Genomic DNA, 54,239 nt, shown 5'->3' with positions numbered 1-54,239 from the left:
GGCGCTCGAAGCGCTCGCGGTACAGCGCACTGCCTTCTGCCGCGCGCATCAACGCCGCCAGCCTCCGCTGCCGCCGCGCGGCCAAGCCTTGCCCACCCGACCATGGCGCAAGCCCGGCGTCGAGCGCGCGCGCGCCCGCATGCCACAGCTCGGCCGAAGTCAGCATTGCCGGATCACCGCCTTCAAAGAACCAAGACTAGCGCCTGTTCGACGCGGCGTGCTAACGCTCATCGAGATCGACCATGCCCTCGCGCACGGCCCAGCGCACCAGCGCCGCCGCATCGGCCAGGCCGAGCTTGCGCATCAGCCGGCTGCGATAGGTGTCGACCGTCTTCGGTGAGAGGTGAAGCTGCTCACCGATCTCGGCGCTCGAGGCGCCGCGCGCGACCATCACCACCACCTGCCGTTCGCGCGCCGACAGCGCGCGCGCCGAATACGCCGCCTCCGTCAGGCCGCGCACCGCGAGCTCGGCCTCGTCGGGCCCGAGATGGCGCTCGCCGCGCGCCGCGGCCTCGACCGCCCGCAAAAGTTCGGCCGACGAGGAGCCCTTGAGCACGTAGCCGTGCGCACCCAGGCGCAGCGCATCGGCAATGTGCTGCGGCCGCTGCGACATCGTCAGCACGACGATGCGCGACTTCACCGCGCGCCGCCGCGCGTCGTCGAACAGTTCGAAGCCGGAACGCTGGCCCAGCTGCAGGTCGAGCAGCACGACATCGGGCTCCAGCCGCGCGATCTCGACGCTCGCCGTGCCCGGGTCGTCGGACTCGCCCACGACCTCGTGGCCGGCCGTCTGCAGCAGCGTGCGCAGGCCTTCGCGCACCAGCGCGTGATCGTCGATCAGGTAGATCCGGCATCGCATGGTTCGGGTTCCTTCCACTCCAGCCGCACGGTTGTTCCGCCGGACACGGTCGATTCGATCGCCAGGATGGCGCCGATCGTGCGCGCGCGCTCGCGCATGCCGACCAGGCCCAGGTGCCCCGGCTGCTCGGCCGGCAGCTGCGCCATGCCGATGCCGTCGTCGGCCACGCGCAGCGCCAGCCGCCCGCGCGCGCCTTCGATCGACACGCTGACCGAGCGCGCCTGCGCATGGCGCAGCGCGTTGTGCAGGGCCTCGCGCGCGACCATGAACGCGGCGTACTCGACATCCGCGGGCCAACGGGCGCCGGCGAGCGAGTGCAGCACCAGCGCAACCTGGGGGTAGAGCCGGGTGCACTCGCGCAGCTCGCGCTCGATCGCCGCGATCAGCCCCTGTTCGTCGAGCAGCGCCGGGCGCAGGCCGCTCAGCGTGCCGCGCAGCTGCCGGTGGGCGACACCGATCAGCTCGCCGATGCGCCGCGCCTCGTCGGCGGCGATCGCGCCTGAGCCGCGCATCGTCGCGGCATCGTGGACCAGGCGCAGGGCGGCCAGCGTCTGGCCGAGCTCGTCGTGCAGAGCCAGCGCCAGGCGCTGCGTCGTGCCCTTCTCCTGCTCGAGCAGGCGCTGTGAGAACCACGCCAGCTCCCGGTGCGAACGCGCCAGGGCCTGCTCGGAATGGCGGCGCTGGTCGGCCTCGATGCGCAGCTCGGCGGCGCTGGCGCTCAGGCTCGCGTGAGTGTCGAGCAACTCGATCAGCACCGCGAACTCGGCGGCCATGGCGAGCGCGAACATCTCGTCGTCGTCGTCAAAGCCGCCGTCGGAGGCGGCGCGCCACAGCAGTAGCGCCCCATTCCCGGCGTGGCTGGGCCCCAGTCTCACCGCGAGCGCCGACCACGGCCCCGGGCCGACGGCGCCCGGCAGCGCGTCCGGCCCGAGCGAATGCCGCACGCTGCCGTGCGCATGCCAGACCAGCGCCAGCGCGCTGCCGTCGACCGGGTGGCCGAGCAGCGTCTGGGCGGACGGCGGCGCCAGCCCGCGCGCCTCGACCTCGCGGATCACCAGCGCGTCGTCGACCAGGGCCAGCACGGCGCCGCGCGCGTCGAGCAGGCGCATCGCGGCGTCGCAGAACAGCTTCAGGAAGCTGCGCCGCTCGCGCACGGCCGCGAGGTCCAGCGTGGCTTCCATCAGGGCCGCCATGCGCGAGGCGCTGCGGCGCAGCCGCGCATGCTCGACCGAGGCGCCCGAGGTCGTGCCGCGCGCCGGCGCCTCGGCCTCGCCGGCCAGGCTGCGGCTCAGCATGCTCCAGGCCGAGACCGTGCCGTAGCGGTCTTCGTCGTCGCCGCTGTCGCTCTCGGTTGCCGCGGACGACCCGGCGCGCGACAGCGCATCCTCCACCGCCGTCAGCAGCGCCGCGGGCGAGGCCGGTTTGGCGAGTACCGTGTGGACGCCGCAGGCATCGGCCAGTCGGCGCGCATCGCTGCTGCGGTAGGTGGCGGTGTAGAAGATGACGCGCGTGGCCGACAGCCGGGCGCTGGCCCGCACGCGTTGCGCGAACTCGACGCCATCCATCACCGGCATCAGCACATCGGTGATCACGAGGTGCGGGCGCGCCTGTTCGACCACGTCGAGCGCTTCGCTGCCGTCGGCCGCCTGCAGCACCTCGTGGCCGGCGTGCGCGAGCACCTGGGCCACGTAGTGACGGTTGGCGGCACGGTCGTCGACGACCAGGACACAAGCCACCGTGCCAAACCTCCCTTCTGACCTCGCGAGTCTGCGCGGCGGTCGCCGGCGCCCTCCTCCTCCATTTGTAGGATGCCGCGGACGGACGGCCGGCTTAGTGTCCGCTGTCAGGAATGCCATGACCAGCGGGCCAGCCAGCAAACCACCCACCGGCGCGCCGAACGCGCCATCGCCGTCCGACCCGTCCGGCAGCGGACGCATCGAGTTGCGCCTGCGCTCGATCGACGACCTCGATCAGCCCGCCACCACGGCGGCTGGAAAGGGCGCCACGACCGCCAAGCCGGCCGAGACGGCCACGCCGCAGTCGCTGACCTCGTTCGACTGGCTGGACACCATCGTCGACGAGGTCGTGCTCGGCAGCGACGCCGGCGCGCAGCCGCCGGCACCGGGTGCCGGCCTGAACCAGCCCACCCAATGGCGCGCCACTGGCATCGAGACCGTGCCGGCGGCCGAGGCCTTGCCGGTCGACGTGCTCGACCAGGTGCTGCTCGGCTACTCACCGATCATGGACCGCCACCACGGCGTCGTCGCGACGCGCCTGACCGTGGTGCCGGTGAGTCCCCACCGAACGCTGGACGCCGGCGCGCTGCTCGAGGCCGTGGGCCGCGTGTGGCCGATCGACAGCGGCGCCGTGTCGCTGAACGTGGCGTCGGAAAGCCTGCTCAAGGAGCTGCTGCGGGCGCGCCCGGACCCGAACATCATGATCGAGGTGCCGGCCTTCCTGGCGGCCGAGACGGCCGGCGTGGCGGCGATCATCGAGCTGGCCGCGCGCGGCAACATCTTGTTGATGAAGGGCCGCCCGCGCGTCGAGCTGCCGCGCGCCGTGCTGCACTGCTTCAAGTGGTCGGTCGTCGACATCGGCGAAGAGCGCCGCGTCGGCGCGCCAACGCCATCGCAAGGCGTGCAGCGCATCCTGCCTTGCATCCAGACCGGCGTGCGGACGACCGAGGAGATGCGGCAAAGCTTCGAGCGCGGTGCGATCGCGGTGATGGGCTGGCCGCTGGAGGACCCGGTGACGCCGCGGCGTTCGCAGGCGAGCCCGGACCTGCAGGTGGTGCTGGAGATGATCGCGCGCATCGACCGCAACGAGCCGGCCGACGCGATCGACCAGGTGCTGGTGCGCGACCCGGTGCTGGCCTTCGAGCTCATGCGGCATGTTCGCAGCGCCTCGCCGGGGCCGCTGCGGCTGGAGACCGGCTCGTTCCGCCAGGCGATCTCGATCCTCGGCCACCAGCATCTGCGGCGCTGGCTGGCCGGCGTGCTGGCGCGCACCGCCGAGACCGTGCACCTCAAGCCGGTCAACTTCGCGGCGCTGCGCCGCGGCCTGCTGATGCGCGAGCTGACCTCGGTCACCGACGATCCCGCGCTGCGCAGCGAGATGTTCATGTGCGGCGTGTTCTCGCTGCTCGACCACATCCTCGCGCGCCCGATCGGCGAACTGCTGGCCACGCTGGCGGTTCCCGAGCGCGTGCGCACGGCCCTGGTCGACGGCCGGGGAGACTGCTTCGTGGCGCTCGAGCTCGCGCGCGCGATCGAGTCGGAAGACCCGCACGCGATCCGCCGTGCCGCGGCCGCGGCCTTCGTGACGCCGCGGGAGATCAACCGGGCCCTGATGCGCAGCCTGCGCGTCGCCTTGCAGCTCGAGCGCAGCACCCGCGTGGCCTGACGCGGCCTGCTGCGGCCCGCGGCGGCCGCGAATCCGGCAATCAGTGCAGCGCCGCCTCGCCGAGCGGGCCGATCGCGCGCTGCACCTCGCCGATGAAGCGGCCCTGGTCGAACTGAGACTTGCCGACGATGTCCTGGATCTGCCCGTTCAGGCGCAGCCGGTCGCCGGCGCTCAGGTCCTGCGCCGTGACGACGACGATCGGGATGTGCGCGGTCGATGGGTCGGCCTTCAGCGCCTCGACCACGTCGAAGCCGCTGACCCCGGGCATCTCCAGGTCGAGCGCGATCAGGTCGGGCCGAAAGCGCCGGGCCAGCTCGATGCCTTCGCGCCCGCCGAGCGCGCGCAAGACGGTGTAGCGGCGCTGGCGCAGCTGCGACGACAGCAGCTCGACGGACTCGGCGTCGTCGTCGACCACGAGCACCGTGCATTCTCGCTGCGCGTTGGGCACCAGGCCCAGGCGCTCCAGGCCCTTGGCCAGTGCCTGGTGCTCGATGGGCTTTTGCAGCACCAGCGAGGCACCGAGCGAAAAGCCCTTGCCCGGCTCCGCCGCGACCGACACGACGACCACCGGCACGGCGGCCCACGCCGGCATGCCCTTGAGCTTGGCGAGGAACTCCCAGCCGTCCATGCCGGGCAGGATGATGTCGAGCGTGATGAGGTGAGGCGTGAACTCGTCGGCCAGCGCCAGCGCGTCTTCGGCCGACGCGACGCGCCGCACGGCCAGGCCGAGCGCCTCGAGCTGGGCGGCCATCAGCAAAGCGGCCTCGTGGTGGTCTTCGATCACCAGCACGACGGGCCGCGACTTCGCGGCCGGCGCACTCTGCTGTGCCCGCTCCTCGGGGCGGCAAGGCAGCCAGACGGTGAAGCAGCTGCCGCGCCCGGCCTCGCTGGTCACCGCCGCTGCGCCGCCGTGCAGTTCCACCAGTCGGTGCACGATCACCAGGCCCAGTCCGGTGCCCTCGACGTTGCGGGTCACCGCATTGGCGATCTGCGTGAACGGCTTGAACAGCTTGTGGATGTCCTGCGGCGCGATCCCGATGCCGCTGTCGGACACCGAGATCTCGACGAAGCGCTCGGTCGCCGATTCCGGCAGCGGCAGCCGCATGCCCTCGTGAAAGCCCGGCAGGCCCGAAGCGGCGCGCTCACGCGCCACGACACGCAGGTCGATGCGCACCTGCGCGCCCTCGGCGCTGAACTTGACCGCGTTGGACAGCAGGTTCAGCAGCACCTGCTTGATGCGCCGCCGGTCGGCGTCGATCAGGCCGACGTCTTCGTGCTCGACGAGCTCCAGGCCGATGCCGCGCTTGCGTGCCTGTTCGGTGACCATCGTCGTCACCTCGTGCAGCAGCGCATCGGGCCGCAGCGGCTCGGGCTCGATCTCGATGCGGCCGGCCTCGATCTTGGAGAGATCGAGGATGTCGTTGATCAACGCGAGCAGGTGATGGCCGCCGTCCAGGATGTAGCCGGCGAAGCTGCGCTGCCGCTCGGACACCGCGCCGGCCATGCCGTTCTTGAGCATCTCGGAGAAGCCGATGATCGCGTTGAGCGGCGTGCGCAGCTCATGCGACATGTTGGCCAGGAACTCCGACTTGAAGCGCCCCTGCTCCTCCAGGCGTCGGTTCGACTCGCTCAGTTCCGCATTGACCGACTGCAGCTGATGCATCACGCGCCCAAGCTCCGCCGAGCGCAGCGTCTCGCGCGCATGGGCATGCACCAGGCGCGCGTGCAACACGCCGTTCTCGAGCAGCAGGCGCGCGAGCACGAAGGTCGCCGCCGCGAGCCCGTAGGCACGGCCCGCATAGAAGCCGAGGTCGAAGCGCCCGGCGTTGAGCACGGCCGAAAGGCCCACGTCGAACAGCCACGCACACAGCACGACCGCCAGCCACAGGTCGAGCACCGACGCCAGCCGCCGCTGCCATGCCAGCAACGCGAGGGCCACCAGGCTCGAACACCAGGTGGCGCCGACGACGAAGACCATCGCCGGCGTGTAGCGGTTTCCGCTCATGATGGGCGGCAGCAAGGCCTGGCCGGCGGTCGCGACCGCGGCGGCCCCCAGCGCGGCCGCCACCGCCGCCGCGCTGGCCGCGGCAACGATCGCCGTGCGCCGCCGATCGCGCGGCAGCGCATCGCGGCGGCCGCCGCGCAGCAGCGCGTAGGCGATGACGAAGAGCGGGAAGCCGCCGTGCCAGAACATGTAGATCCAGGCCGTGCTCTGCGGGCCCGCGCCGATCAGGCCGGCGGGCGCGAACAGGCCCGGAAAGCTCAACGCGTGCGTGGTCGTGGCGGCGGCGGTGAACAGGTAGCCGCAGGCCAGCGCGAGCAATGCCGCCGAGCCGCCGATGAGGCACTGGCCGAGCAGCATCACCGCCGTGATCAGGTCGGTGATGACGAGTGCCGACTCGTAGATCGGAATGAAGGCCCAGACCGGCGCCAGCTGCCGCTGCGCGAAGGGCGCACAGGCGAGGAAGATGACGGTCGACGCCAACGCCACGGCCAGCGCAAGGCGACGCTCGCCGGGGCCGGCAGGCCAGTCGGCCAGCGATGTCACGGGCGAAACGCCCGGCTCCTCTGGCGACGATGCTTCGTCGATCGCGCGTCCCATATCGTCGATCTGACCACCGGCTCGGGCCGCGAGACACTGTCACCTCTTACAGCTGATCGATGACATGAGGTCGAGCGGTCCGGACCAGCGGTTCTCGAACACCCTTTCCCGGACGGACGTTGGCACCTTACGGGCTGTCAAGGCCCGTCACATCCTTCCGCCTGAGGAGGATGCGCAGGTGCTGTGCTTGCGTGCAGCCCGTCGCCATGCCGCTCAGGGCTGCCGGCGGACCTTCGGGTCGTGCTCGGGCTGCAATGTCCAGTCGATCGCATCGCGCGGCGTCGGATGCGCGCGATCGGCGTGCGTCGCGCCGCTCACCGCGATCGGGTCGCTGGCGGGGAAGGTCTCCTCGATCGCCTCGTCCAGCAGTTCCTGATACGAGGGCATCTCGTCGGGCGGCGGCCGGGCGCCATCGTCCGCGCGCCGCGGCTGCGAATCGGCTGCTTGCATCACGATCCTCCTGCGGCGGCGCAAGCCCGTGCTCGCCAGACCACCGACGGCGGCCTGCGGCAATCGCAGTGCCTGCCCATGACCGGCCGTTTCTGACGCAACAAAAATGGGCGGCGCGCGCTACCGCGTGCCGCCCATGGTCAAGCGGCGATGCTCAGTGCACCGTGCGGTCGCGCCGCCACCAGGCGCTGTACTCCTTGTCGGTGGCCAGCGTCCACAGTGCCAGCACCAGGATCGCCACGCCGGTGCCGACGGCGACATTGCGAGCGTCCAGATGGGCCGCAAAGCCCAGCACCCAGGGGGCGACGATCATCCACAGGCCCAGCGCGCCTTCGGACCACTCTTCCCAGGCGCGCGGCACGAAGATCGCGCCGGCCGCCACGGCGACGAGCGCCAGTCCGATCACCACCGCGTTGGCCATCGCGGCGGTCTCGTCCGCGTAGCTGATGGCCCACGGCGACAGCACCAGCCAGGCCCCCAGCACGGCGTTGACCGCATCTTGCCAATGCCTCAGCTGCTTCATGGTCACACCTCCTGTCGTTCAAGCAACGACGTCGACTGCACCGCTTTGACTACGCCAGCGGCGGCGTGTTCCTGGCACCGTTCATGAGCCTTCATCCACCAGGAATTCAAACTCCTGCACCACGCGCACGTCCTGCTCACTCGACAGGCAGCGGTACTGCAGCATCGCCGCGCGCACCGCGGCGTGATAGACGCGCGGCCCCGACGCGACGGTGACGTCGCGGATCGCGCCGCGGCTGACCAGCGCCTCGGCGCGCACGACGCCGGAGATGTGTTCCTGCAGCGCGCGGCGCGGGATCTCCGGGCGCACCTGGGTCGGACATGCGATCGCCACATCGACCGCGCGCTCGCCGGCGCCCGCGGCCATCAGCGGTGCCGGCGCAGGCGGCACGACGATCGGAGGCTCGACGGCCGGCATGATCGGGCTCGTCTCGGCAATCGGCGAAACCGCCGTCGGCGGCACGGCAACCTCCGGCGTCGGCACGTAAGGCGGCGGGGGCGCGGCAAGGGGACGCGGCGACGCCGGCACGACGCGCTGGGGTGGCGGTGGCGGTGGTGGGAGCGGTGGCGGGAGCGGTGGCTCGACTTCGGCCACCACGCGGGCCGACAGCGGCTTCTTCACCAGCGGCACGGCCTCGCGCGCCAGGCCGCTCCACAGCGCCTGCGCCGCCAGCACGTGCAGCGCGGCCACCGCGCACAGCGCCGCGACGCGACGGTGCGCATGATGGCCCAGAGGCTCGAACCGGCGATCCATGCTGGCTGCGATCCGCGCCGCGGCGAGTCGCCTCCTCGTGCGAGGCGTCGCGCGGCACGCGCTCCTGCATGCTGGGTGCGGCGTCGGGCCGGCAAGTTCCCCGGGTCACGATCGGCGGCAGCCGGGCTGCGCCGTACGCGCACCACTTCTTGACAGCGCGCAAGCCGCCGGCCGACCGAACCGGCTAGCGTTCGAGCCGTGGAGATTTGCCATGGACCATGCCATTGCCTTGGATCACGTCACCCTGCGCCGCCTGCTCGAATTGCGGCTCGGTGACCTGCGCGCCGACCTGCAGCGCGCGTCGCCGCCGGCCGAGGACCACGACGCCAGCGAAGTGAGCGACCAGAAGGACAGCGCGACGCAGGCGCAGTTCGCCGCGGTGCGAAACGCCGAGGAGCGCCGCGACATCGACGAGATCGTGAGCGTCGAGGCCGCGCTGCACCGCCTGGAAAGCGGCACCTACGGCATCTGCATGCAATGCGGCGAGCCGATCGCCGCGCAGCGGCTGCTGGCGCAACCCGCCGCCTTGCGCTGCGCGGCCTGCCAATCGGAGATCGAGCGGCAGCGCGCCGCGCGCCGCTGACGGCCCTCAACGTCACATCGCGTCACACCGTTGTGACGCAGCGTTACGCAGCGATGCGCGGCATTGGCATGCGCGTGGCAGGCCCTGACTAACGTTCACCCAACGCCCCGTCACGGACCATCCACCGGAGATCACGATGCCGCTGCAAGCCGCCGTCCAACCCGCCCCGCGCGTTCTCGTGCATCACCTGGCCGACCAGCGGCCGGCCCCCAGCGCGAGCGCCTCGCATCACACGATCCCGCGCGTCGACGGACTGGGGCTGATCGAGCGCCATGTCGAGGTGCAGCGCCGCATGCTGCGCGCCGGCGAGGCCGTCTACAAGGCCGGCGACCGCTTCACCCACCTGCACATCGTCCACTCGGGCTGCTTCAAGGTGGTGAACGTGTCGCCCGACGGCCGCGAGAAGGTGGTCGCGGTGCGCTTCAAGGGCGACTGGCTGGGCTTCGACGGTATCGCCGACGGCCGCCACGACTGCGACGCGATCGCAATGGACACCGGCGCGGTGCTCACGCTGCGCTACGACGCGCTGGTCGACGCCGCGCGCGCCGAGCCGGCGCTGATGATGGCGCTTCACGCGGCGATGAGCCGCGAGATCGCGCGCGACCGCACCAGCATGATGTCGCTGTGCACCCTGCCCTCGGACGCGCGCGTCGCCGAGTTCCTGCGCGACTGGGCGCAATCGCTCGCCGAGCGCGGCCTGCGCACCGACCAGATCACGCTGCGCATGACGCGCGCCGAGATCGGCAACTTCCTCGGCATGACGCTGGAAAGCGTCAGCCGCGCGCTCTCGCGTCTGGCGCGCGAGCAGGTGATCCGCTTTGCCGAGAAGGCGCGGCGCGAGTTGCAGATCCCCGACATCGGCGCGCTCGAGCGCTTCATCGAGCGCTGCTGCGCACCGGCGCGGGCGACCCTCCAGTAGAGGAGTCATTGCCGCGCGGCAGCGCCGCGGCGTGCGCAGGCGGTCTAGGATCGGGGGTCCCCCACCCTGGCATCGATGCGCCCCCGCCCAACGTGACCGCTGCCGTTCACATCGCCATCCTCGACGACGAAGCCGATATCACCCGCCTGGTGGCCCGCTATTTCCAGGGCCACGGCTTTCGCGTCAGCGAACTCCACCACGCCGCCGCGCTGGCGGACCTGATGGCCGCCGATCCTGCGGCGCTGGTTCTGCTCGACCTGGGCCTTCCGGGCGACGACGGCCTCACGGTCGCGCGCCGCCTGCGCGAGCAGTGGCGCTGCGGCCTCGTCATCGTCACCGGCCGCGGCGACGCGGTCGATCGCGTGGTCGGCCTGGAGCTCGGTGCCGACGACTACGTCACCAAGCCCTTCGACCTGCGCGAGCTGGTCGCCCGCGTCAAGGCGGTGCTGCGACGGCTCGACCCGCAACCGGGCGCTGCATCGCAAGCCGCCCCGGGCGCCACGCACAGCCGCCGCTTCGCCGGCTGGACGCTGGACACCGCGGCACGGCGTCTATGCGACGCCCAGGGCCGCGAGGTCGCGCTGACCACCGGCGAATACGACCTGCTGGCGACCTTCGTCGCGCATCCGGGGCGGGTGCTCTCGCGCGACGCCCTGCTCGAGTACACCCGCGGCCGCGAGGCCGGCCCCTTCGACCGCACGATCGACATGCAGGTCGCGCGGCTGCGCCGCAAGATCGAGGCCGATCCGGAGTCGCCGCAGATCATCAAGTCGGTGCGCGGCGCCGGCTACCTGTTCGTGCCGAGCGTCGAGTAGCCCATGGAGCTCGAGCCGCCCGTGCAGCCGCCCCAGGACGACGGCCTGTTCCGCTCGCTGTTCGCCGCCTATCCCGACGCGCTGCTGGTGGTCGGCGGCGACGGGCGCATCGTGCAGGCCAACCCGATGGCCGCCGAGCTGCTCGGCTGGGGCCTGGACGAGCTGGTGGGCCTGTCGGTCGACCAGCTGGTGCCCGACGCGATCCGCAGCCACCATGCCGCCTACCGCGAGGCCTACGGTCGCGCGCCGCGCTCGCGTCCGATGGGCACGCAGATGGACCTCGTCGCGCGCCGCAAGGACGGCAGCGAAGTGATGGTCGAGATCGCGCTGAGCCCGCTTCAGCAGCACGGCCTGCCCTACGTGGTGGCCGCGATCCGCGGCATCGGCGCGTACCCGCGCGTGCGCCAGGCGCTGCAGCGTGCGCGCTACGCGGAGCAGCTGGCGCAGTTCGGACGGCTTGCGGTCGACGCGGCGGAGCCCGCCGCCCTGCTCGACCGTGCCGCCCAGACGGCCCAGGACGCGCTGCAGATCGAGCGCTGCGCGGTCTTCCTGCTGGAGCGCGAAGGCCGCGTGCTGCGCCTGGCCAGTCAGGCCGGCGCGTCGCCGCTGCGCGTTGGCGACGAGATCGCCGGCTGGCGCGAGTCGGAGCTCGGCCGCGCAATCCAGGAGGGCCAGACACTGGCGTTCGCGCCGCCCGATGACGGGCTGGCCAGCGCGCTCGCCGTGCCGCTGTCGGACCGCGGCCGTGCGGTCGGCGCCGTGTTCGCCGCGTCGTCTCAGTCGCAGCGCTTCGGTGCCGACGAGCAGCGCTTCCTCGAATCGCTGGCCAACGTGCTGGCCACGACGCACAAGCGCGCCGAGACCGAGGAGCAGCTCGCGCATGCGCAGCGGCTCGAAAGCGTCGGCCAGCTCACGGGCGGCATCGCGCACGACTTCAACAACCTGCTGACGGTGATCGCCGGCAACCTGCAGGTGCTCGAGGAGCTGCCGGCAGTGGCCGGCGACCCGCTGAGCGGCGAGACGGTCGACGCGGCCGCGCGCGCGGCGCGCCGCGGCGCCGAGCTCACGCGCAAGCTGCTCGCGTTCTCGCGCCGCCAGGTGCTGCAGCCGTCGCACGTCGATGCCGGCGCCCTGGTGCGCTCGCTGGCCGACATGCTGCGCCGCACGCTGGACCAGCGCATCGAGATCGGCGTGGAGATCGAGGACGGCTGCTCAGAGTGCTGGGCCGACGCCGGCCAGCTCGAATCGGCCCTGCTCAATGTCGCGATCAACGCGCGCGACGCGATGCCCGGCGGCGGTCGCCTGTCGTTCACCGTGCGCCGCGCGACGGTGCTGCCCGCCACGCCCGGCCACGAAGGGCTCGACCCCGACCGCGCCTATCTTGAGCTGGCCGTATCCGACACCGGCGCCGGCATGAGCGACGACGTGCGCGAGCGCGCCTTCGAGCCCTTCTTCACCACCAAGGAGACCGGCTACGGCACCGGGCTGGGCCTCAGCACGGTTTACGGCTTCGCCCGCCAGTCGCGCGGCACCGTGACGCTCGACAGCGCCTTGCAGGCCGGCACCACGGTGACGCTGTACCTGCCGCTGGCGGCCGAAGGCAGCGCCGCGGCCGCGCGCGCGCCGGCCGCGGCTTCGCTGCCGCCTGGTCTGCGCATCGTGCTGGTCGAAGACGACGCCGAGGTGCGGCGCATCGTGCGCCGCCACCTCGTCGCGCTGGGCTGCGAGGTGGCGAGCTACTCGACCGGCGAGGAAGCGCTGCGCGCGCTGGCCGACGGCAAAGCCTGCGATCTTCTGCTGACCGATGTCGCGCTGGGCACCGGCTTGCGCGGCACCGAGGTGGCGCGCCGCGCGCTCGCGCTGCACCCCGGGCTGCCGGTGCTGTTGATGTCGGGATTCGCGGGCGACCTGCCCGAGGTGCCGGCGGGTCTCGACCTGTTGCGCAAGCCGTTTCGCCGCGAGCAGCTGGTCGAGGCGATTGCCGGCGTCCTGCTGCGCGCTTGACGGCCATCAAGTGGGCGCGGCGCAGCCCGCGTAGGCTGGCGACACCGCGTCGTTAGCGCGGTTCGCGCCCGCCATGCCCGCTTCCGAAAAGTTTCCCCATCGTTCCCTCTGGTCCGCGCAGCGCCTGTCGGCGCGCGAGATGGCCCGTTTGTTCGACATCGCCGCGGGACTGCGCGGCGACGCAGCCGCCGCCAGCGCCGGCGCGGCGCTTTCGGGTCGCCACCTGGCCCTGGTCGGATCGCTCGACGGCCACGGTGCGCAAGGCTTCATCGACTGCGCGACGGCGCTCGGCGCCCAGGTTTCGCAAGTCGATGCCAATGCCCTGCTCAGCGCGCCCGTGCAACGCCTGCCCGAGCTGGCGCGCATGCTGGGCCGGCTCTATGACGGCGTCGACTGCTGCGGCCTGCCCGAAGCGCTGGTCGACCAGATCGAGCTCTACGCCGGCGTGCCGGTGACCAACGGCCTGGCCGATCCGGCGCACCCCTTGCGCCTGCTCGGCGACCTGCTGACGATGCAGGCCTGGTCGGATCGTGCGCTGCGCACGCTGCGGCTCGAACTCTCGGATGCCACCGCGCCACTGACACGCGCGATGGCCGAACTGGCGACGCTGCTCTCGCTGCAAGTGCAGGCACCGACGCTGGCGACCGTCGATGGCGACGGCGCGCCTGGCGACCAAGCGTCCTGCGATTTCGTCTTCGTGCCCGGCCGCACGGCGGCCGAGCGGCTGCGCCTGCCCGGCGGCGGACCGGTGTCCGCGAGCGCCTTGTCGATGCTGGCCCAGGCACACGAGCGCCTGGGCTTGCAGGCCTTGCTGATTGCGGCGCTGGGCTGAGAAGGCGCCGCGACGCCGCGGCGCCTGGCTCAGTGGGCCAGCAGTGTCGGCACCGTCATCGCCTTGAGCACCGTGCGGGTGACGCCGCCGAGCACCCATTCGGCCGCGCGCGAGTGGCCGTAGCAGCCCATGACCAGCAGGTCGGCACCGACGTCGCTGGCCAGCGACAGCAGCGCTTCGCCGGACAACGGGCCGGTGCGACCGTGCTGGACCACCGGCGCGGCGATGCCGTGGCGCGCCAGGTGCGCCTCGAGCGCGCCCTGGGCCTGCGCGGTCACCGGCGACTCGTCGCCTTCGGCCGCGCGCAGTACGTGGATCTGGCGCGCCGCGCGCAGCAACGGCAGCGCGCCGTCGACGGCCCGCGCAGATTCCTTGCCCGGCTTCCAGGCGATCAGCACCTCGCGCCCGACCTGCTCAAAGCTGCCCGCATAGGGCAGCACCAGCGCCGGCTTGCCGCTGCCGAGTACCACCGCCTCGACGAAATCGGGCGGCGTGCCGTAGCTCGACGCGTCATCGGCATCGCGCTGGCCGAGCACGAGCAGGTCGTGGCACAGCGCGGCTTCGACGAAGGCCGCGACCGGCGGCGCGCTGCCGGCATCGCTCCAATGCATCTGCGGACCGGGGCCCCGGCTGGCGGCTTCGAAGCTCATGCGCCCACGATGGTGCCGATCGGTGTCGATCGCCTGCATCGCCGCCGCGGCCTCGGGCCCGGCGGCGTAGGCGAACGGCAGGTCCGCGAAGCTCGGCGAGACCGCCATCAGCGCGTCGACATGGGCGCCGTGCTCGGCGGCCAGCGAGCGCGCGAGGCTCAGTCGCGCCGCGCAGCGCGTGCTGCCGTCGACGTGGACCAGAAGGGAACGAAGCTCTGAAGACATGGTGGGCGCTCCTGCAGATCGCGAAGGCGAATGGCCGCCAGCTTAGGCAGGCGCAGGACGGCGCGGTTGCGTTGCGTCAAATGCTGCCGCGGGTTCGATTCGGTATCGCGGTGTAAGACCTCTGCAGCGCCGCGGCAAACGGCCGATAGTCATGTCGACGACCGTCTCGCTCAACCATGTACGACCGCCATCTTCTTTGTGCGCCGACCGGCGACGTCACGCCGGCCCTGATCGAAAAGCTGAAGTCGCGCCGCAGCCACGGCCGTTGCGCAAGCGCATCGGAGGTGCGCATCAAGCTGCCGAACGGCGTTCTTCGCTTTCGCACCGCACCGGGCGCCGCGCCACTGGCCGCCGGCCACCCCGTCTACGTCTGGTGGAGCGACGAGGCATTCGTCTGCGCACCGGTGCACGAAGTCGACGCCCACGAGATGCCGCACGGCGACGTCGGCGCCCAGGTGCAGCGGGCGCGCGAAGCGCTCGCGCAGGCGCGCCGCGACCGCCCCGCGCGGCTCGCCGCCGAGCTCGCGCACACCGTCGACCTGCGCCTCGACTGATCCGCACCCGGCACAGCCGGCGCCGACGTTCACCGGGACTGAAGCACCAGCCGGTGCGAAGCCGGCGCGCCGTCGCCCCACAGCGGCAGGTACTCGGCGCGCTGCCAGGGCTGCAGGAAGTCGCGGTAGCCCGGCTCGAACACCAGGCCGCTTTGCCCGCTGGAGTGCATGACCCGCGAGCGCTGCGGGTCGGCCAGGTCGTACAGCGCGCGCAGGCTCGGGCCGTGCTCGTTGAGGTAGAGCTCGCCCGTGGCGGCGTCCGGGCGCAGGCCGACGCGCGAGACATTGACCGTGAAGGTGTCGCCGCCGACCGGCGCACGCAGCTCGAACCAGCGCGCCAGCGCCGGCACCTTGCTGAACGGCCGGTGCTCGGCGCGCGCATGGTGGGCATCGCCCCAGCGCCAGCGCGAGACATCGTGGCCGTGCGCCGCCGCGAGCTCGTCGAGCGCACGCGTCAGCGCCGCGTCGCGCTGCATCGCGCAGGTCTCGACCGCCGGCGTGCCGCGGTCGTCGCACCAGCTCGTGTCGTCGCGCTCGAGCACGTTTTCCAGCGCCTCGCGGAAGCTGCGGCTGCCGAGCTGGCGTTCGTAGAGCGCGGCCCCGACGTCGTCGGCGAACAGCGCCTGCGTCAGCTGCCTCACCCAGGCCCACACGATCAGCGGCTCGGGGCGATCGGCCGCCATCGTGCCGTCGAAGTCGGCCAGCAGGCGCTGCGCCTCGGCCGCCAGCGGGTGATCGGAGCGCGCGGCGCGCAGTTGCGGCAACAGCCGGCGCGTGGCCAGCGATAGCTCGTCGCGCTGGATCGACGCCAGCGATTCGAGCGTGTGGCGCGGCGTGGCCGCCAGCAGCTGCTCGATGCGCTGGTGGCGGTAGGGCGCGGCCCATTCGCTGGTCAGGTAGTGCGGGTACAGCGGGCCGTGGATGCGCTGGTTTGCGGTGGCGATCCAGCCGCGCGGCGGATCGATCTCGCGCGGCGTCTGGTCGGCGTCGATGAAACCGTCCCAGTCGTAGCGCGCATCCCAGCCGGGCGCCGGCACGAGGCCGCGCAGGTCGTTCTCGGCCTTGCGCAGCGGCACGCGCCCGGCCGCGACGAAGGCGATGTGCTCGCGGTCGGCGACCACCATGTTCTGCATCGGCGCGGTGTAGCGCGCCGCCGCGGAGATGAACTCCTCGACCGACCCGGCGCGGTTGAACGCCAGCCCGGCCGACACCGCGCCCGGGTCCGGGTCGAGCGCGGTCCAGCGCAGCGCGATCGCGTAGCGCGGCGCGCCGTGTTCGCTTTCGCCCAGCAGGCCCGCGGTCGCGGCGCTGCCGGCGTCGGAGATCACCGGGCCGTGGCGGCTGCGGCGTGCGGTGAAGCGCACATCGGACGCGCCCTTGACCTTGATGACTTCGTCGAAGCTCTCGAAGCGCGCCCAGCGCTCACCGTCGCGCGCGCCGCCCTCGCCGGTCTGGTAGCGGCCGGGATCGCGAGGATCGAGCCGCTCGAGGTAGAGGTCCTGGACGTCGGGGTTGGTGTTCGTGAAGCCCCAGGCGAGGTTGCGGTTCTGGCCCAGCACGACGACCGGCAGCCCCGGCATCGTCGCGCCCGCGACCTCGAGTCCCGGCGCGTGCAGCCGCGCGAAGTACCACAGCGCCGGCGCGCTGAGCTTGAGATGAGGATCGTTGGCCAGCAGCGGCGCACCGCTGGCGCTGTGGCTGCCGGCGACGACCCAGTTGTTGGAGCCTGCGCCCTCGACCGCGCCTTCGCCGACGACGCGCGCGAACAAGCTGCTCGGCGACGCCGAGGCCGTGCCGGTCTCGCCGGCGGCCAGGCCCAGCCGCCGGAACAGCGTCGCGTAGTCGCGCACCGGCGGCGGCGCCTCGCCGCCAGGCGGCGGCAGCAGCTGCGCGACGCGCTCGACCGGCATCGAGAGCGAAAGCCGCAGCCGCAGCAGCTCGGTGCCCCAGTTGCCGCCCAGGTCCCAGGCCATCATGATCGACCACGCCAGGCTGTCGACCGGCGTCCAGTCCTCGGGCTCGATGCCCAGCAGCAGGAACTCGGGCGGGCGCGCGCGCAGGTGCTGGCGCCGCCAGGCGTTGACGCCGGCGGCGTAGGCCTCGAGCGCGCGACGCGTCGCGGCGTCGGCCTTGGCCCACTGCTCGGCGGCGGCGCGCCGCACGCCCAGAGCGCGCAGGAAGCGGTCGGTCTCGACGGCGGCGGGGCCGAAGGCCTCGGCGAGCCGGCCGGCGGCGATGCGCTTGTGCGTCTCGAGCTGCCACAGGCGGTCTTGCGCGTGCGCGAAGCCGAGGCCGAACCACGCGTCCTCGGGCGAGGCGGCGCGGATCGTCGGCACGCCTTGCGCGTCACGCTCGATCACCAGGTCGGCCAACGGCCCGCGCACGGGCAGCACGCCATCGACCAGCGGCCTGGCCCGCATGACGTAGAGCGCGAGCGTTGCCGCCGCGAGCCCGGCGAGGAGCAGCAACGCCGCCCCGATGCGCAGAAACCACTTCATCACGAACGAGTTTTATCGCCGCGACCGCACACGGTATCGGGGCTTACCAGACGGGGGTTGTCCCGGGGGCTGATCGCCGCCGGGCCGGCCCAGGGCTTCAGCGCGCGCCGAGGAAGTCCTGCTTGCCGAGATCGACGCCGTTGTGGCGCAGCAGCGCGTAGGCGGTGGTGCAGTGGAAGAAGAAGTTCGGCAGCGCAAAGTGCTTGAGGTAGCTCTCGCCGTCGAACTGCAGCGGCTCGCCGCTGCGGCGCGGCACCGAGATCTGCATCGCTTCCGTGCCGGCAAAGCGCTCGGCCGGCACCGACTCGATGAACGCGATCGTTTGCGCGATGCGCTGGCGCAGCTCGTCGAAGCTGGCTTCGGTGTCGGCATGCTTGGGTGCCTCGACGCCGGTCAGGCGCGCCACGCACAGCTTGGCCGAATCGCAGGCGATCTGCACCTGCTTGACGAAGGGCAGCATGTCCGGCGCGAGGCGGGCCTGCAGGTAGACCCCGGTGTCGAAGCGCTTGGCCTCGGCGTGGGCCTGGGCCTTGTCGAGCCAGGCCGCGAGGTTGGCGAGCGTGCGCTTGAAGATCGGGACGCTGGCGGAGTGCATGGTGATGGACATGGCGTCGTCCGGGGCAAGAGTGTGCGAAAGGCCGGGATGCTATCGGACATGGGCCGGGCACGCAGGCGACATGGCATGCACAATCGCCGCACACGCCGAGCGCCCATGAACATCATCATCCTCGACGACTACCAGGACGCGGTACGCAAGCTCAAGTGCGCGTCCAAGCTCGACGGCTGCAATGCCAAGGTCTTCACCAACACCGTCAAGGGCATCGGCCAGCTTTCGGTGCGCCTGCGCGACGCCGACATCCTCGTGCTGGTGCGCGAGCGCACGGCCTTCCCGAAGCAGCTGCTCGAGAAGCTGCCCAGGCTCAAGCTGATCGCGCAGACCGGGCGCGTCGGCTCGCACATCGACATCGAGGCCTGCACCCGCCTGGGCATCGCGGTGGCCGAGGGCGTGGGCTCGCCGGTCGCGCCGGCCGAACTGACCTGGGCGCTGATCATGGCGGCGACGCGCCGGCTGCCGCAGTACATCGGAAACCTCAAGCACGGCGCCTGGCAGCAGTCGGGCCTGAAATCGGCCTCGATGCCGCCGAACTTCGCGCTCGGCACCGTGCTGCGCGGGCGCACGCTGGGCCTGTGGGGCTACGGGCGCATCGGCCAGCTGGTGGCCGGCTACGGCCGCGCGTTCGGCATGAAGGTGCAGATCTGGGGCAGCGAGGCCTCGCGCGAACGCGCGCGCGCCGACGGCCACGAGGCCGCCGCCTCCCGCGAGGCCTTCTTCGCCGACAGCGACGTGCTCAGCCTGCACCTGCGCCTGAGCGACGCGACGCGCAGCGCCGTCAAGCTCGACGATCTCCTGCGCATGAAGCCCTCTGCGCTGTTCGTCAACACCTCGCGCGCCGAGCTGGTCGAAGAAGGCGCGCTGGTCTCGGCGCTCAACAAGGGCCATCCGGGCATGGCCGCGGTCGACGTGTTCGAGAGCGAACCCATCCTGCAGGGCCACCCGCTGCTGCGGCTCGAGAACGCGGTGTGCACGCCGCACATCGGCTACGTCGAGCTCGACAGCTACGAGATGTATTTCAGCGCCGCGTTCGACAACGTGCTGGCCTTCATGAAGGGCGAGCCGACGAACATCGTCAACCCGGACGCGCTGAAGGTGCTGCGCGGGTGAGCACGCTGACGGCCAGCGCCGGGGAACGGCTCGCCGCGCTGCGCTGGTCGCTGCTGTTCGGCAACTTCGTGATCGGCTGCGGCGTGATGGTCGTGGCCGGCTCGCTCAACGACCTCACCCGCTCGCTCGACGTGAGTGTGGCCGTCGGCGGCCAGCTGATCACGGTGGCGGCGGTCGTGATGTGCGTCGGCGCGCCCTTGCTCGCCGCCGCGGTCGGCGGCATCGACCGGCGCCGTCTGCTGGCCTGGTCGCTGGTCTGGTACGGCATCGGCCACGCGGTGTGCGCGCTGGCGCCGAACTACGCGCTGCTGACGCCGCTGCGCGCCCTGACGATGCTGGCCGCCGCGGTGTTCACGCCGCAGGCCGCCGCCGCGGTCGGCTCGCTCGCGCCGCCCGAGCAGCGCGGCCGCGCGATCACCTTCATCTTCCTTGGCTGGTCGGTGGCCTCGGTGTTCGGCATGCCGCTGCACAGCTTCATCGGCGAGACCTTCGGTTGGCGCTACGCCTTCGCGCTGGTGGGCGCGCTCGGGCTCGTCGGCGCCGCCTGGGTGTGGAACGTGGTGCCCGACGGCGTGCGGCCGCCGGCGATGAGCCTGCGCGCCTGGCGCGAGGTCTTCACGCATCCGGTGCTGATGGCGATCGTCGTCGTGACGGCGCTGTCGGGCGCGGGGCAGTTCACCGTCTTCACCTATTTCGCGCCCTACTACAAGAGCGTGCTTTCGGCCGGTGCGACCGAGATCAGCCTGCTGTTCGCCTGGTTCGGCGCCTTCGGCGTCGTGGGCAACGTGCTGCTGAGCCGCCACATCGATCGCGTCGGCGCCTCGCGCGTGGTGGCCCTGCTGCTGGCGATGATCGCCGCCTCGCTGCTGCTGTGGCCACTGGGGCGCGGCTTTGCATCGACGGCCCTGATCCTCGTGCCCTGGGCGCTGGCGCTGTTCGCCGCCAATTCGGCCCAGCAGGCACGCCTGGGCGAAGCGGCACCCGCGCTGGCGCCGGCACTGATGGCACTCAACACCTCGGCGATCTACCTCGGCCAGGCAGTCGGCGCGGCCGGCGGCGGCGCCATCGTCGCGGCCCACGTCGCGGCCGGCGACACCGGACGCGCCGTGTATGGCGCGATCCACTGGGTAGGGCTGGGCTGGGTGCTGGCGGCGCTGGCGCTCAGCGTGTGGGCGGATCGCAGGATGCGCGGCGGCCAGGCGTTCTGAGGCCGCGCGGCCGGGCCCGAGCTCGGAGCTACTTCGTCCCGAAGATCTTGTCGCCCGCGTCGCCGAGGCCCGGGATGATGTAGCCCTGCTCATTGAGATGGCTGTCGATCGCCGCGGTCCAGCAGCGCACCTCCGGATGCGCCGCGGAAAGCGCCTTGCAACCCTCGGGCGCGGCCACCAGCACGAGCGCGCGGATGTCCTGGCAGCCCTTGCGCTTGAGCAGGTCGACGGTCGCGATCATCGAGCCGGCGGTCGCCAGCATCGGGTCGATGATCAGCGCGGTGCGCTCGCCCAGGTGGCCGACGAAGTTCTCGAAGTAGTGCTCGGGCTGCAGCGTGTCGTGGTTGCGCGAGAGACCGACGACGCTGATCTTCGCGTTGGGCACCATGTCGAGCACGCCGTCGAGCATGCCCAGGCCGGCGCGCAGGATGGGCACGACGGTGACCTTGCGGCCCTTGATCTGGTCGACCAGCGTCGGGCCGCTCCAGCACTGGATCTCGGTTTTCTCGAGCGGAAAGTCGGCCGTGGCCTCGTAGGCGAGCAGGCGCGCCACCTCGGCGGTCAGCTCGCGGAACTTCTTGGTCGAGATGTCGGCCTCGCGCATGAGGCCGAGCTTGTGCTTGACGAGGGGATGCTGGACTTCGATGACGGGCATGGCGGCGGCCCCGGAATGCGGACTTCGATGGGGCGATTAGAGCGCATCGAGCAGCGCCGGCAGCACGGCCGCGGCCGTGCCTTGCAGGCGCAGGTGCGCCACCTCGTCGAGTTCGCTGTCGTGCGGGTTGACGACGATCACGCGCGCGCCGGCGCGGCGCGCCGCATGCGCGAGGCCGGCAGCGGGCCACACGGCACCCGACGTGCCGATCACGAGCATCGCGTCGCAGCGCTGTGCGGCCCGCTCGGCCGCTGCGAGCGCGGCCGCCGGCAGCATCTCGCCGAACCACACGACGCCCGGACGCACGAGGTTGCCGCAGACCGCGCAGCGCGGCGGCGTGCCCGGCTGGGCCTGCGCGAGATCGCAGGCGTGAGATCGGCGCTCGAGCCAGCGGTCCTCGAGGATGTCGCCGTGCAGGCGGATCACGCCTGTGCTGCCGGCGCGCTGGTGTAGGTCGTCGACGTTTTGCGTGACCAGCGTGACGCGGCCGGGATGCCTCGCCTGAAAGGCCGCCAGCGCGCGGTGCCCCGCGTTCGGTTCGGCGCGCCGCACGCCTTCGCGCCGCTCGGCGTACCAGTTCCACACGAGCGCCGGATCGGCGCGAAAGCCCTCTTCACTGGCGAGCTGGGCCGGATTGAACCTGGACCACAGCCCGGTCAAGGCATCGCGGAAGGTCGGGATGCCGCTCTCGGCGGACATGCCCGCGCCCGTGAGCACCGCGATCGATTCCGCTTGCGACAGCCAGGCGCGCGCCGTCGTGGCCAAGGCCTCGAGCGCCGCGTCCATGCGCGTCAGCCGCGCCGCTGGCGCAGCGCCTCGTACAGGCACACGCCGCTGGCCACCGAGACGTTGAGGCTCTCGACGGCCCCGCTCATGGGGATCGAGACCAGCTCGTCGCAGGTCTTGCGCGTGAGCTGGCGCATGCCCGGCCCTTCGGCGCCCAGCACCAGGGCGGCGGGCCGCACGAGATCGCATTCGTAGAGCGTGCGCGGCGCGTCGTCCGAGGTGCCGACGATCCAGATGTCGCGCTCCTTGAGCTCGTTCAAGGTGCGCGCGAGGTTGGTGACCATGAAGTACGGCACCGTCTCGGCAGCGCCGCTGGCGACCTTGGCGACCGTTGCGTTGATGCCCACCGCGTGGTCCTTGGGCGCGATCACCGCGTGCGCGCCGGCGCCGTCGGCCACGCGCAGGCAGGCACCGAGGTTGTGCGGGTCGGTCACGCCGTCGAGCACCAGCAGCAGCGGCGGGCCTTCCACCGCGTCGAGCAGGTCGTCGAGCGACTTGGGCTGCGCCACCGGCTGCACGCGCGCGATCACGCCCTGGTGGCGATGCGTGCCGACCAGCGCGTTGAGCCGCGCGTCGTCGAGCTCGATGACGCGCAGGCCGGCTTCGTCGGCGCGCGCGAGCAGCTGGCGCATGCGCGCGTCGCGCCGGCTGCCGTCGACCATCAGTTCGTCGATCGATCGCGGCGCGGTCTTGAGCCGCACGGTGACGGCGTGAAAGCCGTACAGCAGCCTGGCTTGGGAGGGGTTGGACGGCATAGGGGCGCCATTATCGGCGCGCCCCTGCGCAGGCTCAGAGGATGGGATGCTCGAGCGCGACGCGCCCGGCCTCGATGCGGATCTGCCGGTCGCAGCGCGCCGCGATGGCGCGGTCGTGCGTGACCAGCACCAGGGTCGTGCCGCGCTCGCGGTTGAGCTCGAACATCAGCTCCATGACCTTCTCGCCGGTCGCGAAGTCGAGGCTGCCGGTCGGCTCGTCGGCCAGCAGCAGCGCCGGCTCGACGACGAAGGCGCGCGCCAGCGCGACGCGCTGCTGCTCGCCGCCCGACAGCAGCTTGGGATAGTGGCCCAGCCGCGCGCCCAGGCCCACGCGCTCGAGCATCGCGGTGGCACGCGCACGCGCGTCGCCGGCACCGCGCAACTCCAGCGGCAGCATCACGTTCTCCAGCGCGGTGAGGTTGGGCAGCAGCTGGAAGCTCTGGAACACGAAACCGACCTTCTGGGCGCGCAGCGCGGCGCGCGCGTCCTCGTCGAGCACGAACAGGTCGGTGCCGGCGACGCGAACCGTGCCGCGGGTGGGAACATCCAGCCCGGCGACGATCGAAAGCAAGGTGCTCTTGCCGGAGCCGGAAGCGCCGACGATGGCGGCGGACTCCTGCGGCTCGAGCGCGAAGTCGATATCGTCGAGGATGGTCAGCGTGCCGGTCGAGTCCTGCACCTGCTTGGTGACATGCTCGACGGCAATGATGGGTTCACTCATGGACGACCGATCTCAAAGCAACAAGGGCGCCGGGTGGCGCCGGCGCGACTGTATCGCGGGCATTGCGGCGCTCGTTGCGGCGGGCCTTTGCGCCTCGCCGGCGGGCGCGGCCGAGGCCAAGACCGTGCTGATCGTCGGCGACAGCCTGTCCGCGGAGTACGGGTTGTCGCGCGGCAGCGGCTGGGCCGCCTTGCTGTCGCAGCGGCTGGCGCAGCAAAGGCCGCCGGCGACGGTGGTCAATGCCAGCGTCAGCGGCGACACCACCGCGGGCGGGCGCTCGCGGCTGGCGCCGCTGCTTTCGCAGCACAAGCCCGACGTCGTGGTGATCGAACTGGGCGCCAACGACGCGCTGCGCGGCCTGCCGCTGGCGACGACCGAGGACAACCTGCGCGCGATGGCGCGCGCGGCCAAGTCGGCCGGCGCCAAGGTGCTGCTGCTGGGCATGCAATTGCCCCCGAACTACGGCCGCAAGTACGGCGAGGAGTTCGCCGGCCTGTACGCCAAGGTCGCCAAGGACGAAAAGACCGCCTTGCTGCCCTTCTTCCTCAAGGGCGTGGCAGACGTGCCCAACGCGGCCGAGCTGTTCCAGGCGGACCGCATCCACCCGAACGAGAAGGCGCATCCGACGATGCTCGCCAACGTGTGGCCGATGCTTCAGCCGCTGCTGAAGTGAACCACCCCCGAAGCGCCTGCGGCGCCTCCCCCGCGAGGGGCCGACGCCAGCGTGCCGGCAAGGCCGGATCCGCGGCGTCCGCTGGACATGGGCCCGCTCAAAGCCTTGACGTCGTTCAGACGTCGAGCGCGAAGACCTGCGCCAGCTCGCGTTCGGCGAAGCTGTGACCGGCCAAGGCGGCGTCCCACTCGGGCTCGGCGGCGCCGCTGTTCGGCGTGAGGCCGGAGATCATCACGGCCACCTCCTCCGACGAGGCATCGAAGTCGGCCACCTGGCGCCGCTCGGCGTCGAACAGCCGCGCCAGCATCTCGCCGGCGGCGTCGATCAGGACCAGGTATTTCGCGGGTTTGCGGTGCATGCCAGGCCCTCCCTGTCGAGCCTGGCATCAGCGTAGCACCGGCGCGCGACTTAGACGAGATCGCGCAGCGGGTGGGCGAAGGCCGGCCAGGGACTTCGGAAGAACGGCGCCACCATCTCGGGCGCGAGGTCCTCGATGCGCGCCGGACTCCAGCGCGGCGCGTGGTCCTTGTCGATCGCCAGCGCGCGGATGCCCTCGACCGTTTCGCTGGCCGCACCGCGGCGCAGCTGGAAACAGTGGCGCACCAGATCGCGCTCGAGCCGCAGGTCGTCGGCCAGCGTCATCGTGCGCGCGCGCCGCACCAGCTCGAGCGTCACCGCCAGCATCAGCGGCGAGCGCTGGCGCAGCGCGTCGAGCGTGGCGCGCGCCCAGTCGCCGCCGTCGGCGGCCAGCGAGTCGACGATGGCCTGCAGCGAGGGCGCCGCGAAGTGGCGATCGATCGCCGCGCGCTCGTCGCTGCCGAGCCTGGCCGCGGCAGGTGCGAGCGAGCGGGCCCGCACCACGGCCAGCGCCTGCTCGGGCGACTCGATCGGCTGGTCGGCCAGCGCCTCGACGAGCGCCGGCAGCTCGGCTGAGGCGACGGTCACGTCAGCGAGGTCGAGCGCGATCGCGTCGGCCGCACCCAGCACCTGGCCGGTCAGTGCGAGGTACTCGCCGGTGCGGCCCGGGCAGCGCGCAAGGAACCAGCCGCCGCCGACGTCGGGGAACAGGCCGATGTGGGTCTCCGGCATCGCCAGCTTGCTGTGCTCGGTCACCACGCGCAGCGCCGCGCCCTGGCTGATGCCCATGCCCCCGCCCATGCAGATGCCGTCCATCAGCGCGATGTAGGGCTTGGCATAGCCGTGGATCAGGTGGTTGAGCGCGTACTCCTCGGTGAAGAAGTCTTCGAGGCGCGCGTCGCCTTCGAGCGCCGCCTGGTGGAAGAAGCGGATGTCGCCGCCGGCGCAGAAGGCCGGCGCCTTGCCTTCGCGACCCGCGCCGCGCACCAGCACGGCCTTCACCGCGTCCTCGTCGCGCCAGTGCAGCAGCAGCGCGGTCAGGTCGCGGATCATCGGCAGCGACAGCGCGTTGAGCGCCGGTGCCCGGTTGAGCGTGACGAGGCCGAGCGCGCCGCGCACCTCGGCCAGCACCTGGCCTTGGCTCACCAGCGCCGGCAGCGGGCGAAGAGTCGTCATGCCAGTCTCCTTGTCGTTCTCGTCGTCAGGGCCAGGGCTTCGTTGGCAACCAGCGCGCCGAGCACCAGCGCGCCGCCGGTGAGCGCGGTATCGGCCGGCCGCTCGCCGGCGCCGATCCAGGCCCACAGCGTGCCGAACACCACCTCCAGCAGGCCCAGCAGGGCAATCTCGGGGCCGGGCAGCTCGCGCGTGAGTCGCACGACGATCAGGCAGGGAATCGCGAGCTGCACGACACCCAGCATGCCGAGCAGGCCCAGGTCGTGCGCCGTGGCCTGCAGCGGCCAGGCCAGCGGCAGCGTCACCGCGGCCGAGATCACGGCGCCGATCAGCACGGCCGGCAACATGTCTTCCTGCGGCGCGTCGGCATCCGGATCGCCTGCGCCATGCGAGATGTGCTGCAGCACCGTCCAGTTGATCGCCGCCGCGAGCGGCACCGCCAGCGCGATCAACGTGCCGCCGAGCGAGGCGCCCTGCCCTCCCGCGTCGCCGGCGAACATCCAGGCGATCCCGGCGCCGCCGACCGCGATCGCGATCCAGGTGCGCGGCGGCAGGTGGTGATGCAGGAAGATCCGCGCGAACAAGGCGGTGATCAGCGGACCGATCGCCATCGTGATCAGCACGTTGGCCACCGTGGTCAGCGTGATCGCGACCATGAAGGCGGTGTACATCACCGACCAGCACAGGCCGGAGATCCACAGCGCCTTGGAGCCCGTAGCGATCTGGCGCCACAGGCCGGCGCCGCGCATCGCGCTCAGCGCGACCGCCAGCGCGATCGCGTTGAACAGGCTGCGCCAGAAGGTGACCTCGAAGCTGCGCGCGGCATCGAGGTGGCGCGTCACGACGCCAGCGATGCTCCACAGGAGTGTCACCACGATCATCAGCAGCACGGCCCGACGATGCGTCATTCGAGATCGAAGTTGAGAGGACCGCGAAGCGGTCCGGGCAATCACTGAATGGAGCCCCCTCCCGGAGGGGGCTCGGGGGAGCCCATGTTCGGCGCGCCCGCGTGCGGCGGGCGAGGCGGCTGCTTAAGCGGCCTCGCGCGACGCGCGCTTGCGCTCGTGTTCCTTGAGGAAGCGCTTCCTGAGCCGGATCGACTTCGGCGTGATCTCGACCAGTTCGTCGTCGTCGATGAACTCCACCGCGTACTCGAGCGACAGCTCGATCGGCGGCGTGATCTTGATCGCGTCCTCCTTGCCGCTGACGCGGAAGTTGGTCAGCTGCTTCTGGCGCACCGCATTGACGACAAGGTCGTTCTCGCGCGAGTGGATGCCGACGATCATGCCCTCGTAGACCGGATCGCCGGCCTTCACGAACATGCGGCCGCGGTCGTCGAGCTTGCCGAGCGCGTAGGTCACGATCTCGCCGTCGTCCTGGCTGATCAGCACGCCGTTCTTGCGGCCTTCGATGTCGCCCTTGAAGGCTTCGTAGCCGTCAAAGATGTTGCTGATGAGGCCGGTGCCGCGCGTGAGGTTCAGGAACTCGTTCTGGAAGCCGATCAGGCCGCGCGCCGGAATGCGGTATTCCAGGCGCACGCGGCCCATGCCGTCCGGCTCCATGTTCACGAGCTCGCCCTTGCGCAGGCCCAGCGCCTGCATCACGCCGCCTTGGTGCTGCTCCTCGACGTCGGCGGTGACGAGCTCCATCGGCTCGTGCTTCTCGCCGTTGACCTCGTGGAACACCACGCGCGGCTTGGAGACGGCCAGCTCGTAGCCTTCGCGGCGCATGTTCTCGAGCAGGATGGTCAGGTGCAGTTCGCCGCGGCCGGAGACCTCGAACACGCCGTCTTCGTCGGTGTCCTTGACGCGCAGCGCGACGTTGCTCTGCAGCTCGCGGTCGAGGCGGTCGCGGATCTGGCGGCTGGTGACGAACTTGCCCTCGCGGCCGGCCAGCGGCGAGGTGTTGACGCAGAAGTTCATCGTCAGCGTGGGCTCGTCGACCTCGAGCATCGGCAGCGGCGCCGGATCGTCGATGTCGGTCAGCGTGACGCCGATGCCGATGTCCTCGATGCCGTTGACCAGCACGATGTCGCCCGGGCCGGCCTCGGTGGCCTGCACGCGCTCGAGGCCTTCGAACTTGAGCACCTGGTTGACCCGCGCCTTGAACGGCGTGCTGTCCTCGCCGGCGAAGACCGCGACGTCCTGCATGGGCTTGAGCGTGCCCTGGTTGATGCGGCCGATGCCGATGCGGCCCACGAAGGTGGAGTAGTCGAGCGAGCAGATCTGCAGCTGCAGCGGGCCGTCGGCATTGCCTTCATGCGGCGGCACGTGCTTCAGGATGGCGTCGAACAGCGGCGCGAGATCCTTGCCCACGGCGCCTTGCTCCAGCGTCGCCCAGCCGTTCAGGCCGGAGGCGTAGACGATCGGGAAGTCGAGCTGCTCTTCGGTGGCGCCGAGCTTGTCGAACAGGTCGAAGGTCGCGTTGATCACGTAGTCGGGGCGCGAGCCGGGGCGGTCGACCTTGTTGATCACGACGATGGGCTTGAGGCCCAGGGCCAGCGCCTTCTTGGTCACGAAGCGCGTCTGCGGCATCGGGCCCTCGACGGCGTCGACCAGCAGCAGCACCGAGTCGACCATCGACAGCACGCGCTCGACCTCGCCGCCGAAGTCGGCGTGCCCCGGGGTGTCGACGATGTTGATGTGCGTGCCCTGCCAGCTGACCGCGCAGTTCTTGGCCAGGATCGTGATGCCACGCTCCTTTTCGAGGTCGTTGTTGTCCATCACGCGCTCGGCGACCTTCTCGTTCTCGCGGAAGGTGCCGCTTTGGCGCAGCAGTTGGTCGACCAGGGTGGTCTTGCCGTGGTCGACGTGGGCAATGATGGCGATGTTGCGGATGGGCGTACTCATAGGACTCTCTCTCAAGCCACCAGGGCCTGGACTTCGATCGGGCTCAGCAGGCGGTCGGGGATCAACTCGCCGGCGGTGATGTGGGCGGCGCCCAGCAGCGCCTTGGGCTGCGGGCCGTAGACGCGCACCTGCGGCCGATCGGGCTCGCTGGGCAGGCGGCGGCGCAGGCCGCTCAGGAAGCGGCCGGCCTCGGATTGGTCGAGCCGCACCGCGGGCCAGTCGGCCAGCAGCGCATCGGGCGAGCGCAGCAGCGCGTCGCGCTCGCCGGCTTCCATGGCCTGCAGTGCGTCGAGCGTGACGGCGTCATCGACGCGCAGCGCGCCGCTGGCGGTGCGGCGCAGCGCCGCGAGGTGCGCGCCGCAGCCCAGGCGCTCGCCGATGTCCTCGGCGAGCGTGCGGATGTAGGTGCCCTTGCTGCAGCGCACGTCGATCACCAGCTCGTGGGCCGCAGCATTCCACGCGACGATGTCGATCGAATGAATCGTCACCGCGCGCGGCGTGCGTTCCACCTCGACGCCGGCGCGTGCGTATTCGTACAAGGCCTTGCCGTCCTTCTTGAGCGCGCTGTGCATCGGCGGCAGCTGCTCGATCGCGCCGGTGAAGGCCGCGCAGGCAGCCTGGATCGCCTCGTGCGTGACGCCGTCGACCGGGCGCTCCAGCAGCACCTCGCCCTCGAGGTCGCCGCCGGCGCGGGTCTGGCCCAGGCACAGCGTCGCGCGGTAGTCCTTGTCGGCGTCGAGGCTGACCTGCGAGAACTTGGTCGCGGCGCCGAAGCAGATCGGCAGCAGGCCGGTGGCCAGCGGGTCGAGCGTGCCGGTGTGGCCGGCCTTCTCGGCGCGAAAGATGCCCTTGGCCTTTTGCAGCGCGTCGTTGCTCGACCAGCCCAGCGGCTTGTCGAGCAGCAGCACGCCGTGCAGGGCACGGCGAGGCTGGCGTTGGCGCGGCACGGCGGTCATGGGCTCAGTCCTGGCTGCCGCCATCGTCGCTGTCGAGCGCGCGCGTCGCGTTCGCCCGCGCGATCAGCGCGTTCATGTCGGCCGCGCGTTCGGTCGTGCGGTCGAACTGGAAGTGCAGCGTCGGCACGGTGTGGATCTGCAGCCGCTTGAACAGGCCGTTGCGCAGGTAGCCGGCGGCCTCGTTCAGCGCCGCCTCGCATTCCTGCGGGTCGCCGATCAGCAGCGAGAAGTACACCTTGGCGTGGGCGTAGTCGACCGACACCTCGACGGCATTGAGCGTGACCATGCCGATGCGCGGGTCCTTGAGCTCGCGGATCAGCCCGGCCAGGTCGCGCTGGATCTGGTCGGCGATGCGCAGCCCGCGGTTGGGAATCGAACGCTTGTGTCGCATGGTGGGCTCCTTCGCAGCCGCTCCAAGTACAAACCCCGCCGTCTTTCGAGCGGCGGGGTTCGCTGATGGAGCGACGCCGCCGGTTTACAGCGTGCGGGCGACTTCCTTGATCTCGAAGAACTCCAGCACGTCGCCTTCCTGGATCGCGTTGTAGTTCTTGATCGTCAGGCCGCACTCGAAGTTCTCGCGAACCTCGCGCACGTCGTCCTTCATGCGGCGCAGGCTGTCGAGCTCGCCGGTGTAGATCACCACGTTGTCGCGCAGCAGGCGCAGGCGCGCGCCGCGGCGCACGACGCCGGAGGTGACCATGCAACCGGCGATCGAGCCGATCTTGGAGGCCGTGAACACCTGGCGGATCTCCGCGGTGCCGATGACCTCTTCCTTCTGCTCGGGCGCCAGCATGCCGCCCATCGCCGCCTTGATCTCGTCGACCGCGTCGTAAATGATGTTGTAGTAGCGGATGTCGACGCCGTTGCCTTCGGCCAGCTTGCGAGCGCCGGCATCGGCGCGCGTGTTGAAGCCGATGATGACGGCCTTGGACGCGATCGCGAGGTTGACATCGCTCTCGCTGATGCCGCCCACCGCCGCGTGCACGATCTGCACCTTGACCTCGGGCGTCGACAGCTTGAGCAGCGAGGCCGCCAGCGCTTCCTGCGAGCCCTGCACGTCGGCCTTGATGATCAGGGGCAGCATCTGCGCCGCGCCCGCGCCCATGTTCTCGAACATGTTCTCGAGCTTGGCGGCCTGCTGCTTGGCCAGCTTGACGTCGCGGTACTTGCCGGAGCGGAAGGTCGCAATCTCGCGCGCACGACGCTCGTCGGCCAGCACCATGAACTCGTCGCCGGCAGCCGGCACCTCGGTCAGGCCCTGGATCTCGACCGGAATCGACGGGCCGGCCTCGGTGGCGGGCTTGCCGTCTTCGTCCAGCATGGCGCGCACGCGGCCGTAGGTCGAGCCGGCCAGCACGATGTCGCCGCGCTTGAGCGTGCCCGACTGCACCAGCACGGTGGCGACCGGGCCGCGGCCCTTGTCGAGCGTGGCTTCGATCACCAGGCCCTTGGCCGGCGCGTCCTTCTGCGCGGTGAGCTCCAGCACCTCGGCTTGCAGCAGCACCTGCTCGAGCAGGTCGTCGATGCCCTGGCCGGTCTTGGCCGACACCGGCACGAACGGCGAGTCGCCGCCGAAGTCTTCCGGCACGACCTCCTCGGCCACCAACTCGCTCTTCACGCGCTCGGGGTTGGCGTCGGGCTTGTCGATCTTGTTGATCGCGACCACGATCGGCACCTCGGCCGCCTTGGCGTGATGGATGGCCTCCTTGGTCTGCGGCATGACGCCGTCGTCGGCGGCCACCACCAGGATGACGATGTCGGTCGCCTTCGCGCCGCGGGCACGCATGGCGGTGAACGCCTCGTGGCCCGGCGTGTCGAGGAAGGTGATCACGCCGCGCTCGGTCTCGACGTGGTAGGCACCGATGTGCTGGGTGATGCCGCCCGCCTCGCCCGCGGCAACGCGCGAGCGGCGGATGTAGTCGAGCAGCGAGGTCTTGCCGTGGTCGACGTGGCCCATGACCGTGACCACCGGCGGGCGCGGCAGCGCCTCGGCAGACGTGCCTTCGGCGACTTCCTCGGCCAGGAAGGCTTCCGGATCGTCCAGCTTGGCGGCGAACGCCTTGTGGCCCATCTCCTCGACGAGGATCATGGCCGTCTCCTGGTCGAGCTGCTGGTTGATCGTGACCATCTGGCCCAGCTTCATCAGCTGCTTGATCACCTCGCTGGCCTTGACCGACATCTTGTGCGCCAGGTCGGCGACCGAGATGGTCTCGGGCACGTGCACCTCGTAGACCTGGGCCTCGGTCGGCGCGACGAAGCTCGACTCGCCGTTGCCACCGTCGCGGCCACCGCGACGCGAACCGCCGCGCGGGGCCTTCCAGCCGCCGCGGGTGTCGGTGCGTCCCTTGTTGGTGCCGGCCGCCGCGCGCTTCTTGGCGGCGTCGTCGGCCCAGCTCGAAGACAGCTTCTCGGACTTGACCGCCTTCTTGTCGCCCGGCTTGGCACCGGCCGGCGCGGCCGCGGCTGCGCCCGGCGCGGCCTTGGGCTTGTGGATCGTGCCCTTGATGCCCTCGCCTGCCGGCTTGGGCGGCTCCTCGGGCTTCTTGGCGACCTGCACGCCCTTCTTGGGCGCGGACATCATGGCGCGGATCGCGGCTGCCTCGGCCTCGGCGGCCTTGCGGCGCTTCTCGAGCTCCGCCATGCGCTGGGCCTCTTCGGCGGCCACGTCGGCGGCCCTGACGACTCGCACGGTCGGCTTCGCCGGCTCGGGCGCCTTGACGGGCTCGGCCGCAGCCACGGCGGGCGGCGCGACATCGCTGACCGGCGCCGCGGCGGCGGCAGCGTCGGCCTTCGCGGCGGCCTCGGCCGCAGCCTTCTCGGCAGCGGCCTGCTCGGCGGCAATGCGCTCGCGCTCGGCGGCTTCGGCGGCCTCGCGGCGCGCAAGTTCGGCGGCCTCGCGCTCGCGCTGCTTGGCGGCGAGTTCCTCTTCCTGGCGGCGCAGCAGCTCGGCCTGGCGATTGGCCTCTTCCTCGCGGCGCGCGAGCTCGGCGTCATCGACCACCGGCGCCTTGGGCGCTTCTTCGGCGGTCTCGTCGCGCTTGACGAAGACGCGCTTCTTGCGCACCTCGACCTGGATCGTGCGCGCCTTGCCGGAGGCGTCGGCCTGCTTGATCTCGGAGGTCGACTTCTTGGTGAGCGTGATCTTCTTGCGCTCGCCGCCGGTGCCGTGGGCGGTGCGCAGGTAGTCGAGCAGGCGCTCCTTGTCGGCTTCGGTCAGCGCATCGTCGCTCGAAGCCTTGGCGACGCCGGCGGACTGAAGCTGCTCGAGCAGGGTCGCTGCCGGGCGGTTCAGCTCGGCGGCGAACTGAGCGACGGTGGTCACTGCCATGTGGTGTGGTCCTGGTGTGTTCTAGCGTGCGTTGGATCGTCGAGGCGGGGCGTGCTCTGGGCGGCTCAGGCGGTAAACCAGTGCTCGCGGGCCTTCATGATCAGGGCCTTGGCGGCAGCCTCGTCGATCCCGGTGATCTCGGTCAGTTCGTCGACGGCCAGGTCAGCCAGGTCGTCGCGCGTGTGGATGCCCGATTCGGCGAGCTTCGGAATCAGGTCCGGGCTCAGGCCCTCGACATCGCGCAGGTCCTGCGAGACCTCGTCGACGCGCTCCTCGCGGGCGATCTCCATCGTCAGCAGCGCATCCTTGGCGCGGGTGCGCAGCTCGTTGACCGTGTCTTCGTCGAAGGACTCGATCTCCAGCATCTCGGACAGCGGCACGTAGGCCACCTCCTCCAGGCTGGTGAAGCCTTCGGCGATCAGGATCTCGGCGACTTCCTCGTCGACGTCGAGCTTGTCGACGAACAGCGCGCGGATCGAGTCGCTTTCCTGGGCCTGCTTGGCCTGGGATTCCTCGGCGGTCATGATGTTGATGCGCCAGCCGGTCAGCTCCGAGGCCAGGCGCACGTTCTGGCCGCCGCGGCCGATGGCGATGGCGAGGTTCTCCTCGTCGACCACCACGTCCATCGCGTGCTTTTCCTCGTCGACGACGATCGAGCTCACGTTGGCCGGCGCCAGCGCGCCGATCACGAACTGCGCCGGGTCCTCCGACCACAGCACGATGTCCACGCGCTCGCCGGCCAGCTCGTTGGTGACCGCGTTGACGCGCGAGCCGCGCACGCCGACGCAGGTGCCGATGGGATCGACACGCTTGTCGTGCGAGACCACGGCGATCTTGGCGCGGCTGCCCGGATCGCGGGCGCAGCTCTTGATCTCCAGCAGGCCCTGCTCGATCTCGGGCACTTCCTGGCGGAACAGCTCGATCATGAACGCCGGCGCGCTGCGCGACAGGATGATCTGCGGGCCGCGCAGCGTCGGATCGACCTCGGCGATGTAGGCGCGAACGCGGTCGCCGGTGCGCAGGTTCTCCTTGGGGATCATCTCGCTGCGCTTGAGGCGGCCCTCGACGCGGCCGCTTTCGACCACCAGGTCGCCCTTGTCCAGGCGCTTGACGGTGCCCACGAAGATCTTGTCGCCGCGCGAGAGGAAATCGGAGAGCAGCTGCTCGCGCTCGGCGTCGCGGATCTTCTGCAGGATGACCTGCTTGGCGGCCTGCGCGCCGATGCGCCCGATCGGCACCGACTCGACGGTTTCCTCGATGTAGTCGTCGACCTCGATGTCGGCGATCTGCTCCTGCGCCTCGAACAGCAGGATCTCGCTGTCGGGCAGCTGCAGGCCGGCCTCGTTGGGCACCACGTGCCAGCGGCGGAAGGTCTCGTACTCGCCGGTTTCGCGGTCGATCGCGACGCGGATGTCGACCTCGCCGCCGTGCAGCTTCTTCGTCGCGGAGGCCAGGGCCTGCTCGACGGCGCCGAACACGACATCGCGATCCACGCTCTTTTCGCGCGAGATCGCATCCACCAGCATCAACAGTTCGCGGTTCATTCTTGTAGACCTCCGGAATCCTGCACGGGCTCGGACGCGGCGGCCTTGCCGCCGCGCGCCTTGCGCCCCTTGAAGTCGACCACCGGCACCAGGCGGGCCTCGCGGACTTCATCGAGCGTGAAAGCCAAGACCTGGTCGGTGCCGCGGTCGTCGCGGAACACCAGCTCCCAGGCCGTCGCATCGCCACCCGCGCCCTCGACGGCGCGCAGCGTGCCCTGGTAGTTCTTGCGCCCCTGGAACGGCTGCTTCAGCGTGATCGCCACCCCGGCGCCGACGAAGCGGGCATAGTGCGCCGGCGCCTTGAGCGGACGGTCGAGCCCGGGCGAGGAAACCTCGAGCCGGGCGTAGTCGACGTTCTCGACCTCGAGCACGTACTGCAGCTGCCGCGTCACGACCTCGCAGTCGTCGACCGTGACCGACTCGCCCTCGCCGGTGGCATAGGCCTGGCCCGGCACGCGGTCGATGTACACGCGCAAGAGCCCCGCGGGCGCGCGCTCGCAGTCCACCAGCTCGTAGCCGAGGCCGGTAACGGTCTTGTCGATGGCAGCCTGCCAGTTCATCCCTTGATGGGGCTCGAAAAAGTCGGTCCAGGAAAAACGAAAAGGGCGCGACCAAAAAAAAAGGGCTGGAATCCCCGGCCCATTTCATGGTCTAGCGAAGCGCGTGATTGTACTGTGTGACGCCCCTAACGGCAAGCCACGAGGGTGTCAAGAGCCGCCAGGCCCTGGCCCTGCGTGCCAGAATCTGCGCCCCCGCTGGCCCCCGGCCCGCGACAGACAGAGGATTTGGAGACGGATCATGGGATTCCTTGCCGGCAAGCGCTTTCTGATCACCGGTTTGCTGTCCAACCGCTCGATCGCCTACGGCATTGCCCGTGCCTGCCGCCGCGAAGGCGCCGAGCTCGCCTTCAGCTACGTCGGCGAGCGCTTCAAGGACCGCATCAGCGAGTTCGCCGCCGAGTTCGACTCCCAGCTGGTGTTCGACTGCGACGTCGGCGACGACGCCCAGATCGAGCGCCTGTTCGCCCAGCTGGGCGAGAGCTGGCCGCAGTTCGACGGCTTCGTCCACTCGATCGGCTTCGCACCGCGCGAGGCGATCGCCGGCGAGTTTCTCGACGGCCTCTCGCGCGAGGCGTTTCGCATTGCGCACGACATCTCGGCCTACAGCTTCCCGGCCATGGCCAAGGCCGCCCTGCCCCGGCTCACGCCCAACGCCGCCTTGGTGACGCTGACCTACCTGGGCGCCGTGCGAAGCGTGCCCCACTACAACACCATGGGCCTGGCCAAGGCCTCGCTCGAGGCCAGCGTGCGCTACCTGGCCGAGAACCTGGGGCCCAAGGGCATCCGCGTCAACGGCATCTCTGCCGGCCCGATCAAGACGCTGGCCGCCTCGGGCATCAAGGGCTTTTCCAAGATGCTCGACGTCGTCGAGCGCAACGCCCCGCTGCGCCGCAACGTCACGATCGAGGACGTGGGCAACGTCGCGGCCTTCCTGCTGTCGGACCTGGCCGCCGGCGTGACCTCCGAGATCACCTACGTCGACGGCGGCTTCAGCCACGTGATGAGCGGCGTCGAGGCGCAGGCGGGCGAAGGCTGACACAAGGAAGGCCGCCCGGGCGCCGGGCCGCCCCCAGCCCGGCGCTGCCCGCCTGGGGCAGCGCCGCCGCCCAGCGGCAAGCGTGTGGGCGTGCGGGCTTCTATTTCACGCAGTCGACGTAGTAGCGCTGCCGGCCGTCGTCGCCGTATTCGGTCACCAGGCCGTGGACGTCGGTGTCGAAGCCGGGGAATCGCTCGTTGAAGCTGCGCGCGAACAGCAGGTAGTCGACGATCTTGCGGTTGAAGCGCTCGCCCGGGATCAGCAGCGGAATGCCCGGCGGGTACGGCGTCAGCAGCGAGGTCGTGATGCGGCCTTCGAGCTCGTCGATCGCCACGCGCTCGGTCTCCCGGTGGGCGATGCGCGCATAGGCGTCGCTGGGCTTCATCGCCGGGTGCAGGTCCGACAGGTACATCTCGGTCGTGAGGCGCGCGATGTCGCCTTGCGCATAGGCCTCGTGGATCGCCTGCGACAGGTCGCGCAGCCCCATGCGCTCGTACTTCGGGTGGCTGGCGACGAACTCCGGAAGGATGCGCCACAGCGGCTGGTTGCGGTCGTAGTCGTCCTTGAACTGCTGCAGCGCGGTCACCAGGGTGTTCCAGCGGCCCTTGGTGATGCCGATCGTGAACATGATGAAGAACGAGTACAGGCCCGTCTTCTCGACCACGACGCCGTGCTCGGCGAGGTACTTGGTGACGATCGACGCCGGGATGCCGGTCTTGGCGAACTTGCCCGACATGTCGAGCCCCGGCGTGATGATCGTGCTCTTGATCGGGTCGAGCATGTTGAAGCCCGGCGCCATGTCGCCGAAGCCGTGCCATTTCTCGTTGGCCTTGAGCATCCAGTCGGCCTGATCGCCCACGCCGTCGGTGGCCAGCTTGTCCGGGCCCCAGACCTTGAACCACCAGTCCTTGCCGAACTCCTTGTCGACCTTGCGCATCGCGCGGCGGAAGTCGAGCGCCTCCTTGATGCTCTCTTCCACCAGCGCGGTGCCGCCGGGCGGCTCCATCATCGCGGCGGCCACGTCGCAGCTCGCGATGATCGCGTACTGCGGCGAGGTCGAGGTGTGCATCAGGTAGGCCTCGTTGAAGAGGTGGCGGTCGAGCTTGCGGCCTTGAGAGTCCTGCACCAGCACCTGCGAAGCCTGGCTGATGCCGGCCAGCAGCTTGTGCGTGCTCTGCGTGGCGTAGACCATGGCCTCCTTCGGGCGCGGCCGGTACTTGCCCATCGCGTGGTAGCTGCCGTAGAACTTGTGGAAGGCGGCGTGCGGCAGCCAGGCTTCGTCGAAGTGCAGCGTGTCGATCCAGCCGTCGAGCATGCCCTTGATCGTCTCGGTGTTGTAGAGCACGCCGTCGTAGGTGCTCTGCGTGAGCGTCAGGATGCGCGGCTTGACCTTCTTGGGGTCCACGCCCCCGAGCAGCGGGTTCGCGGCGATCTTGCGCTCGATGGTCTCGCGCGAGAACTCGCTTTGCGGGATCGGCCCGATGATCCCGTAGTGGTTGCGCGTGGGCGTGAGGAACACCGGCACCGCGCCCGTCATGATGATCGAGTGCAGGATCGACTTGTGGCAGTTGCGGTCCACCACCACCACGTCGCCCGGCGCCACCGTGTGGTGCCAGACCATCTTGTTGCTGGTGCTGGTGCCGTTGGTGACGAAGAAGCAGTGGTCGGCGTTGAAGATGCGCGCGGCATTGCGCTCGCTCTCGGCCACCGGGCCGGTGTGGTCGAGCAGCTGGCCCAGCTCTTCCACCGCATTGCAGACGTCGGCGCGCAGCATGTTCTCGCCGAAGAACTGGTGGAACATCTGGCCGACCGGGCTCTTGAGAAAGGCCACGCCGCCCGAGTGCCCCGGGCAGTGCCACGAGTACGAGCCGTCTTGCGCGTAGTCCATCAGCGCGCGGAAGAACGGCGGCGCGACGGAATCAAGGTAGCTGCGCGCCTCGCGGATGATGTGCCGGGCCACGAACTCCGGCGTGTCCTCGAACATGTGGATGAAGCCGTGCAGCTCGCGCAGGATGTCGTTCGGGATGTGCTGCGAGGTGCGCGTCTCGCCGTAGAGATAGATCGGGATGTCCGGGTTGCGCAGGCGGATCTCGGCGATGAACTTGCGCAGGTTGACCACCGCCGTGTCGACCTCCTCCGGCCCGGCGATGAACTCCTCGTCGTCGATCGACAGGATGAAGGCGCTGGCGCGGCTTTGCTGCTGCGCGAACTGGCTCAGGTCGCCATAGCTGGTGACGCCCAGCACCTCGAAGCCCTCTTTCTCGATGGCTTGCGCGAGCGCGCGGATACCCAGGCCCGAGGTGTTCTCGGAGCGGAAGTCCTCGTCGATGATGACGATAGGGAAGCGAAAACGCAGCATGGCGGCCTCCGGGGCGCGGCGGGGCAAAGGCAAAAGGGCCGCAAGTGTAGGACGATCGTCGCAGCGCTCGGTGACGCTGCGTTGACCCCCGCGCCGGGGGCCGCCTCGAGCGGCTCGTTCGCACGTCGTCGCGCAGGCTGCAACGTACACTGCCGCGCACCTCGGCCTTGCATGGAAACCACGTGATGGACTGGAGTTCGGCGACCACCTGGTGGGTCGCGGCCGGCGTGCTGATCGCCGCCGAGCTGGCCACCGGCACCTTCTATCTCCTGATGCTCGCGCTGGGCATGGCAGCCGCCGCGCTGGCCGCGCATGCCGGCGCCGGCTTCAGCACGCAGCTGATCGTCGCGGCCGCCGTCGGCGCCGCCTCCGTCACGATCTGGCATCTGCGCCGCCAGCGCCAACCGGCGGGCCCGCCCGCGCAGGCGAACCGCGACGTCAACCTCGATATCGGCGAGCGCGTGCACGTGCCCGCCTGGTCGCCCGAGGGCACGGCCGAGGTCAGCTATCGCGGTGCGGCCTGGCGCGCGCGCTGGGCCGGCTCCGGCACTCCGGCGCCGGGCGAGCACGTCATCGCCGCGATCGATGGCAGCCAGTTGCTGCTGCGCCGCTAGCGCGGCGCGCCCACCCTTTCCAACCCGACCGCCAGGAGCCGCATGGAAATCGCGATCGTCATCGTCGTCATCGCCGTCATCTTCATCAGCCGCGCGATCAAGGTCGTGCCGCAGCAGCACGCCTGGGTGGTCGAGCGGCTGGGCCGCTACCACGCCACGCTCACGCCGGGCCTGAATTTCCTCGTGCCCTTCGTCGACCGGCTGGCCTACAAGCACTCGCTCAAGGAGATCCCACTCGACGTGCCCAGCCAGGTCTGCATCACGCGCGACAACACCCAGCTCACCGTCGACGGCATCCTGTACTTCCAGGTCACCGACCCGATGCGCGCGAGCTACGGCTCGTCGAACTACATCATCGCGATCACCCAGCTGGCGCAGACCACGCTGCGCTCGGTGATCGGCAAGATGGAACTCGACAAGACCTTCGAGGAGCGCGCCGTGATCAACGGCGCCGTGGTCAGCGCGCTCGACGAGGCAGCGCTCAACTGGGGCGTCAAGGTGCTGCGCTACGAGATCAAGGACCTCACGCCGCCGGCGGCGATCCTGCATTCGATGCAGGCGCAGATCACCGCCGAGCGCGAGAAGCGCGCGCTGATCGCCGCATCCGAAGGCCGCCGCCAGGAGCAGATCAACATCGCCACCGGCGAGCGCGAGGCCTTCATCGCGCGCTCCGAGGGCGAGAAGCAGGCCGAGATCAACAAGGCCCAGGGCGAGGCCGCGGCCATCACCGCGGTGGCCGACGCCACGGCCGGCGCGATCCGCAAGATCGCCGAGGCGATCCGCGAGCCCGGCGGCGAGCAGGCGGTGCAGCTCAAGGTGGCCGAGAAGGCCGTCGAGGCCTATGCCCAGCTCGCGCAGAAGAACAACACGATGATCGTGCCGGGCAACATGACCGAGGTCTCGGCGCTGATCGGCACCGCGATGACGCTGATGAAGGAGCGGCCGGCGGCGCGTTGAGCGACCCGGCGCTGCGCTAGAATCCGCGCCCTGCGACGGGGTGCTCTGGTTGGGAAACCGCGGCACCCCGATGCACGTCAGGCCCGGCGCACGCCGGACTTGGCCTGGAGGGATGGATGAGTGGTTTAAGTCGCACGCCTGGAAAGCGTGTGTGGGTTAACAGCCCACCGCGGGTTCGAATCCCGCTCCCTCCGCCAGCAGTGCCGTCGTCACTCGCCGGCACCGGCCACCCAGCTCACGGCCGCCGAAACACCACCTGATCCCGCATCCTCTCCGGCGCCTCGATCGGCTCCGTGCGAATTCCTCCCGCGGCCACCGTCGGCTCGCGGTCGATCGGCGCGAGGTTCTCGATCTCCTGGCGTGCCACCTGTTCCGGCTTGGTGGTCGACTCGGTCTCCCACAGTTCGCGGCCGTGGCGCTGCAGCTCGGCGGTCGTGAGCCGCGCGCCCAGGTGCACCATGGCGTCGGCGAATCGTTGGACCCAGAGTTCGCGTTCCATATCGATGAGCGGTCAACCGATGTTTCCGTAGCGCCGCCGCGCTACAGCGGATGCGATGGCAGGGGCGCGACCTCCGCTGTCGGCCTCGACGGCGTGCGCGCGACGTTCATGACCCAGGACACCATCGCAAAGTAGCCCACCAGCGTCGAAAGCTCAACCACCCCGGCCTCGCCGAAGGTCTCGCGCGCGCGCTCGTAGCTCAGGTCGGCCACGCCGTGGCGGCGCAACAGCTCGCTCGTGAAGTCGAAGGCGATCTGCTCGTCGCGCGCCAGGCCTTCGGGCCGCGCACCGACGCGCACGGCCTCCAGCGCCGCCGCGCTGACGCCGGCCGCGCGCGCCAGCGGCTCGTGCATGACCCACTCGAACTGATTGCCCACGGCCGCGGCGGTGGCGGCGATGGCGAGCTCGCGCACGCGCGCGTCGAGCGCGCCGCCGAAGCGCAGCGCCTCGCCGAGCTGCGCGACGCGATCGAGCAGCGCCGGCGTGCGCAGCAGCGGCACGAAGGGGCCGTAGACGGCCTTGCGCGGGCCGTCGATCAGCGCCTGCGCGGCGGCGCGCTGGGCATCGTCGAGCGCCGCCATCGGCGGCAGCGGCAGGCGCTCGGGCCCGCCACCCTGGCTAACGGGTTGCGGCGTGCGGTTCGGTTCCATGAGCGAGCTCTCCTTCGGCAGAGGGTTGTCGATAAAGCCACAGTCCGCTGGCCGCCAGCAGCGCCGCGGCGATCACGAGGGTCGGCTCGATGCCGCTGGCGCCGCGCCAGTGGGCCACCGCCACCGTGACCAGCGGCCCGGCGATCTGGCCGGTGGCGAAGCCGGCGACCATGCGCGCCAGCAGCGGTGCGGGATTCTCGGCGGCGCGCGCGCGGGCCAGCTGCAGGCCGGACATGGTCGCGACCATGAAGCTGCCGCCCACGGCCAGGGCCGCCGCGGCGATCGCCGCCGGCGAGCGGCTCAGCAGCGGCAGCACGGCGCCGACGGCCATCAACGCGTGGCAGACGGCCCAGACGTCCTGCTGGCGCCAGCGCTTGAGCGCGGCGCCGGCCATCAGCGTCGACGCCGCGGCCGCCGCGCCGAACACCGGCCAGGCCAGCCCGAACCAGCGCGGATCGTCGACGAGCGTGCGCGCCATCGCCGGCAGATAGGTGGCCGGAAGGATGTAGCCGAAGCCGAACAGGCCATAGGCGATCACCAGGCCCCATTCGCGCTGACGAGCGCGCGAAGCCTCGCCGGCCTTCGCCGCCACGGGCGCCGCTGCATCGCGCTTCCAGACCCACGCGATCGCCACGACGGCCGGCACCGCCAGCAGGCCGAGGTGCACCCACAGCGCCGCCGAGCCGGCATCGGCATGCCACCACGTCCAGCCGCCGGCGACGACGATGCCCAGCCCGACGCCGGCGAACACATGGCCGCCCAGTTCGCTGCGGCCGCGCCGCGCCAGCTCGCCGATGGCCCACGCGCTCACGCCCACCATCACCCAGGCGCTCAGCACGCCGGCTGCGCCGCGCAGCAGCACCCAGGCCGCCATGTGGTTCACGAGCCCAGCGCCAGCCGTCACCAGCACGGTCGCGACCAGGCTCGCCAGCACCAGCCGGCGCGGCCGCGCGGCCAGCCGCGCGGCGGTCAGCGCGCCGAGCAGGTAGCCGGCGTAGTTGATCGCCGCGAGCACCGCGCCTTCGGAGTCGCCGACCAGGTGCTCTCGCTGCATCAGCGGCAGCAGCGGCGTGAAGGCGAAGCGGCCGATGCCCATCGCGACGGCCAGGGCCAGCGCGCCGGCCAGCGCCACCGGCCAGGCCGGCGAGTTTCGCGAGAAGTGCTTGTCCATGGCCCTATTGAAGGCCCGGAACACATTCTCCACAAATGAATTATCGTGAACTATGATTCTTTGAATGAGAACACTCGATCTCGATTCGCTGGAGATCTTTCGCGCCGTTGCCCGCGAAGGCGGCATCGTGCGGGCGGCCGCGCAGCTGCACCGCGTGCAAAGCAACGTCACCACGCGCATCAAGCAGCTCGAGGAGCGCCTGAACGTGGCGCTGTTTCGCCGCCAGGGGCGCTCGCTCGTGCTGACGGCGCAAGGCCAGAACCTGCTGGTGCACGCCGAGCGGCTGCTGCGCATGGCCGACGACGTCGAAAGCGAGCTGAAGGCGGGGCCGGCACGCGGGCCGTTTCGGCTCGGCGCACTCGAGAGCACCGCCGGCAGCCGCCTGCCGGCGATCCTGTCGCGCTACCACGCGCTGCATCCGGGCGTCGTGATCGAGCTGTCGACCGGCACCACCGGCGCGCTGATCCAGCGGGTGCTCGACTACCGCATCGAAGCCGCCTTCGTCAGCGAGCCCTTCACCGCGCCGCAGCTCAACGCGATGCCGGTGTTCGAGGAGGAGCTGGTGCTGATCACCGGCAAGGGCCATCCGCCGGTGACGCGCGCGGCCGACCTCGGCCGCAGCACCTTGCTCGCCTTCGCGCAGGGCTGCTCGTACCGCAAGCGGCTCGAAGACTGGTTCGGCGCCGCCAACCTGCTGCCCGAGCGCGTGCTCGAGTTCGCCAGCTACCCGGCCATCATCGCCTGCGTCGCGGCCGGCACCGGCTGTGCGATCGCGCCGCGCTCGGTGCTGGAGTCGCTGCGCGCCGCCGGCGATGTGTCCATCCACCCGCTGCCGGCGCGCGTGCGCAACAACCGCACCCATCTGGTCTGGCACGGCGCGGCGTCGCCCGCGCTGGAACGGCTGATCGCGCTGCTGCAAGGCGCCGAGCGCAGCGCAGCGCCCGCGCGCCGCCGAACGGCGCTGACCGCCTGAATCGCCCCATGTGCTCGAACTACATGCCCGTCAGCCAGGCCGATCGGCTGCTGCAGTTCTTCGGCGCGCAGCGCCACGAGCCGCGCGAGACACCGGCCGAGGTGTTTCCGCTCGGGCTCGCGCCCTTCATCCGGCTGGCCGAGGACGGCAGCGGCAACCGGCTGTGCGATGACGGCTTCTTCGGCCTGCTGCCGCACTTCGCGGCCGAGCTGGCCTTCGGCCGGCGGACCTACAACGCGCGCAGCGAGACGGTGGCCGAGAAGCCCAGCTTCAAGGCCAGTTGGAAGGCGGGCCGGCGCTGCATCGTGCCGGCCGAGCGCGTCTATGAACCCTGCTGGGAGACCGGCCGTGCGGTGCGCTGGGCGATCGAGCGGCCGGGCCGCGTGCCGATGGGCATCGCCGGCATCTACGCCAAGTGGCGCGGCCCCGAGGGCCGCGACGTGTTCACGTTCGCGATGCTGACGGTCAATGCCGACGAGCATCCGGTCTTCAAGCGCATGCATCGCCCCGGCGAAGAGAAGCGCATGGTCGCGATCCTCGACGAGCAGGACTACGGCCGCTGGCTCGCCTGCCCGGTCGACGAGGCGATGCAGCTGCTGCGGCCATGGCCCGGGCCGCTCGATGCCTTCGCGGCGCCGCTGGTGCGCGCGCCCAGCCCCGGCAGCGTGCGCTCGACGCGCCCGCCGCGTCGCGGCCCGAACGGTGACGACGACGAGCAGCGCGAGCTGATCTGAACGGCGCTGGCCGGCGCCGGCTCAGGCCTTCGGCGTGTGTTCTTCGCTCGGGCCACCCCAGCTCAAGCGATTGAGCGTCGGCACGATCGGCGGCAGCGCGCTGACCATGCGCACCAGCTGGCCGATGCTCGATGCGCCGGTCTTCAGCCGCATGCTGCCGATGTGGCTGCGCACGGTCGACACCGCGATGCCGAGCTCCTTGGACACGGCGGCCGGACGCAGGCCGCTGCACAGGCCCTTGAGCACCGTGGTCTCGGTCAGCGTGAGGCGGTGCACCTGGGCGTAGAACTCGACGCTCAGCGGCTCGCACGACAGGCGCTTGCCGAACAGCAGCAGCGCCAGCGGCTCGCGGCCGGCCGACTCGACCGGCGTGCCCAGCGGCACCACGGCGACGGACATCGGGGCCTGCTCGGACGACAGGCGCAGCACCGAGCGCTGGCCGGCGCAGGCATTGGCCAGCGCCCTGGCAAAGCTGTCCTGGTCGCGCGGCAGGCGAGCCTGGAGATGGCCGTCGTGCAGGCGGATCGTGTGCGTCGCGGCGCACTCGGTCAGCGCGGTGTGGTTGGCGAAACGCAGCTCGCCGCTGGCGGTGGCCAGCATGATGCCGTAGCCGATCTCGTCGAGCACCCGCGTGAGCAGCATCTCGCCGAGGCCGGGCGCGGAGCGCTCGGCGGCGAGCTCGCTGACGTCGATCAGGGTCTGGAGGCCTTCGCGGCCAAGAGCTTGCAGGTCCATGGTGTTCTCCAACGACACCGGGCATCGACCCGGTTCGATGCCACTGTCGCCGCGCAGGCGCGGCAAGTCCTTGGAGAAGCCTTAAGCGTTCTGAAAGCTGCTGAAAGCGCGGCGGCTCAGAACACCCGGTAGCGAACCAGCAACACGAGCAGGCCGCCGGCCGCGATCGCGCCCCCGATCGCCGCCCACACGCCGAAGCGGCTGCTCCTGCGGCGCCGCGCAGGCCGCGCGGGGGCGTCGTCGTCATCGTCATCGTCGCCCGACAGGCGCGACCACCCATCGGAATGCATGCGGCTCTGGCGCTCTGCGCGCGACTCCTCGGACCACGAATGACTACTGCTGAAACGGCTCATGTTCAAATTTTCGGCGCCCGCGTCGCATCAGGCCGGCATTAGTTCACGAATGCGACGCGGCCTTGGGACGCCCACCCTCAGCCGTGGGAGTCGCCGAGGCCATGAAGAAAGGGGCGCCCGAAGGCGCCCCTTTTCGAAGGAAAACCGAACCGAGCGATCAGTTCAGCGGGACCTTCTTGCCGTCCTTGTAGTTGTACAGGGTCATGGCCGGGTTCTTCAGCTCGCCGTCGGCCTCGAACGCCACCTTGGCGGTCACGCCGGTGTAGTTGACCGCCGCGAGCTTGGGCAGATAGACCTTCGGATCGGCCGAGCCGGCGTCGATCATCGCCTGAACCAGAACGTGCACCGCGTCATAGGTGTACGGCGAGTAGACCTGGAACTGGCCCGGGTACTTGGCGTCGTACTTGGCCTTCCAGGCCTTGCCGCCAGGCATCTTCTCGAGCGACGAACCGCCCTCGGCACAGATCACGTTGCCCAGGCTCTTGGCACCGGCCGACAGCTCGGAGAGCTTGGCCGTGCAGATGCCGTCGCCGCCGAAGAACTTGACGTTCGACAGGCCGAGCTGGTCCATCTGGCGCAGCATCGGGCCGGCTTGCGGGTCCATGCCGCCGTAGAAGATGCCGTCCGGAGCCTTCGACTTGATCGAGGTCAGGATCGCCATGAAGTCGGTGGCCTTGTCGGTGGTGTACTGCTCGTCCACGACCTGGATGCCGCGCTGCAGGGCCGTCTTCTTGAAGACCTCGGCCACACCCTGGCCGTAGGCGGTGCGGTCGTCGATGATCGCAACCTTCTTCAGCTTCAGGTTGTTGGCAGCGTGCAGCGCGAGGCCTGCGCCCAGCGCGTTGTCGTTGGCCAGCAGGCGGAAGGCCGTCTTGAAGCCTTGCTGCGAGTACTTCGGGTTGGTAGCCGACGGCGTGACCTGCGGAATGCCGCAGTCGTTATAGATCTTCGAGGCCGGGATCGTGGTGCCCGAGTTCAGGTGGCCGACCACGCCGTTGACCTTGGCGTCGCACAGCTTCTGGGCCGCGGCGGTGCCTTGCTTCGGGTCGGCCGCATCGTCTTCGGCGATGAGTTCCAGCTTGACCTTCTTGCCACCGATCGTCACGCCCTTGGCATTGAGCTCCTCGACCGCCATGCGCGCGCCGTTCTCATTGTCCTTGCCGTAGTGAGCCTGCGGGCCCGAGACCGGACCGACGTGGCCGATCTTCACCACCATTTCTTGTGCCGACACCGACGCGGCAGCGGCCAGCAGGCCGATTGCGACCGCGAGAGCGTTCAGTTTGCGTTGCATGGAGTACCTCCGAAGTTGGCTATAGGTTGAGAGGATGTGGGTGTTCTCAACGGCGCGAACATTAACCGAATTCGTGCCGCGAACCGCATGCGTTGGCATGGGGAAAACACCGTCGGCGCTTGCGCATCGACCGGCTCTTGGCCGCGCATCCACGAGCGGATTTGTTAGCAAGGCGCAGGCCACGCTGCGCCTGGGGGCGCCCGCCTCAGCGCGGCTTGCGGCGCGCGAGTTCCTGATCGAGCGCCTTGGCCAGTGCTTCTTGGACGCTGCGCGTGATCTCGTCGCGCGCGTTCTGAACGAAGGCATCTGCCAGCCGCGCCAGCGCGGGCGCCAGGGCGAGCCTCAGGCGACGCTCGACGATCGGGCCGGCCTGGCGCATCGCCTCGGCGAGGACGCGCTGGACCAGAGCCTCTTCGTCGATTGCAGAAACAGCAGCAGGCGCCGCGGGCACCTCGGCAGTGCGCGCCGGCGGCTGCGGCGTGCGTGACGAGGGTGCACGCGCCGTCGCAGGAGTCGTCGGCGGCGTCATCGGCGACGCCAGCTCGGGTGCCGGCGCGCCGGCGCGGCCCACCACCTCGGTCAGCGTGGGCACCACGCGCGGCGGCGTGCGCGGCGGCGGGCGCGAACCCGACTGGCTCATCGCGCGCCGACCTCGTGACGTTCGATCGCATAGCCGCGATCGCTGTAGTGCTTCCAACGGCGACGGCCGGCCTGGCGCTCGGCATCGTCGTTGCCGACGATCTCGATCAGCCGGTCAAAGCTCTCGAAGCCCGGCGCGACCTCGTCGCCCAGATTGACCAGCACGGGCACCGGCGGCGCATCGCTGGCGCGCTCGACGAGCCACAGCGGTGTGGTCGCGAGGCGCGCCGGCGGCTGCGCGCCAGGCGCGATGCGCACGTGCGGCAGGAACTCCAGGGGGTCGAAGCTCCACAGTGCGGCGTCGAGTTCGCGCAACCGCTCGGGCGGCGCGATCACCGCGACCTGGGCGCCGGCGCGTATCGCCTTGCGCAGCAGCCGACAGGCGTAACCCAGCGGGTCGCCGACATTGAAGTGGAAGGCCACCTCGGTCATCGGCGTCGCCCTGCCGGCTCGCAATCGCGTGGGCGCCCGGTTGCGCTCAGCGCGCCTTCGACAGCACGAAGTGCGTCAGCAGCGGCACCGGACGGCCCGTGGCGCCCTTGGCGGCGCCCGACTTCCACGCGGTGCCCGCGATGTCGAGATGCGCCCACGGGTACTTGGCCGTGAACTTCTTGAGGAACATCGCCGCGGTGATGGCGCCGCCGGCGCGGCCGCCCACGTTGCCCATGTCGGCGAAGTTGCTCTTCAGCGCCTCTTCGTATTCGTCGTCCAGCGGCATGCGCCAGGCGAGGTCGAACGACTCGTCGCCGGCGGCCTGCAGGCTCGCGGCCAGCGCGTCGTCGGCACTGAACAGGCCCGAGCGGTGGTGGCCCAGCGCGATCACGCAGGCGCCGGTGAGCGTGGCGATGTCGACCACCGCGGCCGGCTTGAAGCGCTCGGCGTAGGTCAGCGCGTCGCACAGGATCAGGCGGCCCTCGGCGTCGGTATTGAGGATCTCGATGGTCTGGCCAGACATCGAGGTCACCACGTCGCCCGGCTTGATCGCGCGGCCGTCGGGCATGTTCTCGCACGAGGGGATCAGGCCGACGACGTTGACGCGCGGCTTGAGCTCGCCGAGCGCACGGAAGGTGCCGAGCACGCTGGCCGCGCCACCCATGTCGAACTTCATCTCGTCCATCTCGGCCGAAGGCTTGATCGAGATGCCGCCGGTGTCGAAGGTGATGCCCTTGCCGACCAGCACGATCGGCGCCGCGGTCTTGGCCGCGCCTTCGTAGCGCAGCACGATGAACTTGGGCGGCTGCTCCGAGCCTTGCGAGACGGCAAGGAAGGAGCCCATTCCGAGCTTCTCGCAGTCCTTGCGCTCGAGCACCTCGCACTTGAAGCCGTGTGCCTTGGCGAGCTTCTTCGCCTCGGCGGCCAGGAAGCTGGGCGTGGCGTGGTTCGCGGGCCGGTTCGCGCATTCGCGCGCGAGCTCGACGCCGGCCGCGACGGCCTGGCCGCGCGCGAGGCCCTCGCCCACCGCCTTGGCCGCCTTGGCGTCGGCCACCGCCAGCGTGGCCTTGGCGAGCATCGGCGCCGCGGGTGCGCTCGGCTTGGTGTGGCGGTAGACGTAGGCGGCGTCGCTCAGCGCCGCGACCAGCGCCTGTGCATGGGTGGCGCCCAACGCGGCTTCAAAGGCCGATGCAACGACGACCTGCTTCGCGCCGCCTTGCTTGATTGCCGCGTAGCCCGCGCCGACCGCGGCCTTGAAGGCCTTGGCGCCGGTATCGGCCGCGACCACGAAGACCAGCCGCTGCGCCTTCACGCCGGCCGGACGATGGATGTAGAGCGTGCGCCCGGTCTTGAGCGCGAGGTCGCCCGACTTGAGCGCGTCGTTCAGAAGCGAAGCGAGCGCGGGAGCGAGTTGCTGGGCCTTGGCCTCCCCGGCCGACAGCACCACGATCAGGGCATCAGTTGCGATCGCCGTCAGGGCTTGTGACCCCGCGGCCTGCGCGCGAAATTCCATGGTCCGGTCCTTAGAATGAGCGCGCGATGTTATTCGATTCCACCTTGCGCCGAGACCTCACGCGCAGCTTCGGCGCGACCCTGGTCGTGATCCTGACGATCGTCATCACGATGTTCCTGATCCGCACGCTCGGCCAGGCTGCCGGCGGCTCGGTCTCCCCCCAGGACGTGGCGCTGCTGCTGGGCTACGTGACGCTTCAGAACCTGCCGACGATGCTCAGCCTGTCGCTGTTCATCGCGGTCGTCACCACGCTCACGCGCATGTACCGCGACAGCGAGATGGTGATCTGGTTTGCCAGCGGCGTCGGGCTGCTGCGCTTCGTGATGCCGGTGCTGCGCGTCGCGATGCCGGTGCTGGCCGTGGTGGCGCTGCTGGCCTTCATCGTCTGGCCCTGGGGCAACCGACAGGTCGCCGAACTGAAGGACCGCTACCAGCGCCGCTCCGACGTCGCGCGCATTGCGCCGGGCCAGTTCCAGAGTTCGTCGGACGGCAAGCGCGTGTTCTTCGTCGACAAGGAGACCGCGGGCGGCAGCACCGCGAGCAACGTCTTCGTGCTCGAGAACGACGGCCAGGTCGAGTCGGTCACGTCCGCGCGCAGCGGTCGCCTGGTGGTCGAAGGCGACGAGCGTGCGGTGATCCTCGAGCGCGGCCAGCGCAGCGACCTCGACCTCGCCACCGGCGAGCGCCGCGTCTCGCGCTTCGATACCTACCGCGCCACGGTGGGCGAGCGCATCGTCGACTCGAGCGCCAACCTGCCGCCCAAGGCGCGCAGCAGCTTCGAACTGATGTTCGAGCCGACGCCGCGCAACCAGGCCGAGCTGGCGTGGCGCGCCGGGCTGGCGCTCGGGGCGCTCAACCTCGTGCTGCTGGGCCTGGGCCTCGCAGCGGGCAATCCGCGCCGCGCGAGCAGCTGGAACCTGCTGTTCGCGCTGCTGGCCTTCGTCGTCTACTACAACCTGCTCAATCTCACGCAGGCCTGGATCGCGAGCGGCCGGCTGAGCGCCGCAGCGACGCTGGCGGTGGTGCACGGCGGCACCTTCGTCGGGGCCGTGTTCCTGCTGTGGTGGCGCGACCGCGGCTCGGTGGCGCTGCTGCGCCGCGCGGGCGCCTGAGGGACGGCTTCGATGCGCACCGTTCGCCGCTTGCTCTATGCCGAGGTGCTCGGCGCCGTCGCGTTCGTGACGGTGGCCTTCCTCGCCCTCTTCTACTTCATCGATTTCGTCGACGAGCTCGACGACGTCGGCAAGGGCGCCTACCGCGTCCAGCACGCGGCGCTGTACTGCCTGATGCTGCTGCCGGGCCATCTCTACGAGCTGCTCCCGATCGCCGTGCTGATCGGCACGATCTACGCGATGGCGCGGCTCGCGCAGTCGTCCGAATACACGATCCTGCGCACCGGCGGGCTCGGGCCGCGGCGCGCGCTGACGCTGCTGGCCACGCTGGGCCTGGGCTTCAGCGTCGTGAGCTTCGTGATCGGCGACTACGTCGGCCCCTTCACGGACCGCCAGGCCGAGACGCTGAAGAACTCGTTGCGCCGCGGCGCGGCGACGCAGAACACCGCCGGCGCCTGGCTCAAGGATCGCCGCAGCGCCCAGCCGGGCGAAATGCCGCCCGGCGACCGGCTCGACTCGATCCGCGTCGGACGGGTGCTGCAAGACGGCACGCTCGAGGATGTGCGGCTGTACGAGTTCGATGCGGACGGCCAGCTGCTCGCACGCCTGCAGGCGAGCCGCGCGCACGTCGGCGAGGGCCACTGGCGCCTCGAGGACGTCGAGATCAGCCGCTGGCGCGGCAATGCCGAAGGCGCGCTTCCGGCGGTCGAGCGGCTCGACACCACCACCTGGCCCAGCACCTTGACGACCGCGGTGGTCGCGGCCGCCGTGGCGCCGGTCAAGAGCATGTCGATCGCCGCGCTGTGGCGCTATTCGAGCCACCTGGCCGAGAACGAGCAGGCGGCGCAGCGCTACCAGATCCAGCTGTGGAAGAAGGCGCTCTATCCGCTGGCCTGCCTGGTGATGGTGGCGCTGGCCCTGCCCTTTGCCTACCTGCACGCGCGCGCCGGCGGCGTGAGCCTGAAGGTCTTCGGCGGCATCCTCCTGGGCATCAGTTTCGTGCTGCTCAACAACGTGACGACGCACCTGGGCCTGCTGCGCGACTGGACGCCGTGGGTCGCGGCGTCGGCGCCGAGCGTCTTGTACCTGCTGCTGTCGCTGGCGGCGTTCAGCTGGCTCGTGAGGTACCGCTGATGGCCGCGCTGGGCGTGCTGCTGTTCGGACACGGCTCGCGCGATGCGGCCTGGGCGGCGCCGTTCGAGGCGGTCGCGGCCAAGCTGCGCGCCGAGGCGCCGTCCGCCCGCGTGGCGCTGGCCTACCTGGAGTTCATGTCGCCGACGATCGCCGAGGCCGGCGCGATGCTTGCCGCCGACGGCTGTGTCGAGGTCGTCGTCGTGCCGCTGTTCCTCGGCGTCGGCGGCCATGTCCGCAAGGACCTGCCCGCGCTGATCGACTCGCTGGCGCAACGACATCCTGCAGTGCGCTGGCGGCTCGCCGGCGCGATCGGCGAGCATCCGCTCGTGATCGACGCGATGGCCGCCGCGGTGCGCGCGGCGCTCTGACGACCTCCACGCACCGACCATGAACCTTCACCAGTTCCGCTTCGTCCAGGAAGCCGCCCGCCGCAACCTCAACCTCACCGAGACGGCGAAGGCGCTCTACACCTCGCAGCCCGGGGTCAGCAAGGCCATCCTCGAGCTCGAGGAGGAACTGGGCGTCGACATCTTCGTGCGCCACGGCAAGCGCCTCAAGCGCATCACCGAGCCTGGCCAGCAGGTGCTGCAGGCGATCGAGGTGATCATGCGCGAGGTCGGCAACCTCAGGCGCATCGGCGAGGAGTTCAGCAAGCAGGACGCCGGCACGCTGTCGATCGCCACCACCCACACGCAGGCGCGCTACGTGCTGCCGCAACCGGTGGTGGCGCTGCGCAAGAGCTTCCCGAAGGTGGCCGTGAGCCTGCACCAGGGCACGCCGGAGCAGGTGGCGCAGATGGTGCTCGACGAGACCGCCGACGTCGGCCTCGCGACCGAGTCGCTGGCCGATTTCGACGGCCTGGTCACGCTGCCCTGCTACGAGTGGCAGCACGTCGTGGTGCTGCCGGCCGACCACCCGCTCGCCGCGAGCGAGCGCCTTGCGCTGGAGTCGCTGGCGCGAGAGCCGCTGATCTCCTACCACCCGTCGTTCACGGGGCGCACGCGCATCGACCAGGCCTTCGAGGCGAAGGGGCTGAAGCCCAACATCGTGCTCGAGGCGATCGACTCCGATGTCATCAAGACCTACGTCAAGCTCGGCATGGGCGTGGGCATCGTCGCCGAGATGGCAGTGCGCGACGATCCGGCGTTCGCGCCTGGCGGCGAGCTCGTCGCACGGCCCGCCGCGCAGCTGTTCGGCCACAACGTCGCGCGCCTCGCGTTCAAGCGCGGCGCCTACCTGCGCTCCTTCGTCTACACCTTCGCCGAACTGATCTCGGACCGCCTCAGCCGCGCGCTGCTCGAGCGCGTGATGGCCGGCGACGCCGAGCACTACGACCTTTGAACATGACGCCCCGCACGCCCGCGATCGAAAGCCGCCTGCCGCAGGTCGGCACCACCATCTTCACCGTGATGAGCGCGCTGGCCCAGGCGCATGGCGCCGTGAACCTCGGCCAGGGCTTCCCGGATTTCGACTGCGACCCGCGCCTCGTCGACGCCGTGACGCAAGCCATGCGCGCGGGCCACAACCAGTACCCGCCGATGACCGGCGTGCCGGCACTGCGCGATGCCGTAGCAGCCAAGATCGAGGCGCTGTACGGCCACCGCTACGACCCCGCCAGCGAGGTCACCATCACCGCCGGCGCGACGCAGGCCATCATCACCGCGATCCTCGCGCTGGTGCACCCGGGCGACGAGGTCATCGTTCTCGAGCCCTGCTACGACAGCTACGCGCCGAGCATCGAGCTGGCCGGAGGGCGCATCGTGCGCGTTGCGCTGACGCCGGGCACGTTCCGGCCCGACTTCGCCGCGATCGCGCAGGCGCTGTCGCCGCGCACTCGCGCGATCCTGGTCAACACGCCGCACAACCCGAGCGCCACCGTCTGGTCGGCCGACGAGATGCGCCGGCTCGAGGCGCTGCTCGATCCGACCGACGTGATCGTCATTGCCGACGAGGTCTACGAGCACATGGTGTTCGACGGCGCGGCGCACCAGAGCGCCTCGCGCTTTCCCGGCCTGGCAGCGCGCAGCGTCGTGATCTCCAGCTTCGGCAAGACCTTTCACGTGACGGGCTGGAAGGTCGGCACCGTCGTGGCGCCGGCGGCCCTGAGCGCCGAGTTCCGCAAGGTCCACCAGTTCAACGTCTTCACCGTCAACACGCCGGTGCAGCACGGCCTGGCGGCCTACCTCGCCGATGCGCGCCCCTACCTGGAGCTGCCTGCGTTCTACGCGGCCAAGCGCGACCGCTTCCGCGCCGGCCTCGCGGCCACGCCGTTCGAGCTGCTGCCCAGCGAAGGCAGCTACTTTCAATGCGTGCGCTATGACGGCCTGGCGCCGGACCTCGCCTCGATGCCCGAAGAGGCGTTCTGCCGCTGGCTGACCGGCGAGCTGGGCGTTGCCGCGATCCCGCTGTCGGCCTTCTACGCCGATGGCACCGAACAGCGCATCGTGCGCTTTTGCTACGCCAAGCGCGAAGCCACCTTGGACGAAGCCCTCGCGCGGCTCGCGCGCCTTGGCGATCGCGCAGCTTGAGTCACACAGGCCGAAGTCGGCGCCGACGCGCTCAGCTCGACTTCGGCGGCTCGGGCGGGTTGTCGTCGACCTGCGTCGGCGGGAACTCGAGCGTGAACTTGCCGAGCTCGCTGCCCGGAGGCTCGAGGTCCAAGGGCACGTCGACATGCAGCGACGGGCGCGCGCCCGGCTGCGGCGTCACCGGCGTGGTCGACATCAGGCGTTCGAGCACCGGCATGTCATCGAGCGGCAGCAGCAGGTCGACCGGCGTGGCGGCCGGCGACTCGTCGGGGTTCTCGGTATGGTCGCGGGCCACGGCGTACAGCAGCATCAGTTCGCGGTAGGCAGGAAGGTCGAAGCTGTCGCCACCTTCGGTCTCGCCTTCGGGGCGCACCAGCGTGGCTTGCAGCGTCTCGAGCGCCCGGTTCGGATCCGACCACAGGCCGGTGATCTGTTCGAGCACCTGCGGATAGTCCTCGAGCGAGCGGCCCTCGAGCAGCTCGGTCTCCCACGACGGCGCGTAGGCGTTGAAGCGGCTGTTGAAGCGCTCGCGGATGCGCTCGTATTCCTTGC

At 70.6% G+C, this 54,239-nt stretch carries 54 protein-coding genes and 1 tRNA gene (2 of these 55 running past the window's edge); 21 read left to right on the top strand and 34 right to left on the bottom strand.

What is annotated here, in order from left to right:
- The 3 genes in view from ACO2TI_RS10935 to ACO2TI_RS10925 are tightly spaced (at most 54 nt apart) and all read right to left on the bottom strand, a layout consistent with a single transcriptional unit that may run on beyond the window.
- Positions 1-166: the 5' end (the start) of a phenylacetate--CoA ligase family protein gene (locus ACO2TI_RS10935; RefSeq protein ID WP_423284250.1), read on the bottom strand. Its footprint begins 1,217 nt before the window's first position; the window shows 166 of its 1,383 coding nt (coding positions 1-166); its start codon is at positions 164-166; its stop codon lies beyond the left edge, outside the window.
- Positions 167-220: 54 nt separating this feature from the next.
- Positions 221-859, bottom strand: coding sequence for a response regulator (locus tag ACO2TI_RS10930; RefSeq protein ID WP_423284248.1), 639 nt, complete (start codon positions 857-859; stop codon positions 221-223).
- On the bottom strand, positions 838-2,595 hold the full coding sequence (locus ACO2TI_RS10925; protein WP_423284247.1) for a response regulator: 1,758 nt from the start codon (positions 2,593-2,595) through the stop codon (positions 838-840). The genes ACO2TI_RS10930 and ACO2TI_RS10925 overlap by 22 nt, the downstream gene beginning before the upstream one ends.
- A 118-nt stretch (positions 2,596-2,713) precedes the next feature.
- Between ACO2TI_RS10925 and ACO2TI_RS10920 the strand changes: the two genes are divergently transcribed.
- Positions 2,714-4,261, top strand: coding sequence for an HDOD domain-containing protein (locus tag ACO2TI_RS10920; RefSeq protein ID WP_423284246.1), 1,548 nt, complete (start codon positions 2,714-2,716; stop codon positions 4,259-4,261).
- A gap of 40 nt (positions 4,262-4,301) precedes the next feature.
- On the opposite strand, the gene ACO2TI_RS10915 is transcribed toward ACO2TI_RS10920, so the two are convergent.
- The 4 genes from ACO2TI_RS10915 to ACO2TI_RS10900 form a co-directional block, all read right to left on the bottom strand.
- Entirely contained in the window at positions 4,302-6,809 is a 2,508-nt protein-coding gene (locus tag ACO2TI_RS10915) for a response regulator (RefSeq protein ID WP_423284245.1), read from the bottom strand.
- Positions 6,810-7,076: 267 nt separating this feature from the next.
- A complete protein-coding gene (locus ACO2TI_RS10910; RefSeq protein WP_423284244.1) occupies positions 7,077-7,313 on the bottom strand; it encodes a hypothetical protein in 237 nt (78 codons plus the stop codon).
- Between the two features lie 154 nt (positions 7,314-7,467).
- Entirely contained in the window at positions 7,468-7,836 is a 369-nt protein-coding gene (locus ACO2TI_RS10905; RefSeq protein ID WP_423284243.1) for an SPW repeat protein, read from the bottom strand.
- Positions 7,837-7,917: 81 nt separating this feature from the next.
- Positions 7,918-8,589 carry an energy transducer TonB gene (locus ACO2TI_RS10900; protein ID WP_423284241.1) on the bottom strand — a complete coding sequence of 224 codons (672 nt, stop codon included), beginning with the start codon at positions 8,587-8,589 and terminating at the stop codon, positions 7,918-7,920.
- 211 nt (positions 8,590-8,800) lie between these two features.
- On the opposite strand from ACO2TI_RS10900, the gene ACO2TI_RS10895 reads away from it, so the two are divergent.
- From ACO2TI_RS10895 to ACO2TI_RS10875, 5 genes are all read left to right on the top strand, one after another.
- Complete coding sequence (locus ACO2TI_RS10895; RefSeq protein WP_423284240.1) at positions 8,801-9,172, top strand: TraR/DksA family transcriptional regulator; 372 nt, start codon at positions 8,801-8,803, stop codon at positions 9,170-9,172.
- A gap of 136 nt (positions 9,173-9,308) precedes the next feature.
- Positions 9,309-10,091, top strand: a complete 783-nt coding sequence (locus ACO2TI_RS10890; RefSeq protein WP_423284238.1) for a Crp/Fnr family transcriptional regulator — start codon at positions 9,309-9,311, stop codon at positions 10,089-10,091.
- A 92-nt stretch (positions 10,092-10,183) separates the two neighbouring features.
- The gene (locus ACO2TI_RS10885; protein ID WP_423284237.1) at positions 10,184-10,906 is read left to right on the top strand and encodes a winged helix-turn-helix domain-containing protein; all 723 of its coding nucleotides are present in this window, start codon (positions 10,184-10,186) and stop codon (positions 10,904-10,906) included.
- A gap of 3 nt (positions 10,907-10,909) precedes the next feature.
- Positions 10,910-12,910 (top strand): PAS domain S-box protein, encoded by a 2,001-nt coding sequence (locus tag ACO2TI_RS10880; protein ID WP_423284235.1) that lies wholly within the window; start codon positions 10,910-10,912, stop codon positions 12,908-12,910.
- A gap of 73 nt (positions 12,911-12,983) precedes the next feature.
- The gene (locus tag ACO2TI_RS10875) at positions 12,984-13,742 is read left to right on the top strand and encodes a hypothetical protein (protein ID WP_423284233.1); all 759 of its coding nucleotides are present in this window, start codon (positions 12,984-12,986) and stop codon (positions 13,740-13,742) included.
- A gap of 29 nt (positions 13,743-13,771) precedes the next feature.
- Here the strand turns inward: ACO2TI_RS10875 and ACO2TI_RS10870 are convergent, their stop codons facing one another.
- Positions 13,772-14,617: a universal stress protein gene (locus ACO2TI_RS10870; RefSeq protein WP_423284231.1), complete on the bottom strand. Its 846-nt coding sequence runs from the start codon at positions 14,615-14,617 to the stop codon at positions 13,772-13,774.
- Between the two features lie 176 nt (positions 14,618-14,793).
- Between ACO2TI_RS10870 and ACO2TI_RS10865 the strand changes: the two genes are divergently transcribed.
- Positions 14,794-15,171 carry a hypothetical protein gene (locus ACO2TI_RS10865; RefSeq protein ID WP_423284230.1) on the top strand — a complete coding sequence of 126 codons (378 nt, stop codon included), beginning with the start codon at positions 14,794-14,796 and terminating at the stop codon, positions 15,169-15,171.
- Positions 15,172-15,200: 29 nt separating this feature from the next.
- Here the strand turns inward: ACO2TI_RS10865 and ACO2TI_RS10860 are convergent, their stop codons facing one another.
- Both ACO2TI_RS10860 and ACO2TI_RS10855 read right to left on the bottom strand, forming a co-directional pair.
- Complete coding sequence (locus ACO2TI_RS10860) at positions 15,201-17,669, bottom strand: penicillin acylase family protein (protein ID WP_423284228.1); 2,469 nt, start codon at positions 17,667-17,669, stop codon at positions 15,201-15,203.
- Positions 17,670-17,766: 97 nt separating this feature from the next.
- Positions 17,767-18,276, bottom strand: a complete 510-nt coding sequence (locus tag ACO2TI_RS10855) for a DUF1993 domain-containing protein (RefSeq protein WP_423284227.1) — start codon at positions 18,274-18,276, stop codon at positions 17,767-17,769.
- Between the two features lie 105 nt (positions 18,277-18,381).
- Between ACO2TI_RS10855 and ACO2TI_RS10850 the strand changes: the two genes are divergently transcribed.
- Together ACO2TI_RS10850 and ACO2TI_RS10845 are read left to right on the top strand one after the other, a co-directional pair.
- Complete coding sequence (locus ACO2TI_RS10850; RefSeq protein ID WP_423284226.1) at positions 18,382-19,392, top strand: D-2-hydroxyacid dehydrogenase family protein; 1,011 nt, start codon at positions 18,382-18,384, stop codon at positions 19,390-19,392.
- Positions 19,389-20,600, top strand: coding sequence for an MFS transporter (locus ACO2TI_RS10845; RefSeq protein WP_423284225.1), 1,212 nt, complete (start codon positions 19,389-19,391; stop codon positions 20,598-20,600). Before ACO2TI_RS10850 ends, ACO2TI_RS10845 begins: the two co-directional genes overlap by 4 nt.
- A 28-nt stretch (positions 20,601-20,628) precedes the next feature.
- On the opposite strand, the gene upp is transcribed toward ACO2TI_RS10845, so the two are convergent.
- The 4 genes from upp to ACO2TI_RS10825 are packed head-to-tail and all read right to left on the bottom strand — an operon-like array spanning position 20,629 to position 23,517.
- The gene (gene upp, locus ACO2TI_RS10840) at positions 20,629-21,255 is read right to left on the bottom strand and encodes a uracil phosphoribosyltransferase (protein WP_423284223.1); all 627 of its coding nucleotides are present in this window, start codon (positions 21,253-21,255) and stop codon (positions 20,629-20,631) included.
- A 36-nt stretch (positions 21,256-21,291) separates the two neighbouring features.
- Complete coding sequence (locus tag ACO2TI_RS10835) at positions 21,292-22,041, bottom strand: SIR2 family NAD-dependent protein deacylase (RefSeq protein WP_423284221.1); 750 nt, start codon at positions 22,039-22,041, stop codon at positions 21,292-21,294.
- 5 nt (positions 22,042-22,046) lie between these two features.
- Positions 22,047-22,796 (bottom strand): 23S rRNA (guanosine(2251)-2'-O)-methyltransferase RlmB, encoded by a 750-nt coding sequence (gene rlmB / locus ACO2TI_RS10830; RefSeq protein WP_423284220.1) that lies wholly within the window; start codon positions 22,794-22,796, stop codon positions 22,047-22,049.
- 34 nt (positions 22,797-22,830) lie between these two features.
- A complete protein-coding gene (locus ACO2TI_RS10825; protein WP_423284219.1) occupies positions 22,831-23,517 on the bottom strand; it encodes an ABC transporter ATP-binding protein in 687 nt (228 codons plus the stop codon).
- On the opposite strand from ACO2TI_RS10825, the gene ACO2TI_RS10820 reads away from it, so the two are divergent.
- A complete protein-coding gene (locus ACO2TI_RS10820) occupies positions 23,516-24,190 on the top strand; it encodes an arylesterase (RefSeq protein WP_423284218.1) in 675 nt (224 codons plus the stop codon). The two genes, ACO2TI_RS10825 and ACO2TI_RS10820, sit on opposite strands and share 2 nt — an antisense overlap.
- A 115-nt stretch (positions 24,191-24,305) precedes the next feature.
- On the opposite strand, the gene ACO2TI_RS10815 is transcribed toward ACO2TI_RS10820, so the two are convergent.
- The 9 genes from ACO2TI_RS10815 to rimP all read right to left on the bottom strand — a co-directional run bounded on the left by ACO2TI_RS10815 (position 24,306) and on the right by rimP (position 34,957).
- Positions 24,306-24,548: a hypothetical protein gene (locus ACO2TI_RS10815; RefSeq protein ID WP_423284216.1), complete on the bottom strand. Its 243-nt coding sequence runs from the start codon at positions 24,546-24,548 to the stop codon at positions 24,306-24,308.
- A 50-nt stretch (positions 24,549-24,598) separates the two neighbouring features.
- Positions 24,599-25,723, bottom strand: coding sequence for an enoyl-CoA hydratase/isomerase family protein (locus ACO2TI_RS10810; RefSeq protein WP_423284215.1), 1,125 nt, complete (start codon positions 25,721-25,723; stop codon positions 24,599-24,601).
- Positions 25,720-26,628, bottom strand: coding sequence for a DMT family transporter (locus ACO2TI_RS10805; RefSeq protein WP_423284213.1), 909 nt, complete (start codon positions 26,626-26,628; stop codon positions 25,720-25,722). The genes ACO2TI_RS10810 and ACO2TI_RS10805 overlap by 4 nt, the downstream gene beginning before the upstream one ends.
- A gap of 123 nt (positions 26,629-26,751) precedes the next feature.
- Positions 26,752-28,569, bottom strand: a complete 1,818-nt coding sequence (gene typA / locus ACO2TI_RS10800; protein WP_423284211.1) for a translational GTPase TypA — start codon at positions 28,567-28,569, stop codon at positions 26,752-26,754.
- Positions 28,570-28,580: 11 nt separating this feature from the next.
- Positions 28,581-29,525, bottom strand: a complete 945-nt coding sequence (gene truB / locus ACO2TI_RS10795) for a tRNA pseudouridine(55) synthase TruB (RefSeq protein WP_423284210.1) — start codon at positions 29,523-29,525, stop codon at positions 28,581-28,583.
- Between the two features lie 4 nt (positions 29,526-29,529).
- Positions 29,530-29,916 (bottom strand): 30S ribosome-binding factor RbfA, encoded by a 387-nt coding sequence (gene rbfA / locus ACO2TI_RS10790; RefSeq protein WP_423284208.1) that lies wholly within the window; start codon positions 29,914-29,916, stop codon positions 29,530-29,532.
- An 84-nt stretch (positions 29,917-30,000) separates the two neighbouring features.
- Positions 30,001-32,853 (bottom strand): translation initiation factor IF-2, encoded by a 2,853-nt coding sequence (gene infB, locus ACO2TI_RS10785; RefSeq protein ID WP_423284207.1) that lies wholly within the window; start codon positions 32,851-32,853, stop codon positions 30,001-30,003.
- A gap of 65 nt (positions 32,854-32,918) precedes the next feature.
- Complete coding sequence (nusA, locus tag ACO2TI_RS10780; protein WP_423284206.1) at positions 32,919-34,397, bottom strand: transcription termination factor NusA; 1,479 nt, start codon at positions 34,395-34,397, stop codon at positions 32,919-32,921.
- A complete protein-coding gene (rimP, locus tag ACO2TI_RS10775) occupies positions 34,394-34,957 on the bottom strand; it encodes a ribosome maturation factor RimP (RefSeq protein WP_423284204.1) in 564 nt (187 codons plus the stop codon). The genes nusA and rimP overlap by 4 nt, the downstream gene beginning before the upstream one ends.
- 238 nt (positions 34,958-35,195) lie before the next feature.
- On the opposite strand from rimP, the gene fabI reads away from it, so the two are divergent.
- Positions 35,196-35,993 carry an enoyl-ACP reductase FabI gene (fabI, locus tag ACO2TI_RS10770; protein WP_423284202.1) on the top strand — a complete coding sequence of 266 codons (798 nt, stop codon included), beginning with the start codon at positions 35,196-35,198 and terminating at the stop codon, positions 35,991-35,993.
- 100 nt (positions 35,994-36,093) lie between these two features.
- Here the strand turns inward: fabI and ACO2TI_RS10765 are convergent, their stop codons facing one another.
- Positions 36,094-38,352, bottom strand: coding sequence for an Orn/Lys/Arg decarboxylase N-terminal domain-containing protein (locus ACO2TI_RS10765; protein ID WP_423284200.1), 2,259 nt, complete (start codon positions 38,350-38,352; stop codon positions 36,094-36,096).
- A 185-nt stretch (positions 38,353-38,537) separates the two neighbouring features.
- On the opposite strand from ACO2TI_RS10765, the gene ACO2TI_RS10760 reads away from it, so the two are divergent.
- The 3 genes from ACO2TI_RS10760 to ACO2TI_RS10750 all read left to right on the top strand — a co-directional run bounded on the left by ACO2TI_RS10760 (position 38,538) and on the right by ACO2TI_RS10750 (position 40,120).
- Positions 38,538-38,966 carry an NfeD family protein gene (locus tag ACO2TI_RS10760; protein ID WP_423284198.1) on the top strand — a complete coding sequence of 143 codons (429 nt, stop codon included), beginning with the start codon at positions 38,538-38,540 and terminating at the stop codon, positions 38,964-38,966.
- Positions 38,967-39,008: 42 nt separating this feature from the next.
- Positions 39,009-39,923: an SPFH domain-containing protein gene (locus ACO2TI_RS10755; protein ID WP_423284196.1), complete on the top strand. Its 915-nt coding sequence runs from the start codon at positions 39,009-39,011 to the stop codon at positions 39,921-39,923.
- 106 nt (positions 39,924-40,029) lie between these two features.
- Positions 40,030-40,120 (top strand) — tRNA-Ser (locus ACO2TI_RS10750).
- 38 nt (positions 40,121-40,158) lie between these two features.
- On the opposite strand, the gene ACO2TI_RS10745 is transcribed toward ACO2TI_RS10750, so the two are convergent.
- Genes ACO2TI_RS10745 through ACO2TI_RS10735 form a run of 3 tightly spaced genes read right to left on the bottom strand, consistent with a single transcriptional unit; the run spans position 40,159 to position 42,243 of the window.
- Positions 40,159-40,422 (bottom strand): hypothetical protein, encoded by a 264-nt coding sequence (locus tag ACO2TI_RS10745; RefSeq protein ID WP_423284195.1) that lies wholly within the window; start codon positions 40,420-40,422, stop codon positions 40,159-40,161.
- Positions 40,423-40,463: 41 nt separating this feature from the next.
- A complete protein-coding gene (locus ACO2TI_RS10740) occupies positions 40,464-41,072 on the bottom strand; it encodes a carboxymuconolactone decarboxylase family protein (RefSeq protein WP_423284194.1) in 609 nt (202 codons plus the stop codon).
- The gene (locus ACO2TI_RS10735; RefSeq protein WP_423284193.1) at positions 41,041-42,243 is read right to left on the bottom strand and encodes a YbfB/YjiJ family MFS transporter; all 1,203 of its coding nucleotides are present in this window, start codon (positions 42,241-42,243) and stop codon (positions 41,041-41,043) included. The genes ACO2TI_RS10740 and ACO2TI_RS10735 overlap by 32 nt, the downstream gene beginning before the upstream one ends.
- Positions 42,244-42,307: 64 nt before the next feature.
- On the opposite strand from ACO2TI_RS10735, the gene ACO2TI_RS10730 reads away from it, so the two are divergent.
- Together ACO2TI_RS10730 and ACO2TI_RS10725 are read left to right on the top strand one after the other, a co-directional pair.
- A complete protein-coding gene (locus ACO2TI_RS10730) occupies positions 42,308-43,216 on the top strand; it encodes a LysR family transcriptional regulator (RefSeq protein ID WP_423284192.1) in 909 nt (302 codons plus the stop codon).
- An 8-nt stretch (positions 43,217-43,224) separates the two neighbouring features.
- The gene (locus ACO2TI_RS10725; protein ID WP_423284191.1) at positions 43,225-43,950 is read left to right on the top strand and encodes an SOS response-associated peptidase; all 726 of its coding nucleotides are present in this window, start codon (positions 43,225-43,227) and stop codon (positions 43,948-43,950) included.
- Positions 43,951-43,971: 21 nt separating this feature from the next.
- On the opposite strand, the gene ACO2TI_RS10720 is transcribed toward ACO2TI_RS10725, so the two are convergent.
- From ACO2TI_RS10720 to ACO2TI_RS10695, 6 genes are all read right to left on the bottom strand, one after another.
- Positions 43,972-44,685 (bottom strand): helix-turn-helix transcriptional regulator, encoded by a 714-nt coding sequence (locus ACO2TI_RS10720; RefSeq protein ID WP_423284189.1) that lies wholly within the window; start codon positions 44,683-44,685, stop codon positions 43,972-43,974.
- A gap of 116 nt (positions 44,686-44,801) precedes the next feature.
- Complete coding sequence (locus ACO2TI_RS10715; RefSeq protein ID WP_423284188.1) at positions 44,802-45,038, bottom strand: hypothetical protein; 237 nt, start codon at positions 45,036-45,038, stop codon at positions 44,802-44,804.
- A gap of 157 nt (positions 45,039-45,195) precedes the next feature.
- A complete protein-coding gene (locus tag ACO2TI_RS10710) occupies positions 45,196-46,329 on the bottom strand; it encodes a branched-chain amino acid ABC transporter substrate-binding protein (RefSeq protein ID WP_423284187.1) in 1,134 nt (377 codons plus the stop codon).
- A gap of 205 nt (positions 46,330-46,534) precedes the next feature.
- Positions 46,535-46,969 carry a hypothetical protein gene (locus tag ACO2TI_RS10705; RefSeq protein ID WP_423284185.1) on the bottom strand — a complete coding sequence of 145 codons (435 nt, stop codon included), beginning with the start codon at positions 46,967-46,969 and terminating at the stop codon, positions 46,535-46,537.
- The gene (locus tag ACO2TI_RS10700; RefSeq protein WP_423284184.1) at positions 46,966-47,400 is read right to left on the bottom strand and encodes a DNA polymerase III subunit chi; all 435 of its coding nucleotides are present in this window, start codon (positions 47,398-47,400) and stop codon (positions 46,966-46,968) included. Before ACO2TI_RS10700 ends, ACO2TI_RS10705 begins: the two co-directional genes overlap by 4 nt.
- 46 nt (positions 47,401-47,446) lie before the next feature.
- Positions 47,447-48,913 carry a leucyl aminopeptidase gene (locus ACO2TI_RS10695; protein ID WP_423284182.1) on the bottom strand — a complete coding sequence of 489 codons (1,467 nt, stop codon included), beginning with the start codon at positions 48,911-48,913 and terminating at the stop codon, positions 47,447-47,449.
- A 26-nt stretch (positions 48,914-48,939) separates the two neighbouring features.
- Here ACO2TI_RS10695 and lptF point away from each other — a divergent pair, with 26 nt between their 5' ends.
- The 5 genes from lptF to ACO2TI_RS10670 are packed head-to-tail and all read left to right on the top strand — an operon-like array spanning position 48,940 to position 53,687.
- Positions 48,940-50,025 carry an LPS export ABC transporter permease LptF gene (gene lptF / locus ACO2TI_RS10690; RefSeq protein ID WP_423284181.1) on the top strand — a complete coding sequence of 362 codons (1,086 nt, stop codon included), beginning with the start codon at positions 48,940-48,942 and terminating at the stop codon, positions 50,023-50,025.
- A gap of 12 nt (positions 50,026-50,037) precedes the next feature.
- Positions 50,038-51,159, top strand: coding sequence for an LPS export ABC transporter permease LptG (gene lptG, locus ACO2TI_RS10685; protein WP_423284179.1), 1,122 nt, complete (start codon positions 50,038-50,040; stop codon positions 51,157-51,159).
- Positions 51,159-51,527: a sirohydrochlorin chelatase gene (locus tag ACO2TI_RS10680; RefSeq protein WP_423284178.1), complete on the top strand. Its 369-nt coding sequence runs from the start codon at positions 51,159-51,161 to the stop codon at positions 51,525-51,527. Before lptG ends, ACO2TI_RS10680 begins: the two co-directional genes overlap by 1 nt.
- A 19-nt stretch (positions 51,528-51,546) precedes the next feature.
- Positions 51,547-52,500 carry a CysB family HTH-type transcriptional regulator gene (locus ACO2TI_RS10675; RefSeq protein WP_423284177.1) on the top strand — a complete coding sequence of 318 codons (954 nt, stop codon included), beginning with the start codon at positions 51,547-51,549 and terminating at the stop codon, positions 52,498-52,500.
- A 2-nt stretch (positions 52,501-52,502) separates the two neighbouring features.
- Entirely contained in the window at positions 52,503-53,687 is a 1,185-nt protein-coding gene (locus ACO2TI_RS10670; protein WP_423284175.1) for a pyridoxal phosphate-dependent aminotransferase, read from the top strand.
- A 31-nt stretch (positions 53,688-53,718) separates the two neighbouring features.
- Here ACO2TI_RS10670 and ACO2TI_RS10665 read toward each other — a convergent pair whose 3' ends face one another.
- Positions 53,719-54,239: the 3' end of a type IV pilus assembly protein FimV gene (locus tag ACO2TI_RS10665; protein ID WP_423284174.1), read on the bottom strand. It continues 1,441 nt past the right edge of the window; only the last 521 of its 1,962 coding nucleotides appear in the window; the start codon falls outside the window, past its right edge — the gene reads right to left on this strand; its stop codon occupies positions 53,719-53,721.

Origin of the sequence: Caldimonas sp. KR1-144 (genome assembly GCF_049446155.1) — a bacterium.
GTDB lineage: Bacteria > Pseudomonadota > Gammaproteobacteria > Burkholderiales > Burkholderiaceae_C > Rivibacter.
This window is presented reverse-complemented; position numbering and strand designations above follow the sequence as displayed.

Coding starts and splice junctions, on each gene's coding strand:
- ACO2TI_RS10930 (WP_423284248.1), bottom strand. CDS start 859: ATGCGATGCCGGATCTACCTGATCGACGATCACGCGCTGGTGCGCGAA.
- ACO2TI_RS10920 (WP_423284246.1), top strand. CDS start 2,714: ATGACCAGCGGGCCAGCCAGCAAACCACCCACCGGCGCGCCGAACGCG.
- ACO2TI_RS10910 (WP_423284244.1), bottom strand. CDS start 7,313: ATGCAAGCAGCCGATTCGCAGCCGCGGCGCGCGGACGATGGCGCCCGG.
- ACO2TI_RS10905 (WP_423284243.1), bottom strand. CDS start 7,836: ATGAAGCAGCTGAGGCATTGGCAAGATGCGGTCAACGCCGTGCTGGGG.
- ACO2TI_RS10900 (WP_423284241.1), bottom strand. CDS start 8,589: ATGGATCGCCGGTTCGAGCCTCTGGGCCATCATGCGCACCGTCGCGTC.
- ACO2TI_RS10895 (WP_423284240.1), top strand. CDS start 8,801: ATGGACCATGCCATTGCCTTGGATCACGTCACCCTGCGCCGCCTGCTC.
- ACO2TI_RS10890 (WP_423284238.1), top strand. CDS start 9,309: ATGCCGCTGCAAGCCGCCGTCCAACCCGCCCCGCGCGTTCTCGTGCAT.
- ACO2TI_RS10880 (WP_423284235.1), top strand. CDS start 10,910: ATGGAGCTCGAGCCGCCCGTGCAGCCGCCCCAGGACGACGGCCTGTTC.
- ACO2TI_RS10875 (WP_423284233.1), top strand. CDS start 12,984: ATGCCCGCTTCCGAAAAGTTTCCCCATCGTTCCCTCTGGTCCGCGCAG.
- ACO2TI_RS10870 (WP_423284231.1), bottom strand. CDS start 14,617: ATGTCTTCAGAGCTTCGTTCCCTTCTGGTCCACGTCGACGGCAGCACG.
- ACO2TI_RS10865 (WP_423284230.1), top strand. CDS start 14,794: ATGTACGACCGCCATCTTCTTTGTGCGCCGACCGGCGACGTCACGCCG.
- ACO2TI_RS10860 (WP_423284228.1), bottom strand. CDS start 17,669: ATGAAGTGGTTTCTGCGCATCGGGGCGGCGTTGCTGCTCCTCGCCGGG.
- ACO2TI_RS10855 (WP_423284227.1), bottom strand. CDS start 18,276: ATGTCCATCACCATGCACTCCGCCAGCGTCCCGATCTTCAAGCGCACG.
- ACO2TI_RS10850 (WP_423284226.1), top strand. CDS start 18,382: ATGAACATCATCATCCTCGACGACTACCAGGACGCGGTACGCAAGCTC.
- upp (WP_423284223.1), bottom strand. CDS start 21,255: ATGCCCGTCATCGAAGTCCAGCATCCCCTCGTCAAGCACAAGCTCGGC.
- ACO2TI_RS10835 (WP_423284221.1), bottom strand. CDS start 22,041: ATGGACGCGGCGCTCGAGGCCTTGGCCACGACGGCGCGCGCCTGGCTG.
- rlmB (WP_423284220.1), bottom strand. CDS start 22,796: ATGCCGTCCAACCCCTCCCAAGCCAGGCTGCTGTACGGCTTTCACGCC.
- ACO2TI_RS10820 (WP_423284218.1), top strand. CDS start 23,516: ATGGACGACCGATCTCAAAGCAACAAGGGCGCCGGGTGGCGCCGGCGC.
- ACO2TI_RS10825 (WP_423284219.1), bottom strand. CDS start 23,517: ATGAGTGAACCCATCATTGCCGTCGAGCATGTCACCAAGCAGGTGCAG.
- ACO2TI_RS10815 (WP_423284216.1), bottom strand. CDS start 24,548: ATGCACCGCAAACCCGCGAAATACCTGGTCCTGATCGACGCCGCCGGC.
- ACO2TI_RS10810 (WP_423284215.1), bottom strand. CDS start 25,723: ATGACGACTCTTCGCCCGCTGCCGGCGCTGGTGAGCCAAGGCCAGGTG.
- ACO2TI_RS10805 (WP_423284213.1), bottom strand. CDS start 26,628: ATGACGCATCGTCGGGCCGTGCTGCTGATGATCGTGGTGACACTCCTG.
- typA (WP_423284211.1), bottom strand. CDS start 28,569: ATGAGTACGCCCATCCGCAACATCGCCATCATTGCCCACGTCGACCAC.
- truB (WP_423284210.1), bottom strand. CDS start 29,525: ATGACCGCCGTGCCGCGCCAACGCCAGCCTCGCCGTGCCCTGCACGGC.
- rbfA (WP_423284208.1), bottom strand. CDS start 29,916: ATGCGACACAAGCGTTCGATTCCCAACCGCGGGCTGCGCATCGCCGAC.
- infB (WP_423284207.1), bottom strand. CDS start 32,853: ATGGCAGTGACCACCGTCGCTCAGTTCGCCGCCGAGCTGAACCGCCCG.
- nusA (WP_423284206.1), bottom strand. CDS start 34,397: ATGAACCGCGAACTGTTGATGCTGGTGGATGCGATCTCGCGCGAAAAG.
- rimP (WP_423284204.1), bottom strand. CDS start 34,957: ATGAACTGGCAGGCTGCCATCGACAAGACCGTTACCGGCCTCGGCTAC.
- fabI (WP_423284202.1), top strand. CDS start 35,196: ATGGGATTCCTTGCCGGCAAGCGCTTTCTGATCACCGGTTTGCTGTCC.
- ACO2TI_RS10765 (WP_423284200.1), bottom strand. CDS start 38,352: ATGCTGCGTTTTCGCTTCCCTATCGTCATCATCGACGAGGACTTCCGC.
- ACO2TI_RS10760 (WP_423284198.1), top strand. CDS start 38,538: ATGGACTGGAGTTCGGCGACCACCTGGTGGGTCGCGGCCGGCGTGCTG.
- ACO2TI_RS10755 (WP_423284196.1), top strand. CDS start 39,009: ATGGAAATCGCGATCGTCATCGTCGTCATCGCCGTCATCTTCATCAGC.
- ACO2TI_RS10745 (WP_423284195.1), bottom strand. CDS start 40,422: ATGGAACGCGAACTCTGGGTCCAACGATTCGCCGACGCCATGGTGCAC.
- ACO2TI_RS10740 (WP_423284194.1), bottom strand. CDS start 41,072: ATGGAACCGAACCGCACGCCGCAACCCGTTAGCCAGGGTGGCGGGCCC.
- ACO2TI_RS10735 (WP_423284193.1), bottom strand. CDS start 42,243: ATGGACAAGCACTTCTCGCGAAACTCGCCGGCCTGGCCGGTGGCGCTG.
- ACO2TI_RS10730 (WP_423284192.1), top strand. CDS start 42,308: ATGAGAACACTCGATCTCGATTCGCTGGAGATCTTTCGCGCCGTTGCC.
- ACO2TI_RS10725 (WP_423284191.1), top strand. CDS start 43,225: ATGTGCTCGAACTACATGCCCGTCAGCCAGGCCGATCGGCTGCTGCAG.
- ACO2TI_RS10720 (WP_423284189.1), bottom strand. CDS start 44,685: ATGGACCTGCAAGCTCTTGGCCGCGAAGGCCTCCAGACCCTGATCGAC.
- ACO2TI_RS10715 (WP_423284188.1), bottom strand. CDS start 45,038: ATGAGCCGTTTCAGCAGTAGTCATTCGTGGTCCGAGGAGTCGCGCGCA.
- ACO2TI_RS10710 (WP_423284187.1), bottom strand. CDS start 46,329: ATGCAACGCAAACTGAACGCTCTCGCGGTCGCAATCGGCCTGCTGGCC.
- ACO2TI_RS10705 (WP_423284185.1), bottom strand. CDS start 46,969: ATGAGCCAGTCGGGTTCGCGCCCGCCGCCGCGCACGCCGCCGCGCGTG.
- ACO2TI_RS10700 (WP_423284184.1), bottom strand. CDS start 47,400: ATGACCGAGGTGGCCTTCCACTTCAATGTCGGCGACCCGCTGGGTTAC.
- ACO2TI_RS10695 (WP_423284182.1), bottom strand. CDS start 48,913: ATGGAATTTCGCGCGCAGGCCGCGGGGTCACAAGCCCTGACGGCGATC.
- lptF (WP_423284181.1), top strand. CDS start 48,940: ATGTTATTCGATTCCACCTTGCGCCGAGACCTCACGCGCAGCTTCGGC.
- lptG (WP_423284179.1), top strand. CDS start 50,038: ATGCGCACCGTTCGCCGCTTGCTCTATGCCGAGGTGCTCGGCGCCGTC.
- ACO2TI_RS10680 (WP_423284178.1), top strand. CDS start 51,159: ATGGCCGCGCTGGGCGTGCTGCTGTTCGGACACGGCTCGCGCGATGCG.
- ACO2TI_RS10675 (WP_423284177.1), top strand. CDS start 51,547: ATGAACCTTCACCAGTTCCGCTTCGTCCAGGAAGCCGCCCGCCGCAAC.
- ACO2TI_RS10670 (WP_423284175.1), top strand. CDS start 52,503: ATGACGCCCCGCACGCCCGCGATCGAAAGCCGCCTGCCGCAGGTCGGC.